This is a genomic window from Providencia sp. TYF-12, from assembly GCF_041344805.1.
Classification (GTDB): domain Bacteria; phylum Pseudomonadota; class Gammaproteobacteria; order Enterobacterales; family Enterobacteriaceae; genus Providencia; species Providencia huashanensis.
This window is the reverse complement of record NZ_CP166833.1, coordinates 3,801,062-3,858,732: the sequence shown is the minus strand read 5'-3', so window position 1 is coordinate 3,858,732 and position 57,671 is coordinate 3,801,062. Positions and strand designations below refer to the sequence as shown.

The window sequence follows — 57,671 nt, the reverse complement described above, 5'->3', positions numbered from 1 at the left end:
ATTGTGGGTCTCATAAGGCAAAATCTCCTATTCGTGTTTTATCCGGTCGCATCCGGTTTTATTCGTTTTTAACTACAAATTAAGGTGAGTCTATTTCGTATTTAACTACAAGTCAAATTAATTGTAGTTTTTAGCGAATTTGACGGAATGGCTATGGGAAAATTTCATTTAGAGATGTTTGGCGAAAGCGCGCCAGTTCTTGATCGTATCATTGAAGCTTATGGCTTCAGCTCTAAGCTGATGCTCGCACAGCACTTTGAAATGGCTTCAAGTAGTCTTGCAGGTAGATACAAGAGAGATAACTTTCCAGCTGATCTGGTTGTGCGTTGTGTCGCTGAGACAGGGGCTAACTTAGAATGGTTGGCAACAGGCCAAGGCAAAATGTTTGATGATGAAGAATTAGACGTTTTACGCCTGCCAAAATTTAAAATTATCGATGGCGAGCAATTCAATGCTGGCATGGCCATGTTTGATAAGGTGCTGTTCAAGCAGGGCGTTCCATTCCCTAAAGAGCCTATTATGGTTCAAGATGGCCAAGATTATTACATCGTGGATCGCCAATTCGGGGAGGTCTACGACGGCAAATGGCTAGTGAAAATCGATGGTAAAGTTAGTATTAGAGAATTAACCCGAATGCCTATGCAGCGTGTCCGTGTTTCGGGTGTAGGCATGGCGTTTGATTGTGAATTGAAAGACTTAGAAATTATTGGGCGTGTTGTTAAAGGGATTGAGGATTATTGAGATGGAAACTACAGATTTTATTATAAGTAAAGAGTCTATTGATGAAACACTGGAAAAAAATGAGAACTATCTAAGTCAGCATACTGCAAAGTGGTGTGACCATTATTCAACACAGCCATCATCAACAGATTATAGTGATCCTATATACCAAAGTATCTACACAATGAGATATTTTCCTGCATATTATGCTGAATACTGTATGCTATCTCATTGTTTTTACATGTATATCTTAGAGAAGAAAGTTATACACTTAAATTTTATTTCTTTAGGTTGCGGCGCAGCAACGGATTATTATGCTATAAAAGATAACTTTAGAAATATAACGTTTAATTATAAAGGGCTAGATATTAATAAATGGGATGATACATTATTTCCAGAGAAAGATGATAATTTTTCACGTATACAAAAATCAATACTAAATGTTGACTTAAATGATTTAAGCAATGTTGATGCTATTATTTTTCCAAAATCAGTATCAAATTTAGATATTGATAATGCATTAGTTAATCTTGCTGATTTATTAAATAAAAGCGGTCGCTCTTCATATTACATACTCATATCTAGAGAGAATTATTATTATTCTATGTCATATAGGAAGTTCCATAATAGAATGATTGATAATGGGTTTTCTTTGTCAACAATATGTGAGCTAAAAGATGAAATAGATGAACCACAAACATATGAAACAACATGGTATTTTATTGGGGGGTCTTTTTACGAAGCTTCAAATAATTTCATGACTCGACCTATTTCATGTGCTACTAAAGTATTCACTCCAAAGCAAGAGTGTGAAAATTGTATGGTTGTTTATAATCCAATATCAAAAATTGATACTAATAAAATGGGGTTTAATTTTTTTATTTATAAAAAGGATTAGTTATGATCATTAGTGCTAGTAGACGAACTGATATTCCAGCCTTTTATACCCCATGGTTTTTAAATAGATTAAGGGCAGGTTTTGTTTTAATTCGTAATCCTTTTAACAGGAGGATTACCAGAGTTTCTTTGTTACCTGAAGATGTTGATGCATTCGTTTTTTGGACTAGAAACGCATCGATGTTGATGAAAAATTTGGATGCATTGAGGGAGTATAAATATTACTTTCAATACACAATAACAGGGTATCCAAAGACAATTGAAAAAAATGTTAAAAGCCCATATAAGACGATTGAAAATTTTATTGAGTTGAGTGACCTAATCGGTAAAGAAAAGGTTATTTGGCGCTATGATCCGATTTTAATATCCAACATATTAACTCTAAATGAGCATAAAAGACTGTTCACTAAAATAGCTGATAGTTTAGCGGGAAAAACCAATAAAGTTGTTATTAGTTTTGCTGACTTTTATAAAAAAACCATAAAAAACCTTAGCTTAATTGAAAATTTTCAGTATGTGGATATTTTGAATGAAGAAACAACTATGAATGAACTAGTAAAATTCATGGTTGAAATAGCACGTGATAGAGGAATGATGATAGAAACTTGTGCTGAGTCTATAGATTTAAGTTATCTAGGGGTTCAACATGGGAAATGTATTGATGATAGATTATTGAAATCAGTTTTTAATATTGATATTTCGGCTAAAAAAGATGCAGGGCAGCGAGAAGCGTGTGGCTGCGTGAAAAGCATTGATATAGGCGAGTATAATACATGCCTACATAATTGTACGTATTGTTATGCGACATATAATCTTGATTCGGTAAAGAAAAATAAATCTAGGCATTTTTCGGATAGCCCTTTTCTTATTGGTGATGCAGAGGGTATTGATCCTGAGCTACTACTGCCACCGATTAAACAGGGCAATTTATTTTAAATGGCCATTAGAAAACAACCTGACGGTCGTTGGCAAGTTGAGTTATATCCTAACGGCCGAACAGGCAGACGAATAAGAAAGTTATTCACCACAAAAGGTGAAGCCATAGCCTATGAGCGCCATATCGTTGAGCAAACAGAAGATAAGCCGTGGCTAGGTGAAAAGCAGGATAGGCGCAAATTAACTGAATTAGTGGATACCTGGTATCGTGCGCATGGTGTGACGTTAGGGGATGGTGAGAAACGTCAGTCACTAATGATTTTTGCTTGTGATGCAATGGGCGACCCGTTAGCCACTGAATTTAATGCCAAAATGTTTTCGGTATATCGTGAAAAGCGTTTAAGCGGTGAAATAACCCGTACTGAACGTTTAAAAACAGTCACACCCCGTACCGTCAATTTAGAGCTGGCGTATTTTAGAGCCATGTTTAATGAGTTGATTCGCCTTGATGAGTGGGGCTTAGAGCACCCATTAGTTAAAGTTCGCTCTTATAAAACTGACGAACAAGAAATGGCATTTTTAACGGATGATGAAATTAAGCTGTTATTGACTGAGTGTGAAAATAGCTCATCGGCTGATTTAATTCATGTCGTTAAAATTTGCTTGGCAACAGGGGCAAGATGGTCGGAGGCGGAGAACCTAACCGCCATACAGATTCGAAATAATACGGTGACTTTTACCAAGACAAAAGGGAAGCGCAACCGTTCTATTCCTATTAGTGAAGAATTAATTGCAGAATTACCGAAAGTGAAAGGTTCCAAGCGGTTATTTAAATCCTGTTATTCTGCATTTCGTTCAGCCTTAAAACGCACAGGTATTGAGTTACCAGAACGCCAATCGTCACATGTTTTACGCCACACCTTTGCATCTCACTTTATGATGTCCGGTGGGAATATTTTAGTATTACAAAGAATCCTTGGCCATACTGACATCAAAATGACAATGCGGTATGCCCATTTTGCCCCAGATCATCTTAATGATGCACTGGTTTATAATCCTTTGGTGAAGTTGGATATATAGAATGTATATAGTAGCTTACTTTTCTATCTTATTTTTTATTTTTTTCTGTATGTATTGTTACAGAGGATACTTTCGATTAACTGAAAAAAGCTTAGATAAACAAAAATTATTTTGGGCTGCCTTGATTATTCCAATATTATCTTTTTTATATTTTGGAATTCCTATTTGGTGGGGGTATTCAATTGATATATCAAAGGATGGGTATAGCGAGTTTTTGAAAGTCAGTGCATTACCATTATATATTTTGGCATCAGCACCTATTTTAGCGGCATTTGTAGCAAATACCCATAGAACGATTCAAACTGCGAAGCAAATTACGGAAACAGAAAAAAAGAATAAAGTAGACCTCGTTTTTTCGAAATATAATTTTACAAATGAAAGGTTAAGTAAGGTTACTTTTTTAAACGGAAGAAAATTAGCATCCACCGATACTGTCATACTCCTTTTTTTTCATATTAAAGATACTGATTTGCATCTAGATAAAAAAGTAGTTAAGGAATTGAATTCAAAAATTTTTAGTATGATTAAAATTAGAAATGAAATTGAAGTGGATATTGATAGAGTTAATGATAGCTGTGAAGAAAATGAAATTCCTAATATTTTGAATAAAATAGGTGAGAATCTCAGTAAAATTGACAGTAATTATATGTTTATATGTATGAGATTAGGAATTTATTTTGATGATGGTTCGGACTCGCAGTCGAATCATCGTTCTATGTTAGAAAGTCCGATAAGTAAAAATATCAAGTTAGAACATATTTTAGGTGATGGAGGTAGAATTAAAGCTCAAATTCAAGTTCATGTGGATATGTTCTTACATGATTTAAAAAAGATAATTGATATAATATCTATCATAGATGAGCGCGTAAAAGACTGTTGTGAAAAAAAAATCACATCCAAAGTGAATGGATAGATCATTACATAAGATTGGCGACAAACTGGCGGCAGAGAACCAGAACCCTCCTAAATAACCATCAGTCATCGTTTCCTATCTTTTTGATAAATATGTAATTTATTGATTTATAAAGGGTAAGGAACGTACTCATAATCGATTGGTCACTGGTTCAAGTCCAGTAGGGGCCACCATATTTATCAAGGAGTTAGATGTTAATCATCTAACTCCTTTTTGTTTTTACCTGATTTTGGGTCAGAATGACTCAAGTTATCTAATTCAATACATCCACGCTGACTTCTTCAGTAGACATAATCCGATCCGTTTCGTCTTCCCTAGAAATTACCAGAACGCCAGTCTTATTTTTGGATAGGTTGACTATACCTGTATTATGATCCAAATAAATGTATTGGCTTTTATTTGTTTTTGTATTGGCATCCAATAGGGTGGGAACTAAACCATGTAGGGTGGTTAGCCTAGCACTCAATGGCATGAATAATTTTATCACTCATAACAGGCACCTCTTATTCATTTATTAACATATTACTTGTTGTAACAATAAGTTATCGTTTTCTTGGCATACAATTAGTTGGTTTTCGTGATTATCGCTGACCAATGACAAGATTGTGCTATGCCGAGCAATCCCACTCGTACCGAAAAAGGCATCGGCATTATAAAATTGGTTTAAGAGACAATGAATATCTTGTTGTACATAGCTTTCAATACATTGGTTTTTGTTTTTATCTGTGACCCCGCTATGCCACACTGAATTTAATTGGTGACCCGGTAATTGAAATTCACATTGTGCTTTCAATGCATCATCGAAGGATTTTACCTCGGTGGATATCGGGCGTAATAGCTTCGCTTTGATAGGTGCTCTTAGACTCTCGTAGAATCCTTGAGGGGCGAGTAATAGACTCGCGGCTTCTTCACTCGCCGTTGAGTCTAATTGAAATGCTAAAATAGCGTATAACTTAGGTTCAAAGGAGTTTTCATACAGTGCCAATAGCCATTCACTGAGAGACATGTATGGTAATATTTCAACAGATTCAAGTGGCAATGATAGGCGAGCAGCTTCCTGCTCAATCAGTTCCTGCCAATTAGGCTCATTATCTTCAGCTTGCCAATATAGGGTAATAGGTTGGGAGAGAGAATGTTGATGGTAATATTCAGCAATGGGTGCAAGCAATTTTTGTATTATTATTTCTTGCTTTTTCCATGAAGAAAGCGATTTCAAGGCGTTTAGTGTCAATATATTATCTTTATTGATTGGTAATGAAGATAAAGGAACACTTTCTTTTTTCTCTTCATCGATTTGAGTTAATCGTGAATGCGTTAATAATCCAATGTGCTGACCCGCCCAATAACGCCACTCATTGTGGGCGTCATCTAACATATTGGTAAACTGCTGATGGCGATAAGATGCCAGTGAATAAATAAAAAATCGAATAAACCCCACCAACAGCGTAGGGCAAATGACGAATACAATCATCAACATTGTATTGCTAGTAGTTGGTGATAGCATTTCATTTGTGGATAAATAAAGACTCAGTCCAAATCCGATTGCACCAACAATCACCATAATGAATAACCAAAGCAATAATCGAGGAGACTTGGGGGCAGGCGGGTGCTCTAATTGTGGGACTCTCCAGTTCATCATGATTGTTCGCCAGACGATGATAGACTAGCAATGAGCGTACAACCGCATTCAGTTTGAAAACCATTCAGTGCCGCTTGACGACCCGATATCGTAATGCGCGTAGAGCCGGGTAAAATCGCATTAACGCCGTGCCCTTTTTTAGGGCAATTGACTTTATCTCCCACTAAAGCTATCGGTTTGCCGTACATCACCGAACCAGACGCGGAGATCACTTCACCGCCATGAGTAGTTTTGTCACCTAATCGAACAAGTGTGCGCATGTTAAGATCCTTTTATTGGTTATCCTGTTGTTTTTTATATTCAAAGGTGCCATCCCATTCCGGTAATTCGGCGGGAGGGAGGGGAACGATTTTATCGATATCGGGGAATTTAGCTGTTTCGTCAGAAGCGTCAATTTCGCTGACAATTGCTTCATAACGTGTTGAACGAACTGCATCAGGTTTAATTGGTAAATAATAATAATCTTTAGGTGTTGAATTTGGAGAAAATGCTTTACTTAGCATAGAAGCCCCCATTCGATACCCGTTCCTTGCGGAAATTTGAAAAAACTTTAAAGTATTATCAATATTTTTTTCTACATCTCTTGAGTATGCAGCTAAGTTATAACTGGCTTCACCATGTCCTTGTTGCGCGGCACAAGTAAGCATTTTTTTACCAATATCGGGATGATAAGCTGGATTATCGCTATCTGAAACTCGCTGTGATATAAAAATATCACCAATGAAATACTGCGCTTCTGGATTACCTAAATCTGCCGCTTGACGAAAATAGGCTAACGCTTTTGTACGATCAGCAGCTACGCCATAACCCGTATCGAGATAATGTCCCATTTGGTAATAACCATAACTGATGTTTAATTTAGCCATTTTTCGGATAATATCCCACACTTCTTGTGCTGGGCCTTTACCTTCAATCGGGGGGACTTTTCCATAACTGATTAAGTTACTGAGATTCAACATGGCCTTGGGGTGATTACGTTCTGCGGCTTTACGGTATAGCTCACCAATCTTGACATAATCGCGTTGAGATTTATTGACCTTTTCAAGTTCTCGCGCCTGTTTGAACCAAACATCGGCTTCAGGATCAACGGGGGGCAAAGTGTCTTTTTCATACACACAGGTGAAGGTTAAATCGGGTTCAGTTTTTTGAATCGGCAACTTTTCCTTTTTATCCATCGGGTTGCAAGCGCTCAGCACCAACATGCTACAAATCAATGCACTGCATTTAAATATGCGACGAGCAACAGATTGATGATGAAATAAAAAAGAGAGATTCATCTTGGTTATTGCCCCTCTGCCTGTTTTTTATATTCAAACGTGCCATCCCATTCAGGGAGTTCAGCAGGTGGAAGAGGAACGATTTTATCAATATCGGGGAATTTGGCTCTAGGATTAAGTGAAAGCTCTTTTTCTATCAATTTATAACGACGAACCCTTTCAGGATCAACATGTTGTTCCATATAGTATATTTCATTCTTAGGGTCTGATGTGTTAAAACTTTCAGATAACTTATAAGCTGATTGATCGCTACCATATCGGATAGCTAATTGATAGTATTTCAGTGCCTGACTATAATTTTTATCACGAACTTCATAATTCATCGCAAGAGAATAAGCTGCGTCTGTATTACCTTGTTTAGCCGCACAATCGAGTAGTTTTCTGCCTAAGTCCAAACGATACAACGGAGTTCTTGCATTAAGGAATTGCTCCGAAATGGCAAGTTGTCCTTCTGGATTCCCCATTATTGCGGCTTTTAAAAAATAACGCATCGCTGCATCTGAGTCTTGTTTTACTCCGAAACCTCTTTGGAGATAAGTCCCCATAATGTAATAACCAAAGGGAATATCCATTTGTATCAGTTGCTCAACTAAATCAATCACCTCTTCAGAGCGTTTTTTATCTATCATAGGTTCAGCTTGACCTGTTGCTATCATATTCTGTAAGTTACCTATAGCTTTGTAATGTTTTTTTTCAGCCGCTTGACGATACAATGTAGCAATATGACCAAAATCTTTAGGACCTTTTTTAATTTCTAAGCGACGTGCTTCTTTAAACCAAGCATCAGCTTCGGGATCTAATGGTGGAAAACTGTCTTTTTCTTGTACACAGGTAAATTGAAAATTTTTTAAGGTATCATTCATTTTATTTACTTCCTTTTGTTCACATCCTGCCAACAATGGAAAAAAAATCACCATTAAACTTAAAAGTATTTTTTTAAATTCCATAACTAGTCCTTGTTATCCCATTTTTTATTTCCATCAAAAAACTCAATTAACGATGCAGAAGGTGTGGTTGGTATTTCACTATTTCTAAGCTCTTTATTTCTTTTAATGATTTCTTTCCAATGTTTAAATTCTTTTTTAAAATCATCACTAGCCCGTTTTGTATGCATTTTCCATAAATGCTGTCGGATAGGCGGTATAATATTTGTCACATCAGTATCTTGAATGGCGATATTAAATTCGCTGTCAAATAACATACTGCGTAAATTCACATTACTAGAGCCTAATGTCATAAAAGTGTCATCAATCATTAGCACTTTGCTATGAACATAAACAGATTTCCAATGCGGTGTTGTTGAATCAGGTGAAACCAATGTGCAAATATGCGATTTTATTCCGGGAATCGAACCTGCGGCTATTGGTTCCTCATCACCCAATTTATGCTCTTTACGATGATAATTAGGCACCATGTCTGGTCGTTGTAACGCTTCAATCATTTTATACGTTTGATAACTTCCGGAATGTATCGCTGCATCATTAGAGCTATTAGTGACAACAAAGAGATAGAGTGGGTTTTGTTCTATATCATAGCCTTTTTTAACTCGCTCATTGACCGCTTCTTGTAATAGCTTTACAAAAGGAGGATAACGAAAATATTGGTTTTCAATGTAAATATATTTCCTTGCCCTTACTAACGTATGCTTATATAAGCGTAAAACATCAAATTCATTATACTGAGGTTGAGTACGACAAATTTGAGCCATCACTTTTTTTAGTGGGATCATTCCACCTACAGTAACTGAATGAATCAATCTGTTATTAATTTTATCCATTCGCTGTTGGGTGAATTGATGGTCTTCCTCGGTAAAAGATGACCGTAGGCTCAGTTCAGCATCTTCCCCAACATTTTTTTCCCATGCTTCGACAAAATTGTGATTGATATGCGCCAAAACGGCACCACAAACACATGATGAGTTATCTTGCCATGCGGTATCAGCATCTCGACCAATAGCTGCTGAAAACTGGTGTTCAGAATGAGAATCCTTATCCCAATAGGTGGAGAGGGAATTGTGCCCCATGACAAATCCGACAGCATCATCTGGCACTTCATAATCAACCAGAATCACTTTTTGATGGTGAGTTGGGTATAAAGCAAGTAGCCGCCCTTGAATATAACCAATATCGCCATATTCTTTTACGTGATGGCTTGTTTGTCGTTCAGTCGCTTCTTGAATATCATTGGTCCAATTTAATTCTCGATGTCTGACAAGGATATTCCCTTTTCCTCTTTTCTTGATTGAAATCTCCCAATGCCACTGACAGTCATATTCATAATCTTCAGGTGTTTGGTATGGTAACTGGTTACCGGAAGCACTGTAAACAGCAGGCGTAGCTGGTGTATAAACAGCAAAATTACCATAACCAAAGTTTTTAGGAGTAGCTTTCCATCCCGGAAAGTTAGGATCTTGACTATCCCCCCCTAATGTATACCAGACTAATATACGCACCTTAACACCGCGATCTGCCGCTTCAACAAGTAGATCTCCCACTCTTTTGGCTTCGTCTTTACTCCCCCGAGTAAAATACATGGATGATTGAAATCCCCATGTAATAATATCAATACTTTTTTGTGCCTGTTCAATCGCTTTAGCTATTGTGGCAAAAGCACGTTCACCATTAATTAAAGGGGCAAAACCTGCAGCAACAGGTGCATATTTACCACTGATAAACCATTGAGATGTCAGTATTGCACTATCATTTTCCCCTAACACGAGATTGATGGTTTGTTCCGTTGCATCGCTCATGACTATTTTTCCTCTTGGTTATCTTTCAGTGATTCACTCATCAATAATTTTTTGAAAATATCTCTATGTGTCATACCTGAAAGTTTTTTGCCTTCCATGCCCGGCATTGGTTTGAGAGCACGAAATCCTTCCCTTGAAGCCTCATCTTCTTGAGTGTTTTCTGAGTCTGCTTTTAAAAGATTGATGGTGAATTTTTCACCGTCCAATAACTCTACTCGATATTTTTCTATGGACGTATCATGTTCAATCTGAATATTTCCATTTTCATCGGTGAATCCTTTCGCTAATAGCGCTCCATTACCATATAAAGTATACGGCTCAAACGCACGCGCCTTCATCGGGCTTTGCGGCGACGAACTCAGTTGAAAACGCAAGGTTTGTTTTGGCATCGATTGTGGAAATTGCGGATGGGTCACATCCATAGATGCAGGACCTTCAACTACCCAATTGGTGGCTTTCACCGTTTGGTTGCTGGGGCTGCCGTACTCAATCTGCCCGCCCTTCAAGCGAATATAAGCACCACCGCAGGTCAGCAATAACTCATCTTTAGCGGCGACGACAGTTTTACCGCCCGTGCTGGTGATGGTCATGTCTTTGAGTGAGGTGAGGTGCATTTCATCGCTTTGCGCTTGGATTTCCACCTTGCCTTTAGCCGCGAAGGCTTTTATACCCAAAGTATGGGCAAACAAACTAATCGCTTGACCTGCCGCTAAGGTGATTTTTTTACCTACCGAGATATCAGTCTGTTTATTGGCCGTCAGGGTAATGTTTTCACCGCTGTGAGCCTGCACCGTTTTCGGGGAGGTGAGAGCAATACCTGCAGGGGCGCTGAGTAATAACGCCGCTTGCTGCAATTTATCAATAGATTGAGTCAGTAACGTTTGTTGCGCTTTTAAATCTGCTAGTTCGGCTTTTGCCACCTCTGCCGCTTCGCGTAGCGAACTGACTAAATTCAGCGCATCATCAAGCTGTTGCTTGGCTTCGCGCATATCCAGTTGTTCAGACGAGGCTTTCGTGCGTAAATCTGTGCTGATAAACAGCCCTTTTCCTGCTCGAATAGCGCCCCAGCTGTCGGTTCGCAGCTCAAAGCCATCACCGCGCTTTTCACGCCCTTGATTAACCAGATGCCCTAAATTGAGTTGCGATTTCCCCCCGTATTCGGTGCTGAATTTGATGTGTTCTTCCCCGCGTTTGTCTTCCATGCGTAGCTTATTATTTGCCGGAGTACGAATGACATTGCGGGTATTATTTTTGTCGGTGATGTGGTCGGGACGATGCGAGTCATGCAACGCATGGGCGATATACGGCCTATCCGGGTCGCCCTGATGGAACCCAATGGCAACTTCTGTCCCTTGGATTAAGGGGAAGTGCATGCCGTAGGTATCGCCTGCGTAGGGTTTCGCCAGCCGCACAGGCATGCTTTCATACCCAGTGGGCTTTTCATCACGGTCGGCATCGAATTTAACCCAATAAAATCCATGTTCATTTTGATGGGCATAGATATCATGTGGCTTGGCGCTAGTAATCCGCGCCATTAACGTACCTGCAATCACGGGGCGAGGTTTAAGAGCTGGTCGCCAGCACAAAGCTTCGGTGTACGACGTTGCTTCAAACTGCACGACTAAGGCACTGCTGCGGCTACCTGAAAATCGCAGGCGGCTCAGGAGGATTTCAGATTGAAAGTCAGACGGTAATGTTGAAGGCAGTTGGTTATCGGTAATTTTGAGCACCAATAGCGGCGTTAGCATCGGTGAATTACTTTTACCGTACAGTTGAGTTTGACGAACCAAAAAGCGTTCATGGTCAAGGCGTGACCAAAAGTGAGCGGTTTCCGTTTCAGGTTGGTACTTCTCACCGCGCTCAAGGTGACGAGGTTTATAATGGTAGACATCGCCGTAGTGGATGTCCTCTCCCTCACCTCGAGTCATATCCGTTTCAATCGATTGCAGAGTTTGCATCGCTTGGCGGTGATTGTAATCTTTGGTGGTGACACTGCGCTCAACCACTTGATGACGTAGTGATAACCCCCAGACACTTTCTACACCCTCGTCATTCATCCCTGATGGGCTATTGAGAGGTAGCTTGAGGTCATACACATAGGCTCGTTGGCTATCCCCAAAATGAATAACTTCGGTTTTGGTATCCGGTTGCAAACTGAACGAATAGAAAATCCCCACTTCACTTAGCAGGCGTTCAATAAACTGCCAATCACTCTCATTGATTTGGTTAATTTGCTCTCGCTTGGGGTATTGGCGCTGCAAATGAAACTCAAATTCCCAGCCTTTCATGTCATGTTCACGTAAGATGAGGTCAATGACGTCTGGCACGGATTTATTTAAGAAGAAGCGGTGAGTGCGCATTTGGTGGCGTAATAAGGAGACAAACGGTTCTATCACAATTTGGTATTGTGTTTCATCAGCGGAGCCAGACAGCCGCTTGAAGTGGGTGATCACGCCATGAACACGTTTTTGCGGCTCATTCAATGTGTTCAGCATAGCCAATGGCAGGGTAGGCGATGAAAAGGTAAAATCAGCACTGCGGCGTAGAAATTGTTGCGCTTGCTGGTTTTTGTTTGGGGAGGTAAAGGTAATCTGATAACGATAAGTTTCACTAATGGCTTCACGTCCCGTGAAGTGCTCAACGTCTAAGTGGGTCTGGCAACCTTGTACAGCAAGCTGGTAGCGATTATGGGATTGAAACGGCTTAATGACAATGTCGAACAAGCTCATGACGTATTCCTTTCAGATGCTTTGTGGCAACCGAAAATGAAATGCTAGAGTAAGGTTATCCACGCTAATGCCAATTTATTTACCTTAAGTTAACCGATTGTTATAAATAAAAACAAATTTATTATTTAAAAATTTTGACGCATTTAGCATAAAATAGATTTATCTGAATGGTTTTACACGCATAATAAGTTTTTTTGGCAGTTAAATTATATGCATGTGGCGGGTTTAACTAACCGTTTGTCTTAATGCTTTACTTTTGGCTGTGGCTTATACTTGGGGTATTAGCGCTAGGTGTTCAGAGTCGTTTAGAAAAGACATATTGTTCCGATAACCGAGTCCAGAAGAAATTCTAAGGTAAGCTGGTGTCCTTTTAACCGTGAGAGCCCTGTCGGAAAAATTTTATAGATATTGCGTGGAAACATTTAATAATGATCTTAATACGTTTCATCATTACTCTTTGATTAATCGTGGGGCCTTCTCATGGCAGGGCGATCCATCATCATGGCTATTAAGTATAACATTTACTATGGTTGAGCGAGTATTTGTGAAACGTAGTGATTATCAAATCAACCAACATGGTGCTGATGATTGAAAGCCTTGCTTGTGTGATGGAAGCATTCTGAGTTGGATTTTTATTATTTAAGGCTTGTTATGCTGTAGAAGTACCAAGGCAGGCAACGTGAGACCCATATTGCTTTATTTTGCCTTTTTAGTTTTAGCCAGTTAATTTTTACAACTAATAAAACGCCTCATTACCTATTTTCAGCTTTTAATTGGCATACTCCATTTTTTAGAGGTAGATTCAATTGCTAAATAAATCACTTTCGGCACAGAGTCATCGCTGGGGAAGACCTTACGTTTCTTTATAGCATGACGGATAACGCTGTTTAATGACTCGATGGTATTAATATAACTATCTAATTCGACTATATGAATTAAACTTTTAGGGGGAATATATACCGATGATATATAAATTGATGCGGTCGACTTTCGTTTTAATAAAGTTTTAAAGTTAATTTTTGGAGCGGTTATTTTTGATTGTCATAATAAGACAGTCTAATTGTTACCTGAAATAGGCCAAGAGTAAAATTGTTTTAAATTTCTAGTGTTAAATCATATCGAGATAGTTAAATTAGTTCATATTTCCGTTTAATAGGCTTAGTTAATCAGTTTAAGCGGTTAATTTGATATTGAACTTTGCATAATATTGTACTTGTTCAACATTATAACCAGTATGGTCTTATACTGATTTGATTAATATATATTTTATTAATCAATGTGTTGGGTTATTGTTGAGCTTTTTTTTGACGGGTGGGGTGTCGGTGAAACTCAGTTAATAAAAAATAAAACCAATGTTTATCTAGTTGAAATTTATTTATTTTATAATCATAAAAAAAACGCTATAGTAATAAGCAATCAATTAATAATCATATAATGATAGGTAATATTGATGTGAACTTGCTTAAAAAATATTGTCATCATTTTAGCATTAGCTTGCTAGCTTTTTTATTAGTAGGCTGTACACAGGGAAACTCTCCACTATTTCCCATGCTAGGTGCTTATTTTCCTTATTGGATGTTGTGTGTCTTAATTGGACTAATAGGCGCAGTGTTATTACGTGTTCTTCTGGTCCGCTTAGAAATCGATGATAAGTTACCGTTGCCCTTGCTGTTTTACTTTGGTGTCTTGCTATCGATTGCCATTACAATATCTTTACTTTATTTCTCTCATTAAATTATGAATACAGAAAATAAAAAAAAGCTCGCAATCATTATCACAATCGGTGTGTTTGTGGCTCTATTGCTTTTGCTATGGAAAAGCCTGCAATCATCAGTTTTGAACCCATTAAGTGAAGATGCGGTGATTGAGGCAAATAAAATCAATATATCTTCTGTGGTACCTGGGCGGATCAGCCAATTTCATGTTAAAGAAAACATGGAGGTCAAGGAAGGTGACCTATTATTTACGATCGACCCTACCATGTACCAGTTGCGAGTGGATCAAGCTCGAGCTGAATTACTTGTTGCAGAAGCAGCCCTCAGTAATAAAAAGAGGATCATCGTTGCTGAAACTTCAAATTCTGAAGTAGCAGAAGAACAAATCAAACGTGCACAAGTTAATCTTGCTCTTGCCACACAGTCATTAAAACGTTTAGAGCCTTTATTAGCTAAAGGTTTCGTGACTGCTCAACAGGTTGATGATGCACGTACTTTAAAACGTGATGCAGAAGTCAGCTTAAAACAAGCCCAAAAACAAAATGTAGCTTCTGAAGCATTAATTAATAATACCAAATCCGAAGAGGCTCTCGTTCAGTCATTAAAAATGTCATTGGCTATGGCGGAGTGGGAATTAAGTAATACGGAAATCAAAGCACCGAGTAATGGTTATATCGTCGGGTTAACCATGTCTGCTGGTGAGTTTGTGTTATCAGGCCAGTCTATATTTACATTAATAGATACTGATACATGGTTTGCATCTGCTTACTTTAAAGAAACGGAGTTAGGCAATATTCAGATGGGGAGCTGTGCAGTAGTTTACTCTATGATCAATAATAAGCAGCCAATTAAAGGTAAAGTGCAAGGTACAGGTTGGGGGGTTATGTCTACTGATTTGCTCAATATTCCTAGGGATTTGCCTTATGTGCCTAAATCACTAAATTGGGTACGAGTCGAACAACGTTTTCCTGTCAGGGTGATTTTAAATAATCCACCTAAGGAATTAATGCGAATAGGTGCCACAGCTACTGTTAATATAGTATCTAAAGATGATGACTGCTAAAACTTCACTAGTTTTTCAACAAATAAAGCAGGATTTGTTGCCATTCGAGTTTCGGTTTTCGACGGCGTGGCGTATTTCTCTACTCTGCGCATTAATGGCAGGTATTGCCATGTTATACGAAATACCAGAGTCGGCGATCAGTTGTTACCTGATCATTTACCTTGTTAAGTCTGACGCAGTTGAAAACATACTATTGTGTATCGGTGTCATAGTCTTATGCAGTATTGCTGTTTGTGTGATTTTTATATTATTTAACTTAACCATTCAAAATGTGATGTTACGCTTTTTCTTTATGGCGTTATTTTCTGGCTTATTTATGTATTTATCTTCTGCCAGTAGTTTGGGCGATATTGGTAATTTAATCGCGCTTGTGATCGCATTTTTAATGACATTAATTGATGATATTCCTTTTGGCGATGCTGCAACTAGGGGGCTGCTGTATGCTCTCTTAATGGCAGTATCACCTATGTTACTGGTTATTATCTTTAATTATTTTTTTGGTATTAGCCCAAGAAAATTATTACTCAATAAATTGTCAGAGCGCTTTTTAAGTGCGCATCAATTTTTTTTAGGGGATAAGCTCCAGCCAATTAAAATAACCGAAGCTTTAGCTACTCAGTCTGAATGCAAACGTTATTTAATGTTTATTAAGCTTTTTTTCCTAAAAGGGAAAAAAGAAATACAATGGCTAGATAGCATGATTGATAATTCCTATGAAATACTGATCATGTCTTTGAATTTACCGGATGATACATCATCAGCAGTGCGTATTGAGCTATCAGAAAAATGCCAATTTATTGCACAGTGTTTATCTACAAATCAACTTGAACAGTTAGAAAACCTTAAAGATAGCAAACCAACTAATAAGAGCAATCAACAGTTATTGGATGATTTCCTAAATATTTTATTTAAGAATAAAACATTCAGTGACCCAAAAACGAAAATGCCGTTTTTTGTTGAGGATGCTTTTACTAATCCTAATCATAAATATTTTGCAATAAAAACCACTTGCGCAGCACTGATATGTTACGTTCTTTATGACTTTTTTGAATGGCAAGGCATCCATACGGCGATGATCACTTGCTATGTTGTCGCATTAACATCAGTTGGTGAAACTGTGCATAAACTGACACTGCGTATCACGGGGTGTTTAATTGGTGCACTGATTGGGATTATTTCGTTACTTTATATTATTCCTCATTTATCCGATATTTTTAGCTTAATGGTATTGATTTTCTTCTGTATTTTACCCGCAGCATGGGTGGCTGCCGGTAATGAGCGTATTTCCTATGCAGGAGTCCAAGTTGGACTTGCATTTTTGCTAACGGTATTACATGGGTTTAAACCTAGTTTTGATATGGATGTCGCTTCCGATAGGATTTTAGGCATCTTATTAGGCAATATAGTGATGTATATTATGTTCACTAAAGTGTGGCCCGTATCCATCATGACCACGATTAATAAGCAAATTAAGAATATCTTAGATAGTTATGCGGCACTTAAATTAGGCAATTATGAGAATAATGTGCAAGCGCTCAGTTTAGTCTCAACAATTAATGAAGGCGTAATAAAAGCAAAAGATGATATAGACTTGTTAATCTTTGAAACTCACTCTAAAGATAAAGGTGATGCTTTAACTCGCTTCTTTAAACAGCTGTTAGCTGAAGCCTCAGTGGACAGTTATCAAAATTATGCTTCTAAATTTATCTATTTTAATCATAAAGATAATTTAGATCCCCATGCATGCGCTAAATCAATTAGTGACTTTAAACGTGATGTATTAAATTCGCTACCGATAATATTATCAGCTCAAGAAAAAGAGCAAGTCATGCAAGAACTCATTAGTGAGAAGTAATAATGACGGCACAATTAACAAAAAGTAAAAACAAACAGTATTTGCTCACTACTTTTCTGAGCGTATTTCTTGTCGGATGTGTCGATACCAGCCGCTCATTTATGGAAAAAGCCCAGCAGCCGCTACGATATGAATCCGAAAAATACCTTTCTTCTCCTGAAGAGAATTTGTATGCCGAACATAATGAAACACTTAAAGAGCAGTATGACTTGGCTGATCTTATCGATGTTGCGCAAAAAAATAACCCTGAAACACGTATTGCTTGGGAATTAGCCAAAAAGGCGGCGGTTGATGTTGGAATGGTTGAAAGCACCTATTTGCCTGTTATTACAGCAACAGCATTAAGTGGTTATCAACGAGGGACTGTAAAGCTTCCGCATAATGATCTTGTTGATAAAATCGATGTTTCTAACCATGTTTTTATCCCAGCGGTGACGTTTCAGTGGTTGTTGTTTGATTTCGGTAAGCGTGAATCTCTCGCGAATGCAGCAAAACATGCGGCTCTAGCTTCCGATTTGAACTTTAATTTACTTCATCAAAAGGTCATTCATGATGTTACTACGGCTTACTATACTTACGGAGCCGCACAGAAAAAAAACAAAATTACTGCTGAATCCTTAGCGCGCAGTAAAAATGTCCTTTATGCGGTGGAACAGAAAAAGGCGCGAGGTCTTGCGACCGTGCTTGATGTTGCATTAGCTAAGCAACAGGTTGCTCAATTAGAATTCCAAAGCGTATTAGCCGCAGGGAAAGAAAAAGACCAGTACCAATTATTGCTATCATCCATTGGTATGTCTCCACTTCAGTCTATCAACATCCAATATAGCGACAAAGATGTTCTCCCTGATGATATCGCGCCATTGACCCATGAAAGGATCAGGAATGCATTAGCTCAACGCCCTGATGTACTTTCTAATTATGAGCTTATGCAAGCAGCGATGAAAACGACTCAATCCGTTGAGTCTGATTATTTTCCTAAAGTCTATTTGGCCGGCGCTGTTGCTGGGGGAAATAGTAGCTTAGATGTACAGGGGTTACCCGGTATCAATCAAAGTACTTCCTCTTCAAATATTTTACTTGGGGTGAGTATTCCGCTTTATGAAGGGGGGATCAGGCAAGCCCGTATGAAGAATGCACAATCAGATATTCTGATTGCTCAAGAAAATTTACGAAAAAGCCAAGAGTTAGCGATCCGAGAAATGAGCTTAACTGAGAACGCGTTAAAATCAGCATTGGAAGCGCATAAAGCGGCAAAAAATTTAGTTGAAACAACTCAGTTAAGTTATACCGCAAGCGTTGATTTTTATCATAATGGGCTAGGCACGGTGACTGAAATTAATGCGGCAGAAATAGCATTATTTACAGCAGAACTTGCCCGTATTGATGCTTATACTGGCTCAGTTATTGCTGCTGTTGATTTAGCTTTTTCATTAGGTGAAATAGAAAAAGCATTACCTCGTTATGAACAGGCTAAAGCTAAATAAATAGTTTTAAATTGTAGAAGATAGGGATTACTATCTTCTACAATTGGTGATTAAATTAATAAATATCGAGTTGTTTAAAAATAGCTTTACCTTCATGGCTAAATTGGTCAATCGAATATTGAGTATAATTCATTTCACCATACCCTCTAATATAGATAGTTCCATTAGATAAATCAGATAAGCAAGTCCAGACAGTATATTCAGACAGTAAAATATCACCTTTCCCTTCACCTTCTCCGATATTATCAACAGTGATATTTTTAGTGCGATCAAAGTTATTCATTATATGGGCAAGGGTATTTATTGCCTCTTTTGCATTATCAGCTTGCGGTGCGTAAGTACTATAAAAAACGGCACGAACAAAACGCCCAACCGAGGTATCTGAAGAAGGGAGGTTTGCAGTTGCAATTCCGCTATCTGGCTGAGTCACTCGGATATTACCTAATAGATTGGTTGACTTATCAAGGTTAGATAATTGGCTATAATTATTGAGGTTTTTTAAATGCCATTGAAAATCAGGCCCATTAGTCATTACACGAGTTGGGTTATCAAAGACTTGTAATTTGCCGTTAACAGCTTCAACGACGATACTGCCACCTTGTTTATCATAAAAAGCATAATGGAATGGTGATTTTAAATTCCTAAAGTTGACGAGGATTGGGGACCAAAAGAAGCCACTTTCAATAGCTTTTTTCACTTCGTTAACATTGCTAAAACTAGATAAAGCCCATTCACCTATCGAGGTGACAGGTAATGACTTGGAATAATTTTCAGGTTCAATCGGTGAGAGTTCTGCTTCTGTGATCATATTGGCACTAAAAGTTAACCCCTCACTATTTAAACCTTGAAACATATTATGGTTATCACCATCAAAATAAATTTCAGTTGTTATAGCAAGAATGTCGAATTTAGATGTATAACTAATACCATTTTGGCCATCAGGTGATTTTTTCTGAAAGAAGGTATTTACTGGGTAATATGTTATCCAAGAAGGTAAGTTTTCAGTTAATTCTAGTGTTCGTCCTTGGTAAATATGATTTTGACTATCTACTATTGATAAGCTTGTGCACATTTTATTAGTCTCTTATTGATAACATGTCAGTAAATTAGTAAATAATAATGACGCATACTATAAACTTATATTAGCTTCACTGAATAAACAATAATAATCATTAAAATATCTGACTTAGGCTTAATCTAATAAAATAGGTGAGTTTATAGGTAGGGGAATTATTAAATAATTGAACTGGACTTATTTCTAGATTAATGTCAGTAAAAAATGATTAAGAATACTCAGAATATTAAATAATAAAGTCATTGTATGGCATGAAGATCTAGTACAGAGAATAGGGGAGAATGTCAGTATTCTTGCAACCCCCTACATACTTTTCAATAACTTATATTACTATGAAGGGGGATGGTTTTGGCTAAATTGTCTATTTTGACTAATTAATAATATATTAAAGCGTTAGTGTTATTAGCTTCGTTTACCATAATTAGCGAAGTCTTCAGGCTTAGGAAATCCATAACTAGGGTCACTATTACGAGTCGGAAGGCGCTTTTTCATACTCGCTACTATTTCTGGTTGCTGGCTTGCTATATTATTACTTTCATTCGGATCTTCTTGAAGATCAAATAGGACAATGGGGCGCTTGGTACCTTTAGGCACGCTACCATAGCTTTTCATTAAGGATGGGTCAAAGCCCTCAATGAGTTTATAACGTTTATCTCGTACCATACGCCAATTAAGTAGGCCAGAAGTTACATATTCTCGGTGATCATTGGTTCTGCCTTCCAATAAAGGCCTAAAAGAGAGGGCTGTCATGCCGTCAGGGATCTCTGCCTTGGCATAATCTAAAAATGTTGCGGCAATATCAATAAGGCTAACTAATGCATCACTAGTGCGGTGTTGAATATTAGGCCCAGCAACGACTAATGGAACACCAACAGATGCATCATAAGGGACGTTTTTACCCCATCGGTTATGATCACCGAGCATTTCTCCATGATCACTTGAAAATACAATGATTGTATTTTCAAGTTCCCCCCTTTGTTTTAACTCATCAAGGTAGATCCCTAACCAGCGATCAATATTTTCCACCATTGCAGTGTAATTTTGTCGAATAGCTTCATGTTGTTCTGGATCGAGTTGGGTTGAATTAAAGGGTTGAGGAAATTTACGTCCGCGAACAGTTTTTTCCATTCTTTGAGTGATATCCTCAGGGTCATGAGGGCCTGCAAAATTTACTACCATATGCCATGGCCGATCTTTAGGAAAACGGCGTATCATTTCAATTCCAGTACGTCCAATCCAGTTATCAGCATAGTCTTCATCGTCAATAGGTGTCGGGTAAGTTTTTGCGTACGCTTCTGGACCTTTTGCTCGTCCACCTCCTCGAGAGGTGATATCTGCAGCATGAATATCTGCAACACCACGCTTAAGCATGTAAGCCATGTAAGGTTCAAATGGTGTTTTAAATTTATCCCATTCTAATACGGCATCACCTTTACCTGCACAGTTCACCATGTCTGAAAAGCCCCACTCGGACATATGGTTGCGGCCATCAATACCGTTATCAAATGTCGGTTTCGCGAGATCTAATTTCCCACAAGCCCCTACGTAATAGCCGGCATCGCGTAGTTTTTCATAATAGGTCGCTTGTGTTGTTGGATAAACAGTAAAGTTATCACCTACGCCACACCGGTCGTACTCACGACCAGAGGCAAGGCAAGCACGAGAAGGGCCACACACAGGGGAAGGAACAAACGCTTGCTGAAAGCGTGTTCCCCGAGCAATTAATGAATCTAAATTGGGGGTTTTAACTTCGAGGTTAGGGTTTGCGCCTATCCAGTCAAAGCGGTGTTGGTCTGGTAGAATAAATAAAAAATTAGGACGTTTATTGTTCGACGTGGTCCCTTGCGCTTGAGCTGAAGTAATTGACCCCATTACTGCAGGAGCTATCATGGGCGTTAAGACAGTCGCTAATAGGAAATCTCGGCGTGTCAATTCATTAATTTTACTCATAGACATGCTTCCTCATTGATCGAAAATAGTTCACTTATAATAAGAATGTAAAATCGATCTCACCTTGTGGAGACAGAGAAACTGATCAATTGCAACATTCTTGATTCGCTTTCTTAATAGGCAACTACCTGAAAAATAAATGCGTATAACTTGAATTCTTATGATTTTTAAAACTCATGGCTTATAAAAGTAAGAGTGCACCTTAATTGTTATTGCTAATGATTTAAGGTGCATTTATATTTCAATTTATTGATTAATCAAGATTTTCTCCATTTGAAGCGATCACGCGTTGATACCAATAGAATGATTCTTTCGGAATACGTTTTAGCGAACCATGGCCTTCATCGTCTTGTTCTACATAGATGAAACCGTAACGCTTGGTCATTTGTGATGTTCCACAACTAATCAGGTCAATACAGCCCCATGTGGTGTATCCGATTAAATCAACGCCATCACGAATTGCTTCTTTCATCGCTATAACGTGCTCTTTAATATAGTCAATACGGTATGGGTCAGAAATCGTACCGTCTGGATTGAGCGTATCACGAGCTCCTAAACCATTTTCTACAACAAACAGGGGGATACCATAGCGATCCCACAGCTTATTCAGTGTGATGCGTAATCCCGTTGGGTCAATTGGCCAGCCCCACTCAGATTGTTTTAAGTATGGGTTTTTGATTTTACTCACTAAGTGACCTGATAATTCTTTTGCATCAGGTCCGCCTTTGGTGACATAAGTCATGTAATAGCTTAGCGAGATAAAATCTGCTACACCTTCTTTAAGCACTTTGAAATCTTCCGGTTCTACCTGAATATGAATATTATTTTCTTCAAAATAACGCAGCATATAAGTCGGATATACACCTCGGACGCTGACATCTGGATAGAACAGATTGATTTGGTCTTCTTTCAATGCTTGTAATTGGTCTTCTGGATTACAACTTTCTGCATAAGTTTCTAGTCGGCAAATCATGCAACCAATTTTTGCGTTAGGCATCATTTGTTTGCCTAGCTTAATAGAAATTGCACTGGCGACGAACTGGTTATGAGAGGCTTGGTATGCCGCTTGTTCGACATTTTTGACTGTGTCTGGTAGCGTACCTGCACCGGTATATAAACTATTGAGGTTCATGTTCATTTCGTTGAACGTGATCCAATATTTAACCTTCGATTTGTAGCGTTTATAGCAAGTTGTGGCAAATTTAACGAATAAGTCGATTAATCTGCGATCTTGCCAACCGTTGAATTTTTGCGTTAGCGTTAATGGCATTTCATAGTGAGATAGCGTAACAAGTGGTTCGATACCATATTTTGCTAACTCATCAAAAACGCGATCATAAAATGCTAAGCCTTCTTCATTGGCTTGCTCATCAATACCATTTGGAAATATACGCGCCCAAGAGATAGATAAGCGAAATACTTTAAAGCCCATTTCAGCAAATAATGCGATATCTTCTTCATAACGATGATAAAAATCGATACCCCAACGTTTAGGGAATAACGCTTTACATTCAGGTTTTAAATACTCTTCAAGTTCTTTTGATGTGACGTTAAAAGTAAAGTTATTGACTCCGCCATCTGCATAAGGGTCTTTATAAGCGGCAACATCTGAAGTAGAAAGCCCTTTTCCACCAAGGTCAAAAGCCCCTTCAATTTGGTTTGCAGCAGTAGCACCGCCCCATAAAAATCCTTCAGGAAAGCCAATTGTACTTGTGTTTTTAGTATTTAATTTCATAATTTCCTCTTTCTAAATCAATTAACGGTGAGCAGTGTGGTTTTATTACTCGTGACATATGGTTGATTTATCACTTGTAATTCACTGAATTCGTCAAAGTTGGTTATCAAAACTGGGGTGATTGTTGATAATGAATGTTTAGTTATATTTTCAATATCGAACTCGATGAGTAGGTCACCGGATTTAACGCTATCCTTTTCATTAACATGGAGGGTGAATCCTTCACCATTTAATGAAACAGTATCAATGCCTACATGAATAAGGATGTCTAACCCATCTGGGGTTGTAATTCCGATGGCGTGTTTACTTGGCGTGACCATTGAAATGGTGCCATCGATAGGTGCATAAACTTTGTTATCTGAAGGGATGATGGCAACGCCATCACCAATGATTTTATTGGCAAAAACGGTATCGGGAACTTGTTCAAGCGGTAAAGTTTCCCCGGAAATTGGCGCGAATAAACATAAATGTGGTGGTTGTTTATTATGGTTTGTTTCTTTTGATTGTGTTTTTTCTGGTATTTCTTGATGAGGTGGCGTGTTGTCGCGGCAAGTTGGCAAACTATCTTTACTCGGCTCAAGTCCTGACTCATCTAGTTTTAGAAATAGGGTGATAATAAAGGCCAAAGTAAAGCTAGATATCACCGCAAGGCAGATAAACATGAAGTTATTCGTGCCTGCTTCAACATAGGTTGGCAAGGCAGTGATCCCCGGAATACTAAACGCAAAGGCTTTTACGGCGAATGAGCCTATGATTCCGCCCCCTACTGCGCCACCAATTAATGCCGCGTAAAAAGATTTCTTCAAGCACATGGTGACACCATAAATTGCAGGTTCAGTGATACCAAAAATGGCTGAAAGGGAAGAGGAATACGCAATAGATTTCAATTTTGTGTTTTTACTTTTGATAGCGACAGCCAGTGTTGCCCCTGCTTGGGCTAGGTTACTGGATAGGCTAATAGGTAATAAAACAAAGTCGTAACCTAATGTTTTAAAATTGGAAAATGTGGCCGGGAAAAAGGCATAGTGCATACCAGTTATCACTAATAATGATAAACAGCCCCCCATAATAAAGCCTGCGACAGGGCCTGCGATATTAAATAAAGCTGAGAATGTTTGCTGTAAATATTCACCAACGTAATAGCCTAACGGTGCGAGTAGTGAAAGGGTGATAATTGAAGAGATTATCAGCACCAATAGCGGCACAAAAATAATTTTAATACTCGCGGGGATGATTTTTTCAACCCATCGATTGATATAGCTTAATAACCAAACCCCAAGAATAATTGGAATAACAGTAAAGTTATAAGTAATGTTAGGAATAGTAATACCAAAGAAAGACAGCGCAGGTTCACCTTGGAATATAGGGTAAACCAGAATGAAGGCTAGGGTTACGGCAATATATTCATTGGTTTTAAATTTCCGAGCAACGGAAAAAGCCAGCAAAATAGGTAAAAAATAGAAGGCCGAGTCTGAAATGGTGTAAAGGATTCGGTACTCTGAGCTCCCATTTGGAATAAGGCCGGACATATCAAATAGAGCTAGCAACCCTTTGAGTAACCCCGTTCCAATGATAGCCGGTAATATTGGGGTAAAAATACCCGACAGAAAATCAAAAAATGTATTAACAATATTTTGTTTAGTCTCTGATATTTCTGGTGGTGACGCCTCATTGGTTATTGCTGAGCCATGAGGTTCAACTATTTTATGTAGCTCAGTGAAAACATGTGTAACGTGGCTGCCTAAGATAACTTGTAACTGATTACCTAGGAAATTAACACCTAGTACCCATGGGATGTCACGGAGTTTATCTACATTAACTAATTCATTGTTATGAAGATTGAAACGCAAGCGTGTAATACAATGCCAATGTTGACTGATATTATTTTTCCCACCGATAAGAGTGATAATTTGTTCTGCGACTTGTCTACTTTCCATAAGTATACCTATAAAAAAACCTGAACAACGGCCTCCAATTTAATTTTGGAAGTGTTGTTCAGGTTAATGCCTAGTCTTGCCAGTTACACACCTGTTATATTTCAAGCCGAAGTTTATGCCTGACTTATTTTGTTTTATTTTATAAATAACCCAATGAGTAATGCTAAAATCATTGATGAATAATAATACGTTTTTACATATAAAAGCATTATTATTCACGATTCCAGAGTCTGTAACTCAAAATGTAGACATAAAAAAACCTGAAACTATTGAATAATAAAATTCAATACATTTCAGGTTATTGCCTAGTCGAACTAGTTACAGACCTACCATTACTTTATAGAATTTTTATACCTGAAAGACAATGTGAGAATAATGGATTTGTGATCTGTACGACAGAGATATACATTTGTCTTAAGTTTGCGTTATCATTTTGATTCAAGAAATAAAAAATTATTTAGTTTTTATTTTATTCAAAAATGAAGTGCTATTAAAATAATCGCCGTTCTTGAGAGCAAGAAGAACCGATTGCTTACTTCGGTATTGATCACAAAAAATAGGCATAAATCTTGCCTTTTTTGTAGAAAAGATATATCTATATCAATTGGTGTGTTACTAGCTAGACTAGGCAAAAACCTGAAAATGCTGAAGTATTACTTCATGTCATTTCAGGTTTTTTTTCGTTTATAACGTATAATAATGGAAGTCGCCTATATGTACCTAATAAAAAAAGTTATAAATAATAATGTGATACTTGTAGACAACGAAGCCCAACAAGAGGTTGTTATTATTGGTAAAGGCATAGGCTTTAACTCTAAAGCAGGTCAAAACTACCATTGTAATGAAAGCGATGAGCTTTTTATCAAGCCTCAAGACCATGATATCCATAATTTTCTTGATAATATTCCTATTGATATTATCAAATTGACTATTGAAGTTATCAATAAATGTAAGCCCATTTTAAATGCGGATTTAAGTGATAGCTTAGTTATTACACTCTCTGAACATATAACTTTTGCCATTGAGAGAAGCAAAAGTCGGGAAATGAATGTTTCTCTGTATGAAGTGCCTTATTTATATCATCTTGAATTTATTGCAGGAAAGGTTGCAGTTGATTATATTAATGAAAAATTTGATGTAAGTTTACCAGCAAGTGAAGCATCTCTTATTGCACTTCATTTTGTTAATGCAAAATTAAATAACAAAAGTGTTGGAGATACACTCAGGTTTACACAGATAGTTTATAAAATTGTTAATATTATAAATTACTCATTTCATATCCAAGTCAATACTGAGTCGGATATTTTCTCTAGATTTATTAATCATTTAAAATATTTATTGATCCGCTGTCAGGCAAATCATGACAAAAGTAGTCAATTTAATTCTATTCTTGAAGAGTTGGTAGAGAAAGAATTAATGAAAAATTTTGTATGTGCAAAAAAAATAGCGGAATTGATACAATCTGAATATAACCTTCCAGTTTCTCGTGAGGAAATTATTTATTTAGCATTACATATAGAAAGACTTTTAAATGCAGTTTAGGGCTGAATTTTAACTATTATTTAGCATGGGTGTGTCACTAGAAAAACTAGGCATTAACCTAATTGGAATTATCCCTTGGCAAAACTTTTATTGCCATTAAAAATGGGAATAAAAAAGGAAAATTGTATGGCGATAAAGCTCATTGCTATCGATCTTGATGGCACGTTATTAAATACTCATCATCAAATTAGTGATAATGTTCAAAATGTTCTTCAACAAGCTCAAAGAAATAATATACATATTATCCTTGCATCAGGCAGGCCTTACTCAGGAATACAACCTTATTTACAACAGTTAGCTTTAGATAAGCCTGGTAACTACTGTATTAGTAACAATGGTAGTGTTATTCACGATGCTTCTAACGGTAACCACCTTATCGATTTTTTATTAGATATTGATGATTATAAAAAAATTTATGCTCAAACTGAAGAGTTAGATCTTTCATTACATGCTCTTGGAGATAATAAAATCTTCACTGCAAATAAGATTATTGGTTTTTATACGACACATGAAGCTTATCTTTCGAATACGTTAATCCATTATGTTCCAATGAATGAAATGCCTACTAATATCTTATTTACTAAATTGATGATTTCTTCTGAAGAGAACTATTTATCGAGTATTATCAAAAAAATACCATCTTCTTATTTTCAACAGTACACTTTAGTCAGAAGTACCCCGTATTTTTTAGAAGTGTTAAATAAAAATGCGAATAAGGGCTTGGCAATACAAGCACTGGCACAACAATTGGATTTACATAAGTATGAAATTATGTGCATTGGTGATCAAAATAATGATCTGCCTATGTTTGATGTGGCTGGAACTTGTATTGCGATGGAAAATGCAACCGATGAATTAAAGTCACGGGCTACTGGTGTGACAAGCTGTAATGATACTGATGGGGTTGCAAGGGCGATAGAAAAATATGCCCTATAAGGTTTCTTTTTCATTAAAAACCGAGTTTAGCGTTGCCACTCGGTTTTTAATTTTACTCTAATTTATTATTTCTTAATTTCCATGAATTTCTTTTAGTATCCCTTTCATTTTCCCTAACGAATGCGATAGGTGAATTTTATAGGCATCACAAAAATAGTTTTTTCGAGGAAGCCCTTTCGAGTCAATTAAAAAACGATGCTTTGGGCAACCGCCATGGCATAGTGGCTTAAACTTACAGGTTAAACAGTCTTGGCTGATCTTCTCTTTTTTTAGCGATGAAAAACGTTGATGATTTTCTGATCCCAACATATGAGGAATGCTATCGACCATCAAGTTGCCAATTTTATTTTCAGGATAAACAAAGTGATCACAAGAATAAATATCGCCATTGGCCTCGACAATTAAATTTGCTCCGCAAGTTTCACTCGTGACACAGCTGCTTGGGAATCCAAGGCTTTGGCTCATAGTCTGTTCAAAATTCATGACAAAGACTTTACCAATGTCATTTTTTTGCCAGTGGTCAAACAGGGTATTTAAAAAATGGCCATATTCTGCGGCGTTGACTGACCAGTCTGTCACTTCCGCATTTCCTGTAAATTCAGGGGAAATGAGTGATAGCCCTTCCGTCGTTGTTTGTTGTGCCTGCCGTTCAACTACTGGGATAAACTGCATGTAATAGCTGCCAATACTCTTTAAAAACTCATAAATTTCAATCGGCTTTTTTACGTTATAGTTATTTACAACGGTTAGCGTATTAAAGTCCACCCGGTATTTATTGAGTCTCTCGATACTGGCAATTAAGCGATCAAACGTGCTTTTTGCTGATCGTGTTAGTCGGTATTGATCGTTACAAGATTGATCGCCATCGATGGAAACCCCTAATAAGAAATTATGCTGTTTAAAGAATTGGCACCAGTCATCATCAAGGTTTAAAGCATTTGTTTGAAATGAATTATTGATCCTTTTCTTACCTGCATATTTTTGCTGAAGTGCAACAGCTTTTTTGTAGAACCCTAGTCCAAGTAAAGTCGGCTCGCCACCTTGCCAAATAAAATCAATTACATCAGTAGGTTGTTGCTCAATATTAGTGCGAATGTATTGATCTAGAACCTCATCATTCATTCGCCATTGGTTTTTTCTATTAGGATAAAGTTTTGATTTTTCTAAATAGAAGCAATAAGTACAATCAATATTGCACACTGAACCAGAAGGTTTAGCCATTAATTGGAAATTTGGGTTTGCATTACTCATGCCTTACGCCTCTACTTATTAAAATGATAAGATTATTTTTTGTTGAGAATATTTTTATATTCTTTCACTTTTTCTTCAGGTGCATTCCAATCACCATCGAATACAGTATAGGTAATATAGCCTTTATCAAGGTATCCAGTATCAGAATTATCATTTCTCATTTTTAATGCTTCAGGGTTAATAACTTGTTTAGCTTTTCCTTCAGCAGTTATTTCATATAAAATTTGTGGTGAAACCGCATACTCGTTTTCAACAAATTTTACGCCTTTAATTTTATCTTTAGGTAATGCGGGGTAATTAATACTCAACCCAGATCTAATGGGTAGCACTGTCTCACCAGGTATCCATTTTTTATTTAAATCATCAACTAGCTCAACAACATAAGTGACTGAATCAGGCCAATACTTCTGAGTGCTAGGCCAACCTGATTTCATTTCTTCTTCAGTCATGATGTAGCCAATACTAGCCGCAATGGCTGGGTAGCCTAAGCGTACGGCACGCGATGCAGCTGATACCGTTCCTGAATTTAATTGTGATGTTCCCGTGTTTGGCCCGTCATTAACCCCTGAAATAACTAAGTCAGGCGGTGTTTCTCGTAATAACGCCTGTAAACCAAAATCCAGTGAATCAGCAGGTGTACCAGGGAAACAATAAGTGCGCTCATTTATTTTTTTTATATCGAACTCTTTGCCTGCTTTAAATGTAATTGCGGTACCAATTCCGCTTTGGTTGGTCGAAGGGCCAACTAGCCAAACATCATAACCTTTTGCATCTAATTGCGATTTTAATTCAGTGAGACCAAATGCTTCACATCCGTCGTCATTAACTAATAGAATACGCATTTTATCGTTACTAGCTTGGGCTTGAAGTCCAAATAAAGATAATAGGCTAATAGCTAAAATTGTTTTTTTCATTTTTACCTCTATGTGTGTTCAGCAGTACTAAAATATATTAAATTTATAGTCAAAAATAATATCTACGGCGATAGCATTTCTACGAATATAGTGCCCGTTATCATCAAAAACAGGTTGAACTCTATTTCCTTCAGCTTGGTATAGCCAAGCTTTAGTTAATTTAGTAAATACCGTAAAGTTTTTTAAACTCGGATCATTCGGTTGCCATGCATTAATAAGATTAAGCTCACCAGTTTTAATTTTGTTATTTTTAAAATCAAACTGGCCGTAATTTAATTGTATTGCAGAATAAAAATCTTCAGCATATTTATAGTCAATGAGGCCAGTGAGGGCGAGTTCACCATCTCGCTGGTAATGATAAGCGGCTGAAGACATAGGGTCTAAACGCCAACGAGCGTTTTTAACTGGATGCCTGTCAAAATAACCAAGCGAACCATTATTTTTAGCCGCATCGGTGTATCCAACACCAACTTTCATGCCTAGGCTGTCATATTGCCATTTGACGGTTCCTTCATATACCCACGAGCTGCCATTTGCAGCTTGTCGTGATGCCGGCATATTTTTATACATTTCCTGAGGGACATTACCAACGGCTCGAAAACCAAGAGTAATGTCGGAATATGGCATATAGTTAAAATCAATAAAATGGCGATCGATATAGTCTTTAGCATATCCGTAATTATAGGTCGCTTTCAGTGCTTTAGTTTTATAGTTGAGGCCACCTGCTGCAATATACTCAACAGATTCATTATTTCTGCTACGAAGATTTTCTTTGTTAGGAGAAAAACGTTCCATAACACTATCAACGTACAATGTATCGATTGAGAAATCATGGTAAGTAAGCGTGCCCGTATAACCTAAATAGCTATTTTGTGCCGATTCATAAGGGCTTTTTAATACCGTATACATATGTGCGGGTTGCCAGCCATATCTTGCTTTATAATTTATCCCTTGTTCATCACCTAAATGCAACTTGATATTGCGCTTATTAAATTTTGTGAAACCTTTGGCATTTGATGATTTAAATCCAGGGCCATCATTCCATAATAGGTCGCGGCTAGCAAAATAATCACTGGCTCCTAATTTAGTCACAGTAGTGTAAGAAATATCGAAACCCAGAGTTTCCTTCCATAAGCCTGATTCATAATTTAGCCCGATGGTTTGAGCCCAAGCTGTATGAATATACGTTGGACCAACTTCGTTTTCATTCAGATATTTTAGTCTATTCCGAAGGAATAACTCTAGTTTGCTATCTTTTATTAATGGTTCATTTAGGGTATCAGCCAGCTTATATTCCTGGGCTTTTAATACTGAGGAAAATAATATAGGGATGAGTAGTGAGCCTTTTAGTAGTCGACTTATTTTCATATACCAACCTTTATTTATTAGTATTTAATTTTTATTGTTAATTTTATTTTTATAGATTAATTGACATTGAGTTACTGAGCAGAAATTTTAGGTAAAAAAAAACCTGAATTTTTATACGTTTTAAAGACGCATAAAAATTCAGGTTCTTGCCTAGTCAAGCTAGTAACACACCATTCGCTATATATTTAAAACGGGTTGATTTTTTTTACAATATTAATTTATGAGAACTGTGATCTGATACCTGTTTTTATAAATATATCTGCTATGTTAAATCTGCAGTAATTTAATTGTAACTACATGAATTTATTTTTTATATTTAATTATTTTCATTTTTTTATATTCGTTTCTAGGTAAATAGTAGGTTTTATTTGACACTAATCACAACTATTCTTATTTAAATAATTTGGTTATATGAGACCTTGATGTTGTTCACAAAAACCTAAATTATAGATTGTGAATTTAATTTATTTTGATTAGATAGATATACTTTGGGTGTGTTACTAGCTTGACTAGGCAAAAACCTGAGACTTATAGCGTTGCAGTTATAGGTCTCAGGTTTTTTTGTTTTTATACCTTTCATTAAAAATATAAGTTAGCACTTTTCGTTAGCGAATGTCTTATAAGCGAGGCTTTATGTTTAACAAAGAAAAAAGAAAAATTAAGAAACAGTTTCTTTCGCGGCTACCACATAAGCACAAAATACTTAGTCAGTGTGTGAGTGCTGCATTTGGTGGTGCATTGCTACTGTCAACATCAGTTACTGCCAGCGCTGCTACGGATAACGTTGTGGCGGCTAAAAAGCAGCCGAACGTGATTCTAATTGTGCTTGATGATGTTGGGTTTGCTGATTTTGGGGCATTTGGTTCAGAGATTAAAACGCCAAATATTGATGCATTAGCTGAATCTGGGGTTCGTTACAACCGTTTTGATACCAGTGCTATCAGTGCTCCAACACGAGCAGCTATTGTGACTGGGCGTAATAACCAAACCGTTAATATGGAAGATTTACCGCCTGATAACGTCAATGCACCATCGAAAGAAACACCTAAAGGTTCAGGACCTGCCACCAGTGGGGAAATTCCTGAAAATGCACAAAACATTGCACAAGCGCTGAAGTCTGCGGGTTACGATACCTATGCGCTAGGCAAGTGGCATTTAGCACCAAACTATAAAGATGATTTAGCGCGTAGTCAAAGTTTTTGGCCAAGGCAGCGGGGATTTGATTATTTTTATGGTTTTTTAAGTGGCCATACAAATCAGTATAAACCAGCACTAGTTGAAAATAATCAAAAGATTACACCACCTAATAACCCTGAATATCATTTGTCGGTTGATTTAGTTGATCATGCGATTCAACGTATTGACCAAAAATCAGAGCAGCCGAAGTTTATTTATTTGGCTTTAGGAGCCGCTCACTCACCTTATCATGTACCAAAATCATATATCCAAGACTACAATGGCAAGTATGATCAAGGGTGGGATAAGCTACGTTTAGACCGTTTTGAGAAACAGAAAAAACTCGGTGTTATCCCGGCAAATACAATTTTGCCGTCAAGGGAAAAAGGGGATGCCGCATGGGATTCATTAAATGCTGAGCAGAAAAAAGTCTATGCGAGGTTTATGGAAACCTATGCAGGTTTCATGACGCATACGGATGAACAAATTGGCCGTTTAGTGGATCACTTAAAAGAAACAGGTCAATACGATGATACGCTAATTATTCTATTATCTGACAATGGAGCCGCACCAGAAGGCGGAGTTAATGGCGGTTTTAGAACAGCATATATGGATAAAACCACGGTTAAGGAAATGTATGATAACCTTAACGATGCGGGTGGACCAAAAACGGATATGTTGTATCAACGCCCATGGGCATATGCGGGTGCCACGCCATTTAAGCGTTATAAATTGTGGCCTTATTTAGGAGGGGTTCGCACACCTCTGATTGTTTCATGGCCAAGTCAGATCCAAGAACCAAATAGTATTCGTTCCCAATATGTCAGTGTGATTGACATTGCGCCTACTATTTTAGACGCTGCTGGAACCTCGTTTGCCACTGAAATTGATGGCGTTAAACAAGTTCCTGTTGCTGGAAAATCATTCTTAGCTACATTGAATTCTGCTGATGCAAAAACACGTGATGTTCAGTATTTCCAATTACGTAGTCAAAGAGCGATCACCCAAGGTGACTGGCGTGCAGTTGCATTACACCGCTATAACACTAGCTACGATGATGACCAATGGCAGTTGTTTAATACAGCTGAAGATTTTTCTGAATCAACCGACTTAGCGAAAAAGTACCCAGAAAAATTGAAAGAGTTACAGCAATTATGGTGGGATGAAGCGAGAAAATACAGTGATCCTGCTGTTGTCGACCCATCCGAGTTTTTCTATAACTTCAACCGTATGGAAGATGGTTTTATCAGCGATTAAATAAGTAAACTCATTTTTTAGCTAAAATAGCCACAAAAGTTGTTTTGTGGCTATTTCTATTGAGCGTGTATTGTTAATATTTTTCTATACTTTTTTGATCTTAAGTGAAGTTTTCTTTAACTATTAGCGTGAAAATATACCCTTAGTAATAAAGAGGGTGTGTAAGTGGAAAACGGAATACAGCTTCGTATAAAAGGTAAGGTTCAGGGGGTAGGGTTTCGGCCATATATTTGGCAACTTGCTCATCAATGCCATCTTTATGGTGACGTTTGTAATGATGGTGAAGGGGTGCTAGTTCGTTTATGTGCAGGCACTAATTTAAGCGAGTTCATACAATTACTACATCAACACTGCCCGCCTTTAGCACACATTGAAAGCGTACAATCAAGTTCATTTCAATGGCAGATATTACCTGAGAGCTTTACTATTCGCCGTAGTGGCGAAGGTCGAATGGATACACAAGTGATCCCCGATGCGGCAACTTGTGATGCGTGCTTGCAAGAACTTTTTACTCCCTCAAATAGGCGTTTTCATTACCCATTTACTAACTGCACCCATTGTGGTCCAAGGTTTACCATTATCCGCCATATGCCGTACGACCGACCAAACACGGCAATGGCTAACTTCCCATTATGCGCACATTGTTTATCTGAATATCAATCACCAGCCGATAGGCGCTTTCATGCTCAACCCAATGCTTGTGCGCAGTGTGGTCCAGAAATTAAGCTTTGCGATGGTTTAGGGCAAACTTTAGCGCAAAAAGAGGATGCTCTGTTATTGGCAACGGAGCAAATATTGCTTGGCAAAATTATTGCAATAAAGGGGTTAGGCGGCTTTCATCTAGCTTGTGATGCGACGAACGATGACGCGGTGAAACAATTACGCCGACGTAAGCGGCGGCCTACAAAACCGTTTGCAGTGATGGTCCCGTCCATAGGTTGGCTAGAGGATGAAAATATAAAGGTTAACAATGGGTTAAAGGCATTATTAAAAAGTCCTGCGGCACCTATTGTCTTAATTCATAAATGGGCGAATAACTCACTGAGTGCAGCGGTTGCTCCTGAACTGACAGAGTTAGGTGTGATGTTACCTTCCAACCCTTTACAGCACCTATTGATGGCAAAAGTGAAACGGCCATTAATTATGACTTCTGGTAATGCCTCTGGAAAACCCCCCGTATTAACTGAGGCAGATGCATTTACTGATTTAGCGAATGTCGCTGACTTTTGGTTGACACATAACCGAGACATTGTGCAGCGAGCTGATGACTCCTTAGTCCGTTACCACGATGGGCAGGCTGAAATGTTAAGGCGTGCAAGGGGTTATGTCCCTGATGCATTGGCCTTACCTAAAGGGTTTGAAAATGCGCCCTCAATACTCGGTTTAGGTGCGGATCTAAAAAATACTTTTTGCTTGTTGCGGGGCAATAGTGCAGTGATGAGCCAGCATTTTGGCGATCTTGATGACATGGATATTTGCCAACAATATCAAGATACGATTACTTTATTTGAGTCAATTTATCGCTTTATACCGAGTGTCATTGTGGGGGATATGCACCCAAACTATGTGAGTTACCGTTACGGAGAAACATTGGCGCAACAACGACAAATTCCCTTCATTAAGGTACAGCATCACCATGCTCATATCGCTGCTGTAATGGTAGAACATGGCTTGCCGTTAGATGGTAGTAAAGTGATTGGCTTAGCCCTAGATGGCTTAGGTTATGGCGATGATAATCGACTATGGGGAGGGGAATGTTTATTAGTCGATTACAACACTAGCCAGCATTTAGGGGGGCTACCGCCAGTAGCGCTACCCGGAGGTGAATTAGCATCGCGGCAGCCTTGGCGCAATTTATTGGCCCATTGGTTACAGTTTGTTCCACAGTGGCAGCAACAGGAAATGGCATTGCAGTTAAAGGAATTTCCTTGGCAGGGTTTGCAAAAAGCGATTCAACGAGGAGTTAACAGCCCCGTAGCTTCATCGGTAGGTCGGTTGTTTGATGCAGTTGCCGCTGCGTTAGGGATTTGTACGGCGGCGACCAGTTGGGAAGGGGAAGCTGCGTGTCAGCTCGAAGCATTAGCTTCGCAATGTGATGTTATGACGCACCCAGTCAGTATGCCTTTAATTGGCCAGCAATTGGATTTAAAAACGTTTTGGCAACAATGGGTTGCTTATCAAGCCCCTAAAGTGCAGCGTGCCCATGCATTTCATGTTGCTCTAGCACAAGGTTTTGCCGAACTTGCTAGAAAGTCAGCTCACCAATATGGTATTCACCGGATAGTGCTGTCTGGAGGGGTTATTCATAATCAGTTATTAAGGCGGTTGCTGGTCAGTAATTTGAACGAATTTGATGTACTGTATGCTAAACAATTACCCATGGGGGATGGGGGGTTATCATTAGGGCAAGTAGCTATTGCAGCAGCAAGATTAAAAGTTTAATTGAATATAGATACGATGATAATGAAATTATATAAGTGGATGGTAATATCTTCTTATACACCCATATTCTATTATTATCTTTATTATTTTTTGATATTGATTCTTATTTACTTTATTTCTCTGTATTAAAAATAGGCTTTTTATTAATACGCAAATTTCGGTTAATTAATTTAATTTAAAATAATGGTTTTCATTATCCTTATGAAAATAAATAAATTTTATATTTAAATTAATGTGATATGTAGCGCAATATTGAATTAAACAGACTATTTGTTTCTATGGTTATATTTTTTAATCCTCACGAACTGAATCGATTTTTCTAACAAATATATAAAAAAGATAAATTTTCTTATTACCTCTTGATAAAGATCAAGCGATAAAAAGCAAGTAGGAATAGGATCTTGTTTTATATTTATGCATCAGGTTACTTAAATAAGAACTTATTTCATTAGGCATGGTTTTATTTTCAATCTTACGGTAACAATACTAGCCAAAGGCGTATGCACATTAGGGCATAGGCGTGGTGGTATTTATAACCTCAAGATAATAAACAAAATTTGCCTAATGAATAGGTTCTAAGCCACCCATAATAATAGGAAAAAAGAATGATAGGAGATAACTCTATTATTTCTTCTCATGGTATAAACCGCCGTGATTTTATGAAGTTATGTACAGCATTGGCAGCAACAATGGGGCTAAGCGCGAATGCGGCCGCTCAAATTGCTGAATCTATTAGTGACCCATCACGTCCCCCCGTTATTTGGATTGGGGCTCAAGAGTGTACGGGCTGCACAGAGTCTTTGCTGTGTTCTACTCACCCCACCTTGGAAAACTTAATTCTTGATACGATTTCACTGGAATACCATGAGGTATTGTCCGCCGCTTTTGGAGAACAGGTCGAACAGAACAAGCATGCTGCGATAGAGAAGTATAAAGGCAAGTATGTATTAGTCGTTGATGGTTCTATCCCATTGAAAGATGGTGGTATTTACTGCATGGTTGCAGGAAAACCGATTGTTGAGCATATCCGTGAAGTGGCTGAACATGCGGCGGCGGTAATTGCTATTGGTTCTTGTGCATCATGGGGCGGTGTTGCGGCTGCTGGGGATAACCCAACAGGTGCAGTTGGCCTCAACCAAGTAATTAAAGATAAAACGGTTATTAATATCCCTGGTTGCCCACCAAACCCACATAACTTCCTTGCGACAGTTGCTCATTTAATTACCTTTAACAGACCTCCAAAACTAGACAGTAAAAATCGCCCAATGTTCGCGTACGGTCGATTAATTCATGAACACTGTGAACGTCGTCCTCACTTTGATGCGGGACGCTTCGCAAAAGAGTTCGGGGATGATGGTCACCGTGAAGGTTGGTGTTTATACCATTTAGGTTGTAAAGGGCCCGAAACTTACGGTAATTGCTCCACATTACAATTTTGTGATGTCGGTGGCGTGTGGCCAGTGGCAATTGGTCATCCTTGCTATGGTTGTAATGAGGAAAATGTGGGTTTTCATAAAGCTATCCACCAGCTTGCGAGTGTTGAAAACCCAACACCGCGTGCGGACAAGCCTGATGTGAATAACCGTGAAGGTGGGCAAATATCATCAACCGCAGTGGGGTTAATTGGTGGCGTTGTAGGGCTAGTGGCTGGTGTGAGTGTGATGGCTGTGCGTGAATTAGGTCGTCAAAAACGCCAACAAGATACTGACTCACGGGGAGAATAACCGTGAATAGACGAAATTTTCTTAAACTCTCCGCTGGGGGAGCACTATTAGCTGGTAGCTCGCCTAGTTTAGCTGGGGCAGAGAACCGGCCGCCAATTCCGAATTCTCTTGGCATGCTGTATGACTCGACGCTATGCATTGGTTGTCAGGCTTGTGTCACTAAGTGCCAAGATATTAACCACCCTGAGCGCAACCCTGCTGGGGAGCAAACGTGGTCAAATAACGACAAACTGACCCCTTATACCAATAATATTATTCAGGTCTGGAGTAGCGGGACTGGGGTTAATAAAGATCAGGAAAAAGACGGCTACGCTTACATCAAAAAACAATGCATGCATTGCGTTGACCCTAACTGTGTGTCGGTTTGTCCTGTTCAAGCATTAAAGAAAGATCCGAAAACAGGCATTGTCCATTACGACGCTAGTGTGTGTACCGGTTGCCGTTATTGCATGGTGGCATGTCCATTCAATATTCCTAAATATGCTTACGATGACAAATTTGGTGCAATTCATAAATGTGAGCTATGTAACCAAAAAGGTGTAGAGCGCTTAGATAAAGGGGGGTTACCGGGGTGTGTAGAGGTTTGCCCTACAGGAGCAGTGATTTTCGGTACGCGTGAAGAACTGCTGGCAGAAGCAAAAAAACGTTTAACACTCAAAGCAGGGGATGAATACGGTTACCCTCGCCAAACTTTGCATAGTAATGACCCGAATGTCATTAAAGTACCTAAATATGAGTCGCACATATATGGCGAGCTTGAAGGTGGCGGTACGCAGGTGATAGTGCTTTCAGGGGTGCCTTATCAGAATCTTGGGTTACCTGAACTAGACCAGCTTTCTACCGGCGCTCGCTCTGAATATGTGCAGCATACCCTTTATAAAGGCATGGTGTTGCCATTAGCCGCACTAGCAGGGCTGAGCTTCTTGGTATACCGCAATACCAAGAATGACAAACACGAAGGAGATGACTCAAATGACGACGCATCATAAAGAACAGCCGCTCGGTGGGCGTTTAGTCAGTTGGCCAATAATGGTCTTTGGGCCGTTGGTTCTAATTTGTGTCATTCTGATTATAAAACGTCTGGTTTTTGGACTCGGTTCCGTTTCTGACTTAAATGGCGGCTATCCATGGGGAATTTGGATTGCTTTTGATCTGCTGATTGGTACAGGGTTTGCTTGTGGCGGTTGGGCACTGGCTTGGGCAGTGTACGTATTTAATCGCGGAGAATATCATCCGTTGGTACGTCCTGCATTACTCGCTAGTTTGTTCGGTTATTCGCTTGGTGGTTTATCGATAACTATCGATGTGGGGCGTTACTGGAACTTACCTTATTTCTATATTCCCGGCTTCTTCAATACCAATTCGGTGCTGTTTGAAACGGCAGTATGCATGACGATTTATATCGGGGTCATGGCCTTAGAGTTTGCCCCAGCATTGTGTGAGCGTTTTGGTTGGAAGGTCTCGTTAAAACGCTTGAATAAAGTCATGTTTTTCATTATTGCATTAGGAGCCTTGTTACCCATGATGCACCAATCCTCAATGGGGTCATTGATGATTTCTGCGGGATATAAAGTTCATCCTATTTGGCAAAGTTATGAAATGCTGCCGCTGCTCTCACTGTTGACCGCGTTCATTATGGGTTTCTCGATTGTTATTTTTGAAGGTTCATTGCTGCAAGCTGCCTTAAAGGGGCAGGGGGCTGACGAACGACCATTATTTGTGCGATTAACGCAAATTCTGCAAGTGCTCTTGATATTGTTCTTAGCCTGCCGATTTGGTGAGTTGATTTACCGCGAAAAATTACATCACATTTTTAATGGCGATTTTTACGCCATGATGTTCTGGATAGAAACCGTGTTAATGGTGATCCCTCTGGTTATTTTCCGTATTCCATCGCTGAGAAATGACTCGCGTTGGTTATATATCAGTGGGTTGAGCATGTTAATCGGGGCGGCAATGTGGCGGATGAGCTACTCCCTTGTCGCGTTCAATCCGGGGGGCGGTTACGACTACTTCCCAACAACAGAAGAACTTTTAATTTCAATAGGTTTTGTGGCAATTGAGGTATGCGCTTATATCTTATTGGTCCGCTTACTACCTGTTATCCCAGCATTGAAAAAAACAACGATGAGCCATTCACAGGCCCGAGGTAAAGCATGAGCCAACGTATAACAATAGATCCAGTCACTCGTATCGAAGGTCACTTACGCATTGATTGTGAAATTGAAGATGGAAAGGTCACTAAGGCTTGGGCTTCAGGCACTATGTGGCGCGGTATGGAGGAAATCGTCAAAGGGAAAGACCCTCGTGATGCATGGATGATCATGCAGCGTATTTGCGGGGTTTGTACGACTGTCCATGGTATTGTATCTGTCCGCACGATTGAAAGCGCTTTGAATATTGATGTACCTGTTAATGCGCAGTACATCCGTAATATGATTTTAGCCGCGCATACTATTCAAGACCATATTGTCCATTTTTATCAGTTATCTGCATTAGATTGGGTGGATATCACCTCCGCATTAAATGCCGACCCAAATAAAGCCGCTGAAATCTTAAGCGGTATTTCAACTTGGCCGCTCAATAGCGCCGCAGAATTTACACGCGTGCAAGATAAAATTAAAAAATTAGTCGCAAGTGGTCAATTAGGCATTTTTGCTAATGGTTATTGGGGGCACCCAGCGATGAAATTGTCGCCAGAGGTAAACTTAATTGCGGTGGCTCACTATTTACAAGCCCTTGAGTGCCAAAGGGATGCAAACCGTATTGTGGCATTGTTAGGGGGGAAAACACCGCATATTCAAAACCTTGCTGTTGGTGGTGTGGCAAACCCAATCAACCTTGATGGGGTTGGTGTACTTAACCTTGAACGCTTGATGTATGTGAAATCTTTTATCGATCGTTTGGGGGATTTTATTGAGCAAGTGTACAAAATCGATGCGGCTGTTATTGCTGCGGGTTATCCTGAGTGGTTAGAAGTTGGTCAAGGTGCTCAAAATTATATGTGTATGCCTGAAATGCCAATGGATGGTAAAAATGGTAGCTTCTTATTGCCCGGTGGTTACTTAGAAAATAGTGACTTTAGTACTTATCGCCCAATTACCAGCCATACAGATGAGTATTTGATCAATGGTATTAAAGAAAGTAGCAAACATGCATGGTACAAAGAAAACGAACCACAAGCGCCATGGGAAGGAACCACTAACCCTGACTACACTGGTTGGGATGATGACGGTAAATATTCATGGGTAAAAGCACCGACTTTCTACGATAAAACTGTTGAAGTGGGACCGTTGGCAGACTTACTGTGCAAACTGGCAGCAAAACATGAGCCAACGGAAAAACATTTTAACGATGTAGTGAACCTGTACCAAACTCTGTCAGGTAACAGTATTAGCATCGACCAACTGCATTCCACATTAGGTCGTATTATTGGTCGTAGCGTGCGTTGCTGTGTATTGAATGAAACGTTGTCGATTCAGTGGCAAGCGCTGGTGGATAACATCGGCAAAGGGGACTTTACCACCTTTGTTAAACCGAACTTCCCAGAAAATGCCACCATCAAAGGGGTTGGCTTTGGGGAAGTACCTCGTGGGCTACTTTCCCACTGGGTGGTTATCAAAGACGGTAAAATTGAAAATTACCAAGCCGTTGTGCCATCGACATGGAACTCAGGCCCACGTAACTTTAACGATAAACCGGGTCCGTACGAACAAGCCCTTGTGGGAACACCCGTTGCTGACCCAACAAAACCTTTAGAAGTAGTCAGGACCATTCACTCCTTTGACCCTTGTATGTCTTGTGCTGTACATATTGTGGACACTGAAGGTGGTGAAGTCACTAAGGTTAAGGTGCTGTAATGCGTATTTTAGTCTTGGGTGTTGGCAATATCTTATTGAGTGACGAAGGGATAGGTGTGCGTATAGTGGAAGCGTTAGAAGAACGTTATCACTTGCCCGAATGTGTAGAAGTGCTAGATGGTGGTACTGCTGGTATGGAATTGATCGGCCCAATGGCCGACCGTGACCATTTGATTATTGCGGATGTGGTGTTATCGAGCCAGCAGGCTGGCTCAATTTTAGTACTACGCGATGACGAAGTGCCCGCATTATTTACCCGAAAAATTTCCCCTCATCAACTTGGCCTATCAGATGTGCTATCGGCTTTGCATTTAACGGATGAATTCCCCCAACGTCTAACCTTAGTCGGTGTGGTACCTGAATCCCTTGAACCGCATATTGGCTTAACGTTAACGGGGCAAGCTGCCCTTGAGCCCGCGTTGAGAAAAGTGGTTGAAGTGCTGCGCAGCGAAGGCCTAGAGGTGATTGCCAAAGAAGAGAGTTTACATGTCTGATGATATTAAAGGCTATGAAGCCAATCCCCGGCCTCTTGTTGAGGCCGCATTTCAGCGTGTTGTAGAGCAATCGATGCATGATTTATCTTTTTTACATCCGACTATGCCGGTTTACGCCAGTGATTTTGTCTTGTTTGAACATCAATGGGTAGGCGTTGTTATCACTCCATGGATGTTAAGCGCTGTTATTTTGCCCGGCCCTGAACAATATTGGCAGCGGCGTAGTGTGGGGGACAAATTAGGGTTAATTCTGCCTTACGGTGAAATGACTTACACCGTAGGGGAACTTGAGGGGTTAACGCAATATTTGGCTTGCTCTTTAATGTCACCATTAGATAAAGGCTTGAGCATTGAGCAAGGTATTCACCTTGTGGATGATTGTCGCCGGATTTTGCTGTCATTGCCTGTTAGCGACCCAAATATTCCGCAATCACCTGCACGTCGCGCTTTATTTGCTCGTCATTTGAAGGGGGCATAATGCATGAGGTTGCTCTGTGCCAAAGCACAGTAGACATTATTGAGCAGCAAGCCAAGCTAAATGCGGTAACACGAGTTTCAGGGGTTTGGTTAGAAATTGGAGCGCTCTCTTGTATTGAAGAGGGGGCTTTTCGTTTTTGTTTTGATATTGCTTGCCGCGGTACGGTGGCGGAGGGGTGTCAACTTCATGTTATCCATACTCCTGCGCAGGCTTGGTGTTGGGATTGCAGTAAAATGGTGGAAGTCGAAAGCCACCAATCAGGCTGCCCGCAATGTCAGAGTTTTAATTTAAAGGTTGAGAATGGCGACAGTTTACGCATCAAAGAGCTCGAAGTTGAATAGTTTTTCAGGTTGGGTTTGAGGTGCATCAACCAGTCTCAATGGATTATGTATTAACCTAATTTAACAATCTCATTGTTGGGAGTGAAACTTATGTGTAGTACTTGTGGGTGTGCTTCAGGGGAGCGCAAGATCGAGGGCGATGACCCTCATCACGACCATAATCATCACCATGACCACCCTCATGATCATCATCACGACAATGATCACCATCATGGACACGATCATCATGATCATGGGCTTTCGCACCAAGACGATAACCAAGGGCAAACGGTTATTATCCATCATCATTATTATCATCAAGGTGATGTGCATAATCACTATCACCAATATGAACCGGCTCCCGTCGAGGCGAAATCAAAAAAACATAAACATAAGCATAAGCACAAACATGTTTATCAAACTCTAGAATCAAGCTTTAAACCTGCGGGGGAGCATCACGATCTGGATTATGGCCACGGGGAGGCAGGGACTCATGCACCGGGGATTAGTCAAAAACGCATGCTGCAAATCGAAATGGATGTATTAGATAAAAACAATCATCTTGCAGAGCATAACCGTGATGGGTTTAACCAAAAAAATATTTTAGCGTTAAATTTAGTTTCCAGCCCCGGTTCGGGTAAAACAACGTTATTAACTGAAACCCTATTAAAAATGCGGGGCAAAGTAAATTGCGCAGTCATCGAGGGGGATCAGCAAACCACCAATGATGCGCAGCGTATCCGTGAAACGGGAGTACCTGCTATTCAAGTGAATACAGGTAAAGGTTGCCATTTAGATGCACAAATGGTGCATGATGCGGCCGCACGTTTAGGTCTAGAAGATAATAGTTTGTTATTTATTGAAAATGTGGGGAATTTAGTATGCCCTGCAAGTTTTGATTTAGGGGAACGTCATAAAGTCGCAGTGCTTTCGGTAACGGAAGGGGAAGATAAACCCTTAAAATACCCACATATGTTTGCGGCTGCAGACATTATGTTACTGAATAAAATCGACTTACTACCTTATTTACATTTTGATGTGGACGCTTGTATTGCCAATGCCAAACAAGTGAATCCAAACATCCAAGTGATCCAAGTCTCTGCGACGCAAGGAGATGGTATGGACGCATGGCTAGCGTGGCTGGAGACTCAGTTATGTGCTTAGGCATTCCGGGAAAAATTGTCGCAGTGGGTGAAGATATTCACCAATTGGCGCAAGTGGATGTGTGTGGTGTAAAGCGGGACGTTAATATTGGTTTAATTTGTGAAGGGGAAACTTCAGATTTATTAGGCCAATGGGTATTAGTACACGTCGGCTTTGCCATGAGTATCATTAATGAAGAAGAAGCACAATCGACGTTAGATGCCTTAACGGCAATGAGCCAATTAGATCATGAAGTGAGCGATTTTAGTGGGTTAACAGTAGGAGACTCTGATGCAGTACGTCGATGAGTTTCGAGACCCAACGTTAGCGCAGGCATTATTAAGCCATATCCGTAAACGAGTGAGTGACATTCCACAAGCGAAGTTCCGCCCATTACAACTCATGGAAGTGTGCGGCGGCCATACCCATGCTATTTTCAAATTTGGTATTGACCAACTTTTACCTGATGAAATTGAATTTGTGCATGGGCCGGGCTGCCCTGTCTGCGTATTACCGATGGGGCGTATCGATGGCTGCATTGAAATTGCGGAGCGCCCAGAAGTGATTTTTTGTACTTATGGGGATGCCATGCGAGTGCCTGGTCAAAAAGGCTCATTATTAGATGCCAAAAGACGTGGGGCTGATGTACGTATTGTTTATTCTCCTCTTGATGCGCTAGCGTTAGCTGAACAGCAGCCTGAACGCCAAGTGGTTTTCTTTGGCTTAGGCTTTGAAACCACCATGCCGAGTACGGCGATCACCTTGCAGCAAGCAAAACGCCGTCAGCTCAATAATTTTACGGTATTTTGCCAACATATTACTATTATCCCAACGCTTAAAAGCCTGTTAGAACAACCTGATGTACGTATTGATGGCTTTTTAGCACCGGGGCATGTCAGCATGGTGATTGGCTCTCAGCCTTATCAATTTATTACGGATGACTTTCATAAACCGCTGGTGGTAACGGGGTTTGAACCACTTGATATTCTGCAATCCATAGCGATGCTTGTTGACCAACTTGCAGATGGCCGCTGTGAAGTAGAAAACCAATATAAGCGTATTGTATCTGATCATGGCAATATGTTGGCATTAAAAGCATTGGGTGATGTTTTTGAATTAAAAACAACGAGCGAATGGCGTGGACTTGGGGAGATTGCGGGTTCAGGTGTTCAGCTCTCGAAAGCTTATCAAAGTTTTGATGCAGAATTACGTTTCCAAATACAGCCTCATCAAGTGGCTGATGACCCGCAAGCTCGTTGTGGTGATGTCTTAACGGGGCGTTGTAAACCGAATGAATGTGCTCTATTTGGCAAACGTTGCACGCCTCAAACAGCATTTGGTGCATTAATGGTTTCTTCAGAAGGCGCTTGTGCGGCTTATTATCAATATCGTCGGGAGGCATAAATGAGTCGTGATGCTAACAATGTGGTGACGATGGCACATGGGAGCGGCGGGCAGGCTATGCAGCAACTGATAGAACAGTTGTTTTTGCAGGCATTTGCCAATCAAGCACTTAATGAAAGGGAGGACCAAGCGCGGTTATCATTGGCGGAGTTAACGGCTTTAGGTGACCGTTTAGCTTTTAGTACTGACAGCTATGTGATTGATCCTATTTTTTTCCCTGGTGGCAATATTGGTAAGCTTGCCGTGTGTGGTACGGTTAATGACGTAGCGGTGAGTGGCGCTATTCCTAAATATCTTTCTTGCGGTTTTATATTGGAAGAAGGTTTCCTTCTATCTGAATTACAAACTATTGTTGAATCCATGGCAGCAACAGCTGCCGCCGCAGGCGTTGAGATTGTGACCGGAGATACTAAAGTGGTGCAGCGTGGAGCTGCCGATAAAGTCTTTATTAACACTGCTGGTATTGGGGTGATCCCAAGTGAGATCCGTTGGGGGGCCCAGCAAATTCAAGCGGGTGACAAGGTAATAGTGAGTGGCACTTTGGGCGATCACGGCGCAACCATCTTAAACTTACGAGAACAGCTTGGTTTGGAAGCTGAGCTAAATAGTGATTGCGCGGTATTAACGCCATTGATTGAACCACTGCGCAATATTGAGGGGGTCCGTGCATTACGGGATGCCACCCGTGGCGGGGTTACTGCTATTTTGCATGAATTTTCACAGGCCAGTGGGTGCGGAATCGCGGTGAATGAAGGGGATTTACCCGTTTCTTCTGCTGTTAGAGGGGTTTGTGAACTATTAGGTTTAGAGCCACTTAACTTCGCTAATGAAGGTAAATTGGTGATTGTGGTTAAACCTGACGCAGAAAGCGCAGTACTCGGCGCGTTGCGCAGCCATCCATTAGGCGAAAATGCTGCTACCATTGGTTGTGTCACAGAGCAAAAACAAGTGAAATTAGTCGGGGTTTTTGGTGCCTCAAGGCTGTTAGATTTACCACACAGTGAGCCATTACCACGTATTTGTTAATCAGATGCCCTATAGGCAAAAAACTATAGGGCAAACTAACAGACTAACGCCTTAGCATACCTTTATCGATAATAAACTCGATAATGGTCTCTAAGCCTACTTTTTTCTTCAAGTTGGTGAAAACATAAGGTTTGATTGGGCGCATTCTTGCGGTATCTGCTTCCATAACCTCTAATGATGCCCCAACATACGGAGCGAGGTCTATTTTATTGATCACCAATAAATCAGAATGGGTAATACCCGGGCCGCCCTTACGTGGGATTTTTTCCCCTTCAGCGACATCAATAACATAGATCGTTAAATCGGCGAGCTCTGGGCTAAAAGTTGCACTTAGATTGTCGCCACCGCTTTCCACAAAGACGACATCGAGGTTTTTGTGGCGCATTGCCAGTTCCTCAACTGCCGCAAGGTTCATGGAGGCATCTTCACGAATGGCAGTGTGAGGGCAACCGCCTGTTTCTACGCCGATAATGCGGTCAGCGTCTAAGGCTTCGGCACGCGTGAGTATTTTTGCATCTTCTTGGGTATAAATATCATTGGTGACGACCGCAATTTGGTAGGTATCGCGCATCGCTTTACATAAAACTTCGAGTAATGCCGTTTTTCCTGAGCCTACTGGCCCACCGACACCAATTCGTAGGGGTTGGTTATATTCTTGCATTGTATATTTCTCATGAACGAAAAAGTCGTGTGTATTGGGTTTCATGCCGACTACTGGCAATAATTTGGGCAGGGGTAAAACTGCCGATATCTTCTAAAGGCCAAGTGGCTGATTGCGCGACAATGGTTGGGATGCGTTCTGTCAGGGTAAATAGGATGTTCTGTCCAGCACTTTGCCCAAGAGGGATTAGCTTAACACCAGACATGACGGTGTTTTCCAGCCAACCCCATGCATAGGCACTGCACAGCTTTTCAATATCAATATTCCAACTGACTGCCGCAAGAGCAAACGCCATTAACTGTGTTTGCTTAACGCAGGTCTGTGTGGTTGTATCAAGCTCAATCCCTAGCTGAGGTAGCAAGCGGGCGAAAGCAATACCTCGCTGGCGCTCCTCTAAGCGTAGCTCCTTCGTTTCACGGCTGGCGATCATAAAATCACACCAATAGGTGACTTTTTCTATATCGGAACATAGCAAATGTGTATGAATTTGCCGCAAAACAGGAAGTTCTAATGTCGCAATTGCGTGGGTCATTTGTGCTGTTAACCAGCTTGCAAGAGTATCCGGCGTGGTGACCCAGCCGTTTTCAATCGCCCATTCCAAGCCTTGGGAATAAGTGAATGACCCAACAGGTAAAGAGGGACTGACAAGTTGATATAAGCGCAAATCTGCTAACATGGATAAACTTCTCCAGTGTTATTAATGGTGGTGATGTTCATCGTGGTCATGTTGATGGTGATGATGATGCCCACCGGATGACCCACCATAAGCCCCCGGCTCAGGTTGGTATTTTTCCAGCCCCACACTGACCGTTGCACCTAATCCACGGGCCATATCATCTAACACATGGTCGTGAAAATAACGGCACCAACCCGCTTCAATTTGCAGAGGAACGTGGCGGTTGCCTAAGTGATAGCAAACACGCGCCAACAGCAGTGGGTCATCACTGTAAACCGTCGAAACTTGCTCTTTTGCGGCTTCGATAGTGACGAATTCCCCAGTTTCCGTGGCTAATACATCACCTTCCTTAAGTATTGTTCCACGGGGAAGGAATAACCCCGCTTCTTGTCCATCACTTAAGGTGACTTTTAAACGGCTCTTAGTGCGCTCATCCATGGTTAAACACAATGATAAATGCATATCAGGTGCCTCATGGTTATCTATAACTTTAATAAATTTTTTCATGCACTGGCTCTTCAATTAGGGATCAGAATAAAAAGTAACGTTGTGCCATGGGGAGTTCAGTGGCTGGCTCACAAACCAATGGAATACCATCAGCTTTGACAATGTAAGTTTGTGGGTCGAGCTCAATATGAGGCACATAGTTATTGTGGATCATGGATGCTTTGGTGATGTTACGGCAGCCCTCAACTCGGCCAATTTGACTTTGTAAGCCTAGTTTCTCAGGCACGCCTGCATCGATACCGGCTTTCGACATAAAAATCATCGAAGTGTGGTATTTGGCTTTACCTAATGCGCCAAACATTGGGCGGTAATGGACAGGTTGAGGCGTTGGAATAGCCGCATTAATATCCCCCATAGGGGCATAAGCCACCATGCCACCCTTCATAATCAAGGCCGGTTTAATGGCAAAAAAGGCAGGGTCCCACAACACGATATCCGCGAGTTTACCTTTTTCAATCGACCCGACTTCATGGGCAATGCCATGGGCGATAGCGGGGTTAATTGTGTATTTAGCGACATAGCGTTTAATTCGGTTATTGTCACTTTCCGGTGTATCCCCTTCTAGGGTGCCACGCTGCAATTTCATTTTATGAGCGCATTGCCAAGTGCGAATGATAACCTCGCCAACACGCCCCATTGCTTGCGAATCAGAGGACATGACAGAAATTGCTCCCATGTCATGCAAAATATCTTCTGCTGCAATGGTTTCACGCCGAATTCGCGACTCGGCAAAAGCGACATCTTCAGGAATAGAAGGGTCGAGATGATGGCAAACCATCAACATATCCAAATGTTCGTCCACCGTGTTGATGGTATACGGCATAGTTGGGTTGGTTGAAGCGGGGAGAATATTGGGCTCACCTACAGATTTGATCACATCAGGGGCATGACCACCCCCAGCACCTTCAGTATGGAATACGTGGATCACTCGTCCAGCAATGGCTTTGACGGTTTCCTCATAAAACCCACCTTCATTTAAGGTATCTGAGTGGATAGCGACTTGCACATCCATTTCATCTGCGACATTTAGGCAGTTATCAATTGCCATTGGGGTTGCGCCCCAGTCCTCATGGATTTTAAGGCCAATTGCACCTGCTTCGATTTGTTCGCGGATAGCTTCAGGTTTGCTTACGCAGCCTTTACCAAACAGGCCCACATTGATGGGTAACTCGTCTACTGCTTCTAACATGCGGTACATGTTCCAGATACCGGGCGTTACTGTCGTCGCATTAGTACCAGCTACAGGGCCCGTTCCACCGCCTATAAATGTAGTAACTCCAGATACCAAACCTTCTTCTGCTTGCTGTGGGCAAATGAAGTGAATATGGGTATCGACACCGCCTGCGGTAATAATTTTACCTTCACCGGCAACCACTTCTGTTCCCGGGCCAATAACAATATCTACGTTGGGTTGAACGTCAGGGTTACCTGCTTTACCAATACCGGCAATACGGCCATTTTTAATACCGATATCTGCTTTGACGATCCCCCAATGGTCTAAAATAATGGCGTTGGTGATTAGGACATCAACACATTGGTCACTCGTGACTTGGCTTTGCCCCATGCCGTCACGGATGACTTTACCACCGCCAAATTTAACTTCCTCACCGTAAGTGGTGAAATCTTTTTCGATCTCTAAAAATAACTCGGTATCTGCTAAGCGTAAGCGGTCACCTGTTGTTGGACCAAACATATCAGCGTAAGCTTGCCGTGAGATAGTTTTCATTATTAATTCTCACTCTTTAACTTGCCCATGACTTTGCCATGGAAGCCATAAATTTCTCTTTTGCCACTAAATGCGACTAACTCAACCGTACGGCTTTGGCCTGGTTCAAAACGAACGGCCATACCCGCAGGGATATTTAAACGAAAGCCTAACGTCGCTTCCCGCTCAAATTTAAGGGCGTCGTTCACTTCATAAAAATGGTAATGAGAGCCAATCTGAATAGGGCGATCACCATGGTTAGCGACTTGGACGGTTTGGGTTTCTCGACCTGCATTGAGTACGATGTCACCTAAAGCTGAGTTAACTTTAATTTCACCGGGGATCATATTGCTACCTATACAATTGGGTCATGAATGGAAACAAGTTTAGTGCCGTCAGGGAATGTGCATTCCACTTGGACGTCTTTGATCATTTCGGGGACACCTTCCATGACTTGATCGGCGGTTAAGATGGTACGGCCTTCACTCATTAATTGTGCGACGGTTTTACCATCGCGAGCGCCTTCCATAATCTCACAACTGATCAACGCAACCGCTTCTGGATAGTTGAGTTTTAATCCACGATCTAAGCGCTTTTGCGCAACAAGCCCGGCGGTAAAAAGCAATAATTTATCTTTCTCTCTTGGTGTTAGTTCCATTTTTGCTCCTAAAAATAACGTTTAAGTTGCCCAAATTCGTGGTGGTTCAGGGCAATAACCTAGCCAGTGCTGCCTTGTTGCTTGCCAAATTTGCACAAAGCAAGCCATCATAGGTTCAGTTTGAGAACCTAATAACCGCAATACTAAAATGCCATCAACATCCGTTAAGCCATATTCGATAGGTTTATTCTTTGAAACGAAAAGCGGGTTTAAACTTTGATGAATAACTTCTTTCAATTCATCCGTTGCGGGGTATATATATAATGAACCGAGCATTGGATATTCATGCATTATCGCTAATTGGTTTTGTAGGCCATTGATCCATAAGGATTCAGTTAGCGTTAGTTTGTTATCAATATAGAAATTTAGTCGCCCTCTGATATCGCCATCTTCAAACCACTCATTTAATACTGGTCGCCCTAGGCATTGCATTTCCCAACCAATAAACCTTGCCTGTAAACCAAGGTGAATATGGGTTTCTAGTCGAGCTTGGGCTTTCGGGAAAAAAATATTTTCCTGCGGTAACCATTCAAGAAAACCATCGTTGGCGACAGTTAGCGTCTGTACTTGACGCGCAACGCCACCAGCACTACGGTAAAATTTTGTCGCTCCAGGTGTTGTAAGTAGTGCATGAGCATTGGGTTGAACATCAATATTGATAAGTAGTTTATCCCCCCCGACGACACCTCCTGGGGGATGAAGTAAATACGTGTGTGCAATCCCTTGCTCGGGATAGAATGGCCGCTGTACCATTAAAGGGCCGATATGTTGTTTATCCGTTAAACGGGTTATTCCACGTTTTAATTCATATCGTAAAAAAATTTCAGCTAACCAGCCTGATCCTGAAAAATCAGACATACTTTCTCCTGCAAATCAGCCAACTAAAAATACGCGAACATGTTTAGCTATACCCCTAATCTCAAGGATTGGTGTATATGAAGTATATACTCGTGATACTGCAAGCCTGAGCGTCGTTAACGAGGTACTTTTGCCCTTGTCACACACTTAAGTATGCGACGAAAAGCCTGTTCGCTTGTCATCTGGCTACAACTTGGATCATTAAGAATATAAGCTAATGCAAGTAGGGTAGGGTGTGAATAAACGCCAGAAAAGTGATTCTTTAAACCGGCGTAGATTCATCTGCCGCGCGATTTTACACCTTATATTGAAAATTACCTTTCAATTAAATAGCAATTTATTTAGAAAAAGTAACAAGCATAAAAATAACAGTAAAAAATGAACGTATATCTATATTGCGATTTTTCAGCAACAGGACTATATTCTGAGCCGCAAGCAGGTAGGGTATGTGTACAATCAATTTATGGCGTTTTACTGTTCATCAAAAATGTTATGTTCTGACTTATTCAATCGCCCCTTTTTCTAGGGATATTTTTCACATGTTGACTGCAGTGTATTGAGATTATGGAATACAAATATTTTCTTTCAGAGAGCCAAATGGTGCTAAAAGCGTTTTATATTGAAAGCGCGATGATTGCCATGCTGTGTGGCGCGAAAGGGAATGTGGTGATCAATGGGCAATCTATTGATATTTCATCGGATATCACATTAATTATGCCTAAATACAGCCAAGTTTCTTGTAATATTGTTTGTAACACTGTGAATCAACCGATTGAAATCCATACTCTATCGATGACAGAGTTTGAGTTACAAGCCGTTTTTTTATTACTGATCACCTTGATGAAGTCTAGTGCACCTTTGACGAGCCATCAGCCAATTTACCATGTTTCACCCCCTGAAACTGTCAGAGATAACTTTAGTTTATTAAAACAATGCTTACCATTGAAAAAACAAAGTGAATCTCAAGAAGCGCTGTTGATGAAGCAAAGCCTATATTTTATTTTAATGGCGATATATCAAGAGGGTGTTGATATCCTTACTATTTTTCGTTTCAATTATGATGAACCGAAAAACCAAGCAATTACCCATTTGATCACCCAAGAACCCCAGAAGAAATGGAGTTTGGATGATGTTGCAAAGGCGTTATTTACAACCCCTTCAACTTTACGCCGTCATTTAAACCGTGAAGGTGTGTCATTTCGCCAATTATTATTAGATGTTCGAATGGGGATGGCTCTTAATTATTTAACGTTTTCGAATTACTCTGTATATCAAATTAGCCATCGTTGCGGGTTTGGTAGTAATGCCTATTTTTGTGATGTATTTAAGAGAAAATATAATATGACGCCTTCTCAATTTCGTTTGCAATCAAGGCAATCTAATGACCCAGCTTTTATTACTACCTTATTGTCGAGTTCAAATCCTATTGAATTTGATAAAGAAATTGAAGAATAGCCATTACCGAATTTATTCGGCATAGCCAAGGTGTGTTACCGTTTTAATAAGTTTTTCATTAAATTCGAAGTTCTCTTGATATAGAACGTAGAAAATAATGGCTTTAAATTTAATATGACTCACTACACACAGTGAATATCTCACCAATAGCAATAATTAATGAAATAAAGCTCATTAATTGTATGAAATAAAAAATAAAACCAGTCTATAGAGGGATGTATGATTAAAAATATCATTGCAGCAATGTGCCTTATGGGGCTAAGCCTGCAAGTCCAAGCCGCAGAACCTATTCACTCGCAAACCTTACGTTTAGCAATCGGTGCTGAACCCACAGAAGGTTTTGACCCAATGTTGGGGTGGAGTCACGGTAGCTACCTCTTACTGCATAGTCCGTTATTAAAACAAAAAGCAGACCTTTCATGGCATAGCTATATGCTTGAAAGCTATCAACATAATACTGATGGTAAACAATGGACGCTAAAACTAAAAAAAGATTTAAAATTTTCTGATGGCTCACCGTTAACAGCTAAAGATGTGGTATTTACCTATAATAATGCGGCGGCAAGTGGGGGTAAGGTGGATATGGGGAATTTTGCTCAAGCAGAAGAAATTGACCCATTAACCGTCAAAATTACCTTATCTTCTCCCCAAAGCACTTTTATTAACGTCCTCGGTTCATTAGGGATTGTTTGTGCCGATAAATATGATGCGAAAACCTATGCTCATAACCCAATTGGGGCAGGTCCTTATCGCTTGGTTGCGTTCCAACCGGGTCAGCAGTTGATTGTTGAACGAAACCCATACTATGCGGGGCCAAAAAATGATTTTGGCAAAATGGTATTTGTGTTCCTTGATGAAGATGCTGCGTTTGCTGCTGCACAAAGTAATCAATTAGACATTGTCCGTATTCCTGCTGCGGTTGCTACGAATGCGAATAACGTTAAAAACATGAAACTGATTGAGCGCTATAGTGTGGAAAATAGGGGGATTTCCTTCCCAATTCCACCAGCAGGTGAAAAAGATGCCCAAGGTAACCCTATAGGTAATGATATTACGTCAGATATCGCAATTCGTAGGGCTATAAACTATGCCCTTGATCGTAAATTATTAGCAGAGTCTGTACTTGAAGGGTTTGCTGTGCCGGCTTATACCGGTGTTGCGGGTTTACCTTGGAATAACCCAGACTCAGCATTTAAAGACGGTGATTTAGCAAAGGCTAAGTCGATTCTAGAAGCCGCAGGTTGGTCACTAAATAAAGATGGCTTAAGAGAAAAAGACGGTAAGGTTGCGAAATTGACTTTATGGTATGCCAGTGGCGATACCACACGCCGTGATTTAGCGCAGGCTATTCGTTCAAGTTTGAAACCACTCGGTATTGAAATGGATTTAAAATCAGGTAGCTGGGAAACTGTTGAACGTTATATGCACGCTAACCCGACTTTATTTGGGTGGGGGAGTTTAGACCCTATGGAATTGGTGCATAATTACAGCAGTAAAGCGGCGGGTGTTGGGTTTTATAACCCAGGTTATTATAAAAACAGCGCAGTTGATGAGCTGATTGAAGACGCGCTTCGTCAACCTGACCAAACAGCCGCTATCCCTCTTTGGCAAAAAGTTGACTGGAATGGCACGACAGGCGTGGGGGTTAAAGGGGACGCAGCTTGGGCTTGGTTAATGAATCTACAACATATTTACTTGCTGAATAATTGTGTGGATTTAGGCGCGAGTGCACCCGAAATTCACGGTTCTTGGTCAGTATTAAATAACGTTGATGAATGGGCATGGACTTGCCAGTAATGCGAACCACACTTGGGCTTTTATTGCGGTTTATTTGTTTGTTAACCGTCACTGCAGCGGGGATTTTTATCCTACTGAGTTACTCGCCTATTGACCCAATAAAAGCCTATATTGGCAATGATTTGATGCATGTCCCCCCTGAACAATATGCGTTAATTGCAGCTCGTTGGGGGCTAGATCAACCATTATGGCTGCAATTTTGGCGCTGGTTTTCGCAAATGTTACAAGGGGATATGGGGTATTCCATGCTTTATAATACCCCTGTTGTCCAAGTGATATCAGACCGCCTTGTGCCTTCCCTTGCCCTTCTAATTTGTGCTTGGCTTTTTTCTGGGGTTGTGGGTTTTGCTTTAGGGGTTATTGCAGGGCGTTATTTAAACCGTTGGCCTGATAAGCTGATTTCAACCTTATGTTACTTGCTTGCGTCACTACCTGTTTTTTGGGTTGGTCTTTTATTACTTTCTTTATTTGCGGTTTCACTACAATGGGCGCCAATTTGTTGTGCATGGCCGATAGGGTTGGATGAACAAACCGCCACTTTTACACAGAAGCTTCATCACCTAGTTTTACCTGTTATTGCTTTGGGTATGCTAGGCATTGGTAACATAGCTCTACATACGCGTGCGAAAGTTGTTGAAGTATTGAATAGTGAGTTTATTCATTATGCACAGGCACAGGGTGATAAAGGTTGGTCAATGATCGGCTTTCATGTGTTAAAACATGCGATTACCCCAGCAATTTGTTTACAGTTCGCTTCCGTAGGGGAGTTACTTAGCGGAGCACTATTAGCAGAAAAAGTCTTTGCTTATCCAGGGCTTGGTCAGGCAACCATCGACGCTGGGTTACGGGTGGATATCCCCTTGCTGATGGGGATAGTTATGTTATGTGCAGCACTGATTTTCTTTAGTAACACGATTGCTGATGTACTGCTAAAAAAGGTGAATAAGGGAGTGATGAGAACCTCATGACATATAACCCAAATCGTGCTTTGTTTAAGTTGGTCATTTCTTTGCTTTTATTGTCTATTTTGGCTATTTACGCTTTTGGGTTTTCCATCAATGATGTTGAAATGAGCTTACTCGATAGGCGGCAAGCACCTTCTTGGCAACATGTCTTTGGAACGGATAATTTAGGGCGTGATTTATTCGAGAGAACTTTTCAAGGTGTTGCTACAAGCTTGCAAATTGGTTTGATTGCCGCTTTTTCAAGTGGGTTAATTGCTGTGGTGATGGCAGGTTTATCCTCTTTAAATAAAACAATGGATTACGCTGTCCGAGGCATAATTGATGCCTTACTTGCTTTACCTCATTTACTCCTATTGGTATTAATTTGTTTTACATTAGGTGGCGGTAAAATGGGGGTAATTTGGGCGGTGGCTCTGACACATTGGCCAAAACTGACGCTAATTTTACGTGCTGAATTGCAGCGTGTAAGCCAATCAGACTACATTATGCTCTCTCAACGTATTGGTAACAGCGCTATTTACCGCTGGCGTTATCACTATTTACCTATGATTTTACCTCAGTGGATAGTTGGGACTCTACTGATGTTTCCTCATGCGGTGTTGCACAGTGCAGCATTGAGCTTTTTAGGGTTTGGTTTATCCCCCCCACGAGCCTTCTCTTGGCATTTTACTTTCTGATGCACTGCGTTATTTGAGCACTGGAGCATGGTGGTTGGTAGTATTCCCTGGTGTTGCTTTAATGGGGTTGGTACTGTTATTTGACCAGTTCGCTAAAGCCGTGCAGCAGTTATGGTTAAAGGGGGTTGCATGTTGAGTTTAGACAATTTAACGATTGATGTGGCTCAATTCCGTTGGTTAGGGCGTAAGCGCTGGTCACCTTTATTAAAAGGCATTTCATTAGATATTCAACCGGGTGAAATGGTAGCACTGGTTGGTGGGAGTGGGGAAGGGAAAAGCCTGTTATTGCAAAGTGTTTTAGGGTTACTCCCTGAAAATATGCGTTGTCGTGGCGATATTAATCTTAATGGCAAACGGCTAACAGAAAAAAATAAGCCACAACATCGTGGGAGTTCCTTATGTTATATACCTCAGGGGGTGAGTGCCCTTAACCCGTTGATCAGAATTGGCCCTCAGTTAGAGCGTGCAGCTATACTCAGTGGGCAGCATATTAAAATGCATGATGTGGCTCGCCATCTACAGAAATATAACTTACAAAGCTCGTTAGTCGGCCATTATCCAAGCCAATTATCAGGCGGAATGGCAAAGCGAGTGTTAGCGAGCAGCGCCACGCTATCTTGTGCGGAATATATTTTAGCTGATGAAATTTCATCGTGGCTGGATGATGAACATGCTGTTCAACT

49 protein-coding genes and 2 pseudogenes (2 of these 51 running past the window's edge) are annotated in these 57,671 nt (G+C 40.0%); 29 read left to right on the top strand and 22 right to left on the bottom strand.

Features of this window, described 5'->3' with window-relative positions:
• Positions 1 to 14, bottom strand: the start of a protein-coding gene (locus tag ABE954_RS17960) for a regulator (protein ID WP_371025648.1). Its footprint begins 211 nt before the window's first position; only the first 14 of its 225 coding nucleotides appear in the window; the start codon lies at positions 12 to 14; its stop codon lies off the left edge, out of view.
• 139 nt (positions 15 to 153) lie between these two features.
• On the opposite strand from ABE954_RS17960, the gene ABE954_RS17955 reads away from it, so the two are divergent.
• The 5 genes from ABE954_RS17955 to ABE954_RS17935 are packed head-to-tail and all read left to right on the top strand — an operon-like array spanning position 154 to position 4,486.
• On the top strand, positions 154 to 741 hold the full coding sequence (locus ABE954_RS17955) for a phage repressor protein CI (protein WP_110731706.1): 588 nt from the start codon (positions 154 to 156) through the stop codon (positions 739 to 741).
• A gap of 1 nt (position 742) precedes the next feature.
• Positions 743 to 1,618 (top strand): hypothetical protein, encoded by an 876-nt coding sequence (locus ABE954_RS17950; RefSeq protein ID WP_110731707.1) that lies wholly within the window; start codon positions 743 to 745, stop codon positions 1,616 to 1,618.
• A gap of 2 nt (positions 1,619 to 1,620) precedes the next feature.
• Positions 1,621 to 2,553 (top strand): DUF1848 domain-containing protein, encoded by a 933-nt coding sequence (locus tag ABE954_RS17945; protein WP_110731708.1) that lies wholly within the window; start codon positions 1,621 to 1,623, stop codon positions 2,551 to 2,553.
• Complete coding sequence (locus ABE954_RS17940; RefSeq protein ID WP_272682398.1) at positions 2,554 to 3,573, top strand: tyrosine-type recombinase/integrase; 1,020 nt, start codon at positions 2,554 to 2,556, stop codon at positions 3,571 to 3,573. It abuts the gene before it with no gap.
• A 1-nt stretch (position 3,574) separates the two neighbouring features.
• Positions 3,575 to 4,486, top strand: coding sequence for a hypothetical protein (locus ABE954_RS17935; RefSeq protein WP_371025647.1), 912 nt, complete (start codon positions 3,575 to 3,577; stop codon positions 4,484 to 4,486).
• A 514-nt stretch (positions 4,487 to 5,000) separates the two neighbouring features.
• Here the strand turns inward: ABE954_RS17935 and ABE954_RS17930 are convergent.
• The 7 genes and pseudogenes from ABE954_RS17930 to ABE954_RS17900 form a co-directional block, all read right to left on the bottom strand.
• Positions 5,001 to 6,125 carry a hypothetical protein gene (locus ABE954_RS17930; RefSeq protein WP_131680185.1) on the bottom strand — a complete coding sequence of 375 codons (1,125 nt, stop codon included), beginning with the start codon at positions 6,123 to 6,125 and terminating at the stop codon, positions 5,001 to 5,003.
• Positions 6,122 to 6,385, bottom strand: coding sequence for a PAAR domain-containing protein (locus ABE954_RS17925; protein ID WP_131680186.1), 264 nt, complete (start codon positions 6,383 to 6,385; stop codon positions 6,122 to 6,124). The genes ABE954_RS17930 and ABE954_RS17925 overlap by 4 nt, the downstream gene beginning before the upstream one ends.
• A 12-nt stretch (positions 6,386 to 6,397) precedes the next feature.
• The gene (locus tag ABE954_RS17920) at positions 6,398 to 7,402 is read right to left on the bottom strand and encodes a DUF6396 domain-containing protein (RefSeq protein WP_371025646.1); all 1,005 of its coding nucleotides are present in this window, start codon (positions 7,400 to 7,402) and stop codon (positions 6,398 to 6,400) included.
• 5 nt (positions 7,403 to 7,407) lie between these two features.
• Positions 7,408 to 8,349, bottom strand: a complete 942-nt coding sequence (locus ABE954_RS17915) for a DUF6396 domain-containing protein (protein ID WP_371025645.1) — start codon at positions 8,347 to 8,349, stop codon at positions 7,408 to 7,410.
• A gap of 2 nt (positions 8,350 to 8,351) precedes the next feature.
• Positions 8,352 to 10,151 (bottom strand): phosphatidylserine/phosphatidylglycerophosphate/cardiolipin synthase family protein, encoded by a 1,800-nt coding sequence (locus ABE954_RS17910; RefSeq protein WP_371025644.1) that lies wholly within the window; start codon positions 10,149 to 10,151, stop codon positions 8,352 to 8,354.
• 2 nt (positions 10,152 to 10,153) lie between these two features.
• Complete coding sequence (locus tag ABE954_RS17905; RefSeq protein WP_371025643.1) at positions 10,154 to 12,880, bottom strand: DUF2345 domain-containing protein; 2,727 nt, start codon at positions 12,878 to 12,880, stop codon at positions 10,154 to 10,156.
• 762 nt (positions 12,881 to 13,642) lie between these two features.
• Positions 13,643 to 13,786 (bottom strand): annotated as a pseudogene (locus tag ABE954_RS17900) (transposase); the annotation flags it as partial.
• A gap of 528 nt (positions 13,787 to 14,314) precedes the next feature.
• Here ABE954_RS17900 and ABE954_RS17895 point away from each other — a divergent pair.
• From ABE954_RS17895 to ABE954_RS17880, 4 genes are read left to right on the top strand one after another with little or no spacing between them, the layout of a single operon-like run.
• Positions 14,315 to 14,614, top strand: a complete 300-nt coding sequence (locus ABE954_RS17895; RefSeq protein WP_208291984.1) for a YtcA family lipoprotein — start codon at positions 14,315 to 14,317, stop codon at positions 14,612 to 14,614.
• A 3-nt stretch (positions 14,615 to 14,617) separates the two neighbouring features.
• On the top strand, positions 14,618 to 15,658 hold the full coding sequence (gene mdtN / locus ABE954_RS17890; RefSeq protein WP_042846146.1) for a multidrug transporter subunit MdtN: 1,041 nt from the start codon (positions 14,618 to 14,620) through the stop codon (positions 15,656 to 15,658).
• On the top strand, positions 15,645 to 17,513 hold the full coding sequence (locus ABE954_RS17885) for an FUSC family protein (protein ID WP_166685118.1): 1,869 nt from the start codon (positions 15,645 to 15,647) through the stop codon (positions 17,511 to 17,513). The genes mdtN and ABE954_RS17885 overlap by 14 nt, the downstream gene beginning before the upstream one ends.
• 2 nt (positions 17,514 to 17,515) lie before the next feature.
• Positions 17,516 to 18,997, top strand: a complete 1,482-nt coding sequence (locus tag ABE954_RS17880) for a TolC family protein (protein WP_042846143.1) — start codon at positions 17,516 to 17,518, stop codon at positions 18,995 to 18,997.
• A gap of 55 nt (positions 18,998 to 19,052) precedes the next feature.
• Here ABE954_RS17880 and ABE954_RS17875 read toward each other — a convergent pair whose 3' ends face one another.
• The 4 genes from ABE954_RS17875 to ABE954_RS17860 all read right to left on the bottom strand — a co-directional run bounded on the left by ABE954_RS17875 (position 19,053) and on the right by ABE954_RS17860 (position 25,694).
• Positions 19,053 to 20,069 (bottom strand): linear amide C-N hydrolase, encoded by a 1,017-nt coding sequence (locus tag ABE954_RS17875; RefSeq protein ID WP_042846142.1) that lies wholly within the window; start codon positions 20,067 to 20,069, stop codon positions 19,053 to 19,055.
• Between the two features lie 405 nt (positions 20,070 to 20,474).
• The gene (locus tag ABE954_RS17870; RefSeq protein WP_052219337.1) at positions 20,475 to 22,022 is read right to left on the bottom strand and encodes a sulfatase; all 1,548 of its coding nucleotides are present in this window, start codon (positions 22,020 to 22,022) and stop codon (positions 20,475 to 20,477) included.
• Between the two features lie 253 nt (positions 22,023 to 22,275).
• Positions 22,276 to 23,757 (bottom strand): glycoside hydrolase family 1 protein, encoded by a 1,482-nt coding sequence (locus ABE954_RS17865; RefSeq protein WP_042846141.1) that lies wholly within the window; start codon positions 23,755 to 23,757, stop codon positions 22,276 to 22,278.
• Between the two features lie 17 nt (positions 23,758 to 23,774).
• Positions 23,775 to 25,694, bottom strand: a complete 1,920-nt coding sequence (locus ABE954_RS17860; RefSeq protein WP_371025642.1) for a beta-glucoside-specific PTS transporter subunit IIABC — start codon at positions 25,692 to 25,694, stop codon at positions 23,775 to 23,777.
• A 714-nt stretch (positions 25,695 to 26,408) separates the two neighbouring features.
• Between ABE954_RS17860 and ABE954_RS17855 the strand changes: the two genes are divergently transcribed.
• Both ABE954_RS17855 and yidA read left to right on the top strand, forming a co-directional pair.
• Positions 26,409 to 27,236 carry a PRD domain-containing protein gene (locus ABE954_RS17855; protein WP_166686919.1) on the top strand — a complete coding sequence of 276 codons (828 nt, stop codon included), beginning with the start codon at positions 26,409 to 26,411 and terminating at the stop codon, positions 27,234 to 27,236.
• A gap of 75 nt (positions 27,237 to 27,311) precedes the next feature.
• A complete protein-coding gene (gene yidA / locus ABE954_RS17850) occupies positions 27,312 to 28,172 on the top strand; it encodes a sugar-phosphatase (protein ID WP_225833052.1) in 861 nt (286 codons plus the stop codon).
• 72 nt (positions 28,173 to 28,244) lie between these two features.
• Here yidA and ABE954_RS17845 read toward each other — a convergent pair whose 3' ends face one another.
• From ABE954_RS17845 to ABE954_RS17835, 3 genes are read right to left on the bottom strand one after another with little or no spacing between them, the layout of a single operon-like run.
• Positions 28,245 to 29,423, bottom strand: coding sequence for an anaerobic sulfatase maturase (locus ABE954_RS17845; protein WP_042846134.1), 1,179 nt, complete (start codon positions 29,421 to 29,423; stop codon positions 28,245 to 28,247).
• Between the two features lie 32 nt (positions 29,424 to 29,455).
• Positions 29,456 to 30,337: a 5'/3'-nucleotidase SurE gene (surE, locus tag ABE954_RS17840; RefSeq protein WP_042846133.1), complete on the bottom strand. Its 882-nt coding sequence runs from the start codon at positions 30,335 to 30,337 to the stop codon at positions 29,456 to 29,458.
• A 27-nt stretch (positions 30,338 to 30,364) separates the two neighbouring features.
• A complete protein-coding gene (locus tag ABE954_RS17835) occupies positions 30,365 to 31,705 on the bottom strand; it encodes a hypothetical protein (protein WP_042846131.1) in 1,341 nt (446 codons plus the stop codon).
• Between the two features lie 633 nt (positions 31,706 to 32,338).
• Here ABE954_RS17835 and ABE954_RS17830 point away from each other — a divergent pair.
• The 13 genes from ABE954_RS17830 to hypE all read left to right on the top strand — a co-directional run bounded on the left by ABE954_RS17830 (position 32,339) and on the right by hypE (position 47,029).
• Entirely contained in the window at positions 32,339 to 34,138 is a 1,800-nt protein-coding gene (locus tag ABE954_RS17830) for an arylsulfatase (RefSeq protein WP_113767319.1), read from the top strand.
• 165 nt (positions 34,139 to 34,303) lie between these two features.
• Positions 34,304 to 36,580 (top strand): carbamoyltransferase HypF, encoded by a 2,277-nt coding sequence (gene hypF / locus ABE954_RS17825; protein ID WP_230233182.1) that lies wholly within the window; start codon positions 34,304 to 34,306, stop codon positions 36,578 to 36,580.
• A 605-nt stretch (positions 36,581 to 37,185) separates the two neighbouring features.
• A complete protein-coding gene (gene hybO, locus ABE954_RS17820; protein ID WP_042846126.1) occupies positions 37,186 to 38,304 on the top strand; it encodes a hydrogenase 2 small subunit in 1,119 nt (372 codons plus the stop codon).
• Positions 38,305 to 38,306: 2 nt separating this feature from the next.
• Positions 38,307 to 39,293: a hydrogenase 2 operon protein HybA gene (gene hybA, locus ABE954_RS17815; protein ID WP_206226755.1), complete on the top strand. Its 987-nt coding sequence runs from the start codon at positions 38,307 to 38,309 to the stop codon at positions 39,291 to 39,293.
• Positions 39,277 to 40,464, top strand: a complete 1,188-nt coding sequence (hybB, locus tag ABE954_RS17810) for a Ni/Fe-hydrogenase cytochrome b subunit (RefSeq protein ID WP_042846124.1) — start codon at positions 39,277 to 39,279, stop codon at positions 40,462 to 40,464. The genes hybA and hybB overlap by 17 nt, the downstream gene beginning before the upstream one ends.
• Entirely contained in the window at positions 40,461 to 42,164 is a 1,704-nt protein-coding gene (hybC, locus tag ABE954_RS17805) for a hydrogenase 2 large subunit (RefSeq protein ID WP_371025641.1), read from the top strand. The genes hybB and hybC overlap by 4 nt, the downstream gene beginning before the upstream one ends.
• Positions 42,164 to 42,658: a HyaD/HybD family hydrogenase maturation endopeptidase gene (locus ABE954_RS17800; RefSeq protein ID WP_042846121.1), complete on the top strand. Its 495-nt coding sequence runs from the start codon at positions 42,164 to 42,166 to the stop codon at positions 42,656 to 42,658. Before hybC ends, ABE954_RS17800 begins: the two co-directional genes overlap by 1 nt.
• On the top strand, positions 42,651 to 43,136 hold the full coding sequence (gene hybE / locus ABE954_RS17795) for a hydrogenase-2 assembly chaperone (RefSeq protein ID WP_048606210.1): 486 nt from the start codon (positions 42,651 to 42,653) through the stop codon (positions 43,134 to 43,136). Before ABE954_RS17800 ends, hybE begins: the two co-directional genes overlap by 8 nt.
• Complete coding sequence (gene hypA, locus ABE954_RS17790) at positions 43,136 to 43,477, top strand: hydrogenase maturation nickel metallochaperone HypA (protein WP_042846119.1); 342 nt, start codon at positions 43,136 to 43,138, stop codon at positions 43,475 to 43,477. The genes hybE and hypA overlap by 1 nt, the downstream gene beginning before the upstream one ends.
• A 90-nt stretch (positions 43,478 to 43,567) precedes the next feature.
• Positions 43,568 to 44,620, top strand: a complete 1,053-nt coding sequence (gene hypB, locus ABE954_RS17785) for a hydrogenase nickel incorporation protein HypB (protein WP_042846118.1) — start codon at positions 43,568 to 43,570, stop codon at positions 44,618 to 44,620.
• Positions 44,611 to 44,907 (top strand): hydrogenase maturation factor HybG, encoded by a 297-nt coding sequence (gene hybG / locus ABE954_RS17780; protein ID WP_042846117.1) that lies wholly within the window; start codon positions 44,611 to 44,613, stop codon positions 44,905 to 44,907. Before hypB ends, hybG begins: the two co-directional genes overlap by 10 nt.
• On the top strand, positions 44,891 to 46,003 hold the full coding sequence (gene hypD, locus ABE954_RS17775; RefSeq protein WP_071548597.1) for a hydrogenase formation protein HypD: 1,113 nt from the start codon (positions 44,891 to 44,893) through the stop codon (positions 46,001 to 46,003). Before hybG ends, hypD begins: the two co-directional genes overlap by 17 nt.
• Positions 46,004 to 47,029, top strand: coding sequence for a hydrogenase expression/formation protein HypE (hypE, locus tag ABE954_RS17770; protein ID WP_072065734.1), 1,026 nt, complete (start codon positions 46,004 to 46,006; stop codon positions 47,027 to 47,029).
• Between the two features lie 43 nt (positions 47,030 to 47,072).
• On the opposite strand, the gene ureG is transcribed toward hypE, so the two are convergent.
• From ureG to ABE954_RS17735, 7 genes are read right to left on the bottom strand one after another with little or no spacing between them, the layout of a single operon-like run.
• Entirely contained in the window at positions 47,073 to 47,690 is a 618-nt protein-coding gene (gene ureG / locus ABE954_RS17765) for an urease accessory protein UreG (RefSeq protein WP_042846115.1), read from the bottom strand.
• Between the two features lie 10 nt (positions 47,691 to 47,700).
• The gene (locus tag ABE954_RS17760) at positions 47,701 to 48,366 is read right to left on the bottom strand and encodes an urease accessory protein UreF (RefSeq protein WP_042846114.1); all 666 of its coding nucleotides are present in this window, start codon (positions 48,364 to 48,366) and stop codon (positions 47,701 to 47,703) included.
• A gap of 21 nt (positions 48,367 to 48,387) precedes the next feature.
• Positions 48,388 to 48,873, bottom strand: a complete 486-nt coding sequence (ureE, locus tag ABE954_RS17755) for an urease accessory protein UreE (protein WP_042846112.1) — start codon at positions 48,871 to 48,873, stop codon at positions 48,388 to 48,390.
• 22 nt (positions 48,874 to 48,895) lie between these two features.
• Positions 48,896 to 50,599 (bottom strand): urease subunit alpha, encoded by a 1,704-nt coding sequence (ureC, locus tag ABE954_RS17750; RefSeq protein ID WP_048606220.1) that lies wholly within the window; start codon positions 50,597 to 50,599, stop codon positions 48,896 to 48,898.
• A gap of 2 nt (positions 50,600 to 50,601) precedes the next feature.
• Positions 50,602 to 50,925 carry an urease subunit beta gene (locus ABE954_RS17745; protein WP_042846109.1) on the bottom strand — a complete coding sequence of 108 codons (324 nt, stop codon included), beginning with the start codon at positions 50,923 to 50,925 and terminating at the stop codon, positions 50,602 to 50,604.
• 8 nt (positions 50,926 to 50,933) lie between these two features.
• Positions 50,934 to 51,236 carry an urease subunit gamma gene (locus ABE954_RS17740; protein WP_042846107.1) on the bottom strand — a complete coding sequence of 101 codons (303 nt, stop codon included), beginning with the start codon at positions 51,234 to 51,236 and terminating at the stop codon, positions 50,934 to 50,936.
• A 21-nt stretch (positions 51,237 to 51,257) separates the two neighbouring features.
• Positions 51,258 to 52,094 carry an urease accessory protein UreD gene (locus ABE954_RS17735; protein ID WP_042846104.1) on the bottom strand — a complete coding sequence of 279 codons (837 nt, stop codon included), beginning with the start codon at positions 52,092 to 52,094 and terminating at the stop codon, positions 51,258 to 51,260.
• A gap of 564 nt (positions 52,095 to 52,658) precedes the next feature.
• On the opposite strand from ABE954_RS17735, the gene ABE954_RS17730 reads away from it, so the two are divergent.
• From ABE954_RS17730 to ABE954_RS17710, 5 genes and pseudogenes are all read left to right on the top strand, one after another.
• Positions 52,659 to 53,549 carry an AraC family transcriptional regulator gene (locus ABE954_RS17730; protein WP_042846103.1) on the top strand — a complete coding sequence of 297 codons (891 nt, stop codon included), beginning with the start codon at positions 52,659 to 52,661 and terminating at the stop codon, positions 53,547 to 53,549.
• A gap of 219 nt (positions 53,550 to 53,768) precedes the next feature.
• Positions 53,769 to 55,346 carry an ABC transporter substrate-binding protein gene (locus ABE954_RS17725; protein WP_166686923.1) on the top strand — a complete coding sequence of 526 codons (1,578 nt, stop codon included), beginning with the start codon at positions 53,769 to 53,771 and terminating at the stop codon, positions 55,344 to 55,346.
• Positions 55,331 to 56,314: an ABC transporter permease gene (locus tag ABE954_RS17720; RefSeq protein ID WP_371025640.1), complete on the top strand. Its 984-nt coding sequence runs from the start codon at positions 55,331 to 55,333 to the stop codon at positions 56,312 to 56,314. Before ABE954_RS17725 ends, ABE954_RS17720 begins: the two co-directional genes overlap by 16 nt.
• Positions 56,311 to 57,124, top strand: a pseudogene (locus tag ABE954_RS17715) (ABC transporter permease). The gene ABE954_RS17720 and the pseudogene ABE954_RS17715 overlap by 4 nt, the downstream one beginning before the upstream one ends.
• On the top strand, positions 57,118 to 57,671 hold the 5' portion of the coding sequence (locus tag ABE954_RS17710; protein ID WP_042846095.1) for an ATP-binding cassette domain-containing protein. Its footprint extends 223 nt past the window's final position; the window shows 554 of its 777 coding nt (coding positions 1-554); it begins with the start codon at positions 57,118 to 57,120; its stop codon lies beyond the right edge, outside the window. The pseudogene ABE954_RS17715 and the gene ABE954_RS17710 overlap by 7 nt, the downstream one beginning before the upstream one ends.

Bases quoted from the DNA above. Each gene is read 5' to 3' on its own strand.
- ABE954_RS17870 (WP_052219337.1), bottom strand. From the start codon at position 22,022: ATGAGTAAAATTAATGAATTGACACGCCGAGATTTCCTATTAGCGACT.
- ABE954_RS17725 (WP_166686923.1), top strand. From the start codon at position 53,769: ATGATTAAAAATATCATTGCAGCAATGTGCCTTATGGGGCTAAGCCTG.
- ABE954_RS17760 (WP_042846114.1), bottom strand. From the start codon at position 48,366: ATGTTAGCAGATTTGCGCTTATATCAACTTGTCAGTCCCTCTTTACCT.
- ABE954_RS17845 (WP_042846134.1), bottom strand. From the start codon at position 29,423: ATGAGTAATGCAAACCCAAATTTCCAATTAATGGCTAAACCTTCTGGT.
- ABE954_RS17930 (WP_131680185.1), bottom strand. From the start codon at position 6,125: ATGATGAACTGGAGAGTCCCACAATTAGAGCACCCGCCTGCCCCCAAG.
- hypD (WP_071548597.1), top strand. From the start codon at position 44,891: ATGCAGTACGTCGATGAGTTTCGAGACCCAACGTTAGCGCAGGCATTA.
- ABE954_RS17875 (WP_042846142.1), bottom strand. From the start codon at position 20,069: ATGTGCACAAGCTTATCAATAGTAGATAGTCAAAATCATATTTACCAA.
- ABE954_RS17800 (WP_042846121.1), top strand. From the start codon at position 42,164: ATGCGTATTTTAGTCTTGGGTGTTGGCAATATCTTATTGAGTGACGAA.
- ABE954_RS17940 (WP_272682398.1), top strand. From the start codon at position 2,554: ATGGCCATTAGAAAACAACCTGACGGTCGTTGGCAAGTTGAGTTATAT.
- ABE954_RS17915 (WP_371025645.1), bottom strand. From the start codon at position 8,349: ATGGAATTTAAAAAAATACTTTTAAGTTTAATGGTGATTTTTTTTCCA.
- ABE954_RS17925 (WP_131680186.1), bottom strand. From the start codon at position 6,385: ATGCGCACACTTGTTCGATTAGGTGACAAAACTACTCATGGCGGTGAA.
- ABE954_RS17955 (WP_110731706.1), top strand. From the start codon at position 154: ATGGGAAAATTTCATTTAGAGATGTTTGGCGAAAGCGCGCCAGTTCTT.
- ABE954_RS17905 (WP_371025643.1), bottom strand. From the start codon at position 12,880: ATGAGCTTGTTCGACATTGTCATTAAGCCGTTTCAATCCCATAATCGC.
- hybE (WP_048606210.1), top strand. From the start codon at position 42,651: ATGTCTGATGATATTAAAGGCTATGAAGCCAATCCCCGGCCTCTTGTT.
- ABE954_RS17735 (WP_042846104.1), bottom strand. From the start codon at position 52,094: ATGTCTGATTTTTCAGGATCAGGCTGGTTAGCTGAAATTTTTTTACGA.
- mdtN (WP_042846146.1), top strand. From the start codon at position 14,618: ATGAATACAGAAAATAAAAAAAAGCTCGCAATCATTATCACAATCGGT.
- hybC (WP_371025641.1), top strand. From the start codon at position 40,461: ATGAGCCAACGTATAACAATAGATCCAGTCACTCGTATCGAAGGTCAC.
- hypE (WP_072065734.1), top strand. From the start codon at position 46,004: ATGAGTCGTGATGCTAACAATGTGGTGACGATGGCACATGGGAGCGGC.
- ABE954_RS17830 (WP_113767319.1), top strand. From the start codon at position 32,339: ATGTTTAACAAAGAAAAAAGAAAAATTAAGAAACAGTTTCTTTCGCGG.
- hybG (WP_042846117.1), top strand. From the start codon at position 44,611: ATGTGCTTAGGCATTCCGGGAAAAATTGTCGCAGTGGGTGAAGATATT.
- ABE954_RS17835 (WP_042846131.1), bottom strand. From the start codon at position 31,705: ATGAAAATAAGTCGACTACTAAAAGGCTCACTACTCATCCCTATATTA.
- ureE (WP_042846112.1), bottom strand. From the start codon at position 48,873: ATGAAAAAATTTATTAAAGTTATAGATAACCATGAGGCACCTGATATG.
- ABE954_RS17880 (WP_042846143.1), top strand. From the start codon at position 17,516: ATGACGGCACAATTAACAAAAAGTAAAAACAAACAGTATTTGCTCACT.
- ABE954_RS17935 (WP_371025647.1), top strand. From the start codon at position 3,575: ATGTATATAGTAGCTTACTTTTCTATCTTATTTTTTATTTTTTTCTGT.
- ABE954_RS17865 (WP_042846141.1), bottom strand. From the start codon at position 23,757: ATGAAATTAAATACTAAAAACACAAGTACAATTGGCTTTCCTGAAGGA.
- ABE954_RS17895 (WP_208291984.1), top strand. From the start codon at position 14,315: ATGATAGGTAATATTGATGTGAACTTGCTTAAAAAATATTGTCATCAT.
- hypB (WP_042846118.1), top strand. From the start codon at position 43,568: ATGTGTAGTACTTGTGGGTGTGCTTCAGGGGAGCGCAAGATCGAGGGC.
- ABE954_RS17950 (WP_110731707.1), top strand. From the start codon at position 743: ATGGAAACTACAGATTTTATTATAAGTAAAGAGTCTATTGATGAAACA.
- ABE954_RS17885 (WP_166685118.1), top strand. From the start codon at position 15,645: ATGATGACTGCTAAAACTTCACTAGTTTTTCAACAAATAAAGCAGGAT.
- hypA (WP_042846119.1), top strand. From the start codon at position 43,136: ATGCATGAGGTTGCTCTGTGCCAAAGCACAGTAGACATTATTGAGCAG.
- ABE954_RS17910 (WP_371025644.1), bottom strand. From the start codon at position 10,151: ATGAGCGATGCAACGGAACAAACCATCAATCTCGTGTTAGGGGAAAAT.
- ABE954_RS17945 (WP_110731708.1), top strand. From the start codon at position 1,621: ATGATCATTAGTGCTAGTAGACGAACTGATATTCCAGCCTTTTATACC.
- ABE954_RS17730 (WP_042846103.1), top strand. From the start codon at position 52,659: ATGGAATACAAATATTTTCTTTCAGAGAGCCAAATGGTGCTAAAAGCG.
- ABE954_RS17745 (WP_042846109.1), bottom strand. From the start codon at position 50,925: ATGATCCCCGGTGAAATTAAAGTTAACTCAGCTTTAGGTGACATCGTA.
- surE (WP_042846133.1), bottom strand. From the start codon at position 30,337: ATGAAAAAAACAATTTTAGCTATTAGCCTATTATCTTTATTTGGACTT.
- ABE954_RS17920 (WP_371025646.1), bottom strand. From the start codon at position 7,402: ATGAATCTCTCTTTTTTATTTCATCATCAATCTGTTGCTCGTCGCATA.
- hybO (WP_042846126.1), top strand. From the start codon at position 37,186: ATGATAGGAGATAACTCTATTATTTCTTCTCATGGTATAAACCGCCGT.
- hybB (WP_042846124.1), top strand. From the start codon at position 39,277: ATGACGACGCATCATAAAGAACAGCCGCTCGGTGGGCGTTTAGTCAGT.
- ABE954_RS17855 (WP_166686919.1), top strand. From the start codon at position 26,409: ATGTACCTAATAAAAAAAGTTATAAATAATAATGTGATACTTGTAGAC.
- ABE954_RS17720 (WP_371025640.1), top strand. From the start codon at position 55,331: ATGGACTTGCCAGTAATGCGAACCACACTTGGGCTTTTATTGCGGTTT.
- ureG (WP_042846115.1), bottom strand. From the start codon at position 47,690: ATGCAAGAATATAACCAACCCCTACGAATTGGTGTCGGTGGGCCAGTA.
- ureC (WP_048606220.1), bottom strand. From the start codon at position 50,599: ATGAAAACTATCTCACGGCAAGCTTACGCTGATATGTTTGGTCCAACA.
- ABE954_RS17740 (WP_042846107.1), bottom strand. From the start codon at position 51,236: ATGGAACTAACACCAAGAGAGAAAGATAAATTATTGCTTTTTACCGCC.
- ABE954_RS17860 (WP_371025642.1), bottom strand. From the start codon at position 25,694: ATGGAAAGTAGACAAGTCGCAGAACAAATTATCACTCTTATCGGTGGG.